Raw genomic sequence first — 55420 nt, 5'->3', positions numbered from 1 at the left:
CCTGTCCGCCGCCCCTCAGCTGATCCTCCGGTTCACCGGCGTCGCCCTCTTCTGACCGCGCGGCCCGGCCGGCGGCCTCGTTGCCCGCCCGCCCCGCTCGCCCTCCGGACCGCCGACCGACGCCGGTCCCGTCCCGTCCGCCCCTTCCGAGCCATGAGCGCCCGTCCCTCCGCGGACCGGCCGAGACGCGTGCGTCCGTGCTGCGCCGGTCCTCGCGGGACGGGCGTCCGTGCGGTCCCCGTCTGCCCTCGCGGGATGCGCGCACCCGGGGATCGCCGGTCCCCACCGGCCCGCCCGAACCGTCCGCGCCCGCGCCACGCCGGTCCCGCCGCACCACGTGCGACCGCGCCACGCCGGGGTACTCCACCCAGGACCGGCGTGGGGAACTGCGACCGCCCGCACCGCGTTGACCTGTACGTAAGGGTCCACTGGACGCGCCGCACCAGGGGCTCCCCCCGCCGCACCACTTGGAGGGCGTACCGTGCACCGTCGGCACAACGGACTCAGGACCGCGGTCCTCCTCGGGGGGCTGTCGGCGCTCATCATCGTCATCGGCAGCTTCTTCGGCCGCAACGGCCTGATCGTCGCCGTCCTCGTGGCGCTGGGCACCAACGCCTACGCCTTCTGGAACAGCGACAAGCTGGCCCTGCGCGCCATGCGGGCCCGCCCGGTCAGCGAATTCGAGGCACCCGGCCTCTACCGGATCGTCCGCGAGCTCTCCATACAGGCCCGCCGGCCCATGCCCCGGCTCTACATCTCGCCGACCGACGCGCCCAACGCCTTCGCCACCGGCCGCAGCCCGCGCAACGCCGCGGTCTGCTGCACCGACGGCATCCTGCGCATCCTCGACGAGCGTGAGCTGCGCGGCGTGATCGGGCACGAGCTCAGCCACGTCTACAACCGGGACATCCTCACCTCGTCGGTCGCCGGGGCGCTCGCCTCGGTGATCATGTTCCTGGTGAACTTCGCGTGGCTGATCCCGATCGGCCGTTCGGACGACGACGACGGCCCCGGCCTGCTCGGCATGCTGCTGATCATGCTGCTCGGCCCGCTCGCCGCGTCCGTCATCCAGCTCGCCATCAGCCGCTCCCGGGAGTACGCGGCCGACGCCGACGGGGCCCGCCTCACCGGCGATCCGCTGGCCCTGGCCAGTGCGCTGCGCAAACTGGAGGCCGGCACGAAGGCGCTGCCGCTGCCGCCGGAGCCGAAGATCGAGACGGCCAGCCACATGATGATCGCCAACCCGTTCCGCCCGGGCGAGGGCCTCTCCAAGCTCTTCTCCACCCACCCGCCCATGGCCGAGCGCATCGCCCGCCTGGAAACCATGGGCGGCGGCCGGGGCTGACCGCCCGAGGCCGGTCCCTCGGCCGCGGTGCGGCGGTCTCCGCAGCGGTTCGCCCGCGCTCCGGCGGCGCCTCGGCATGGTGCCGCAGCCCTCGGCGGGCTCTCAGCCGCGGTGCACGCCTGCGGTGCCTCCCCGCTTGCCCGCCCGCGCCGCCCGCCCGCGGTGCGTGCCCGCGCCGCCCGTACGCGGTCACCAGCGGCGGTCGTCCACCCGTGCCCGTTCGGCCTGCTCCACGGGCACGATCTCCGTGCCGAGCGGCATCAGCGAGATCGGGATCATCTTGATGTTCGCCCAGCCGAACGGGATGCCGATGATCGAGACGAACAACGGGATGCTGAGCACCAGGTGCTCGAGGGCCAGCCACCAGCCGGCCACGATCACCCACACCACGTTCCCGATCGCCGACCCCACGCCCGCCGTGGGTTTCGGCACCGTCGTCCGCCCGAACGGCCACAGGGCGTACCCCGCCAGCCGCAGCGCGGCGATGCCGAACGGGATGGTGACGATCAGCACGAAGCTGATCAGCGCGGCGACCAGATAGCCGAGCGCCATCCAGAACCCGCAGAACACGACCCACAGGATGTTGAGCACCAGATTGACCGGCTTCACGGTCGTACCCCTTCGCTCATGTACGTCGTCGGACGTCGTGCGGACGTCGTGCGGACGTCGTGCGGACGTCGTGCGGACGACGGATCCGGCAGAGGCCTACTTCACCAGTGTCCGCCGGACCGCGTGAATGAGCGCCCCGACCGCGACGACACCGGCGCCCGCGGCCACCGAGGCGGCCGGCAGCGTGAACGCCAGGACCAGGCAGCCGACCAGCCCCGCACCGGGAAGGACGCGGGCGGCGGCCGACCGGTTGAGCGTCCAGGCGGAGGCGTTGGCGATCGCGTAGTACAGCAGCACCCCGAACGACGAGAACCCGATCGCGCCCCGCAGATCCACCGTGGCCGCCGCCACCGCGACCACCGCGGCCACCGCGAGCTCGGCCCGGTGCGGCACCTGGAAGCGCGGGTGCACGGCCGCCAGCGGCCTCGGCAGGTGCCCGTCCCGGGCCATCGCCAGGGTGGTCCGCGACACGCCCAGCAGCAGAGCCAGCAACGACCCCAGCGCGGCCACCGCCGCGCCCACCCTCACCACCGGCGCCAGCCACCCCGCCCCGGCGGCGCGCACCGCCTCCACGAGCGGCGCACCCGCCTCCGCGAGACCGCCCGCCCCGAGCGCCGACAGCACGGCGACCGCCACCGCCGCGTACACGACCAGCGTGACGCCCAGGGCCAGCGGGATCGCGCGCGGGATGGTCCGCGCCGGGTCCCGCACCTCCTCGCCCAGCGTGGCGATCCGCGCGTACCCGGCGAACGCGAAGAACAGCAGCCCCGCCGCCTCGAGGTAGCCGCCCGCGGTCACCGCCGCGCCCGGCTCCCGCCCGGCCGCCCCGCCGCCGTCCCCGCCCAGGCACGCCACCACCACGGCGGCCAGCACCGCCAGCACCACCGCGACGATCACCCGCGTCACCCGGACGGACCTGCTGATCCCCCGGTACCCCAGCGCCGTCAGCGCCACCACCGCCGCCACGGCGACCGCCCGCTCCCGCCCGGGCCACAGATACGCCCCGACGGTCAGCGCCATCGCCGCGCAGGACGCCGTCTTGCCCACCACGAACGCCCACCCGGCGAGGTGGCCCCAGAACTCCCCGAGCCGCTCCCGCCCGTACACGTACGTGCCCCCGGACGCCGGGTACACCGCCGCCAGCCGCGCCGAGGACGTCGCGTTGCAGTACGCGACCACTCCCGCCACGGCCAGCGCCGCCAACAGCCCCGACCCGGCCGCCCGCGCCGCGGGGGAGAGAGCCGTGAAGATGCCGGCCCCCACCATCGACCCCAGCCCGACCACGACCGCGTCCCCGACCCCGAGCGTCCGCCGCAGCTCACCCTGCTCCGCCATGCCGGGCACGCTACCGGTGACAGCGCTCCGGGTCCCCTCGGCCCTCAGGCTCGGTCCTCAGGCCGGCACCGCACGGTCCGGCCCGCTCCGCGGTACGCCGGCCGCGAACGCCGCAGGGGCGCACCACAGGACGGAACCCACGGTGCGCCCCTGCGGCAACAGTGCGCGAACTACCTGATGCCTACCGGTAGTTGACGAACTGCAGCGCGAAGTCGAAGTCCTGGTTCTTCAGGAGGGTGATCACGGCCTGCAGATCGTCGCGGCTCTTGGAGCTGACGCGCAGTTCCTCACCCTGGACCTGCGCCTTGACGCCCTTGGGGCCCTCGTCGCGGATGATCTTGGCGACCTTCTTGGCGTTCTCCTGGGAGATGCCTTCCTTGATGTCCGCGAAGATCTTGTACTCCTTGCCGGACAGCTGCGGCTCGCCGGCGTCCAGCGCCTTCAGCGAGATGCCGCGCTTGATCAGCTTGGACTGGAAGACGTCGAGGACCGCGTTGACCCGGTCCTCGGAGTTCGCCTGCATCAGGATCTTGTCACCGGACCACGCGATCGAGGCGCCGACGCCCTTGAAGTCGTAGCGCTGCGAGATCTCCTTGCCGGCCTGGTTGAGGGCGTTGTCGACCTCCTGCCGCTCGACCTTCGAGACGATGTCGAAACTGGAGTCGGCCATGTCCTGTGGCTCCTTGCATCGGGGTCTGTGTCGGGTGCTTACGGGGCCGCCGACCCGGGGACCACGCCCCGGACCGAGCCCGCCCAAGCCTAGCCATCCCCCGTACCGCGAACCGCGCTCAATCGAGTGGCGGACCACCCCTCGGCATCAGGTATTGTTTACGACGTCGCGAGGGAGACCCGGCCGCAAGCCGGTTCGACTTCGTGGCACCGTCTAGGCGGTGTGCCCGAGCGGCCAAAGGGAGCAGACTGTAAATCTGCCGGCTCAGCCTTCCCAGGTTCGAATCCTGGCGCCGCCACCAGACAAACGGAGCCCCCTCCGATCAGCCTCACGGCAGGTCGGAGGGGGCTCCGCTGTGTCTGCCACCTGTTCGAGCGGGCGGTGCCGTGGGGTCGCTTGATGATCGCTTCGCCGAGGGGTGTACATGATGGAGCCGCGCGGAGCTGCGCCCGCCGACGGCCCTGGGGGAACGACATGACTGAGCACGGTCCCATGGACCTCATTCACCTCGCTGATGATGAGAACAGCGTGATCGTTCGGGTAACAGGACCGACAACCAGGGGTGCTCCCGTGGGACGGCTGCCTCGACGTTGACATCGTGGTGACCAGCGAGTTCGCGAACGGCCGTCTCACAGAGGTATGCCTCTTGCCCGAGGACCTGGACGACTGGGCAACGGCACTTGACAGGCTTGCCGCAGGGCAGCCGGTCCACTGGATGGACGATGGAAAGAACCCGGAGATCCAGATCGAACCCACGGGGCCCTTCATGTCCAACGGGCGCACTCTTAACGCGATCGAGGTGGAAGTGAGGGAAATGGCTGCGTCCCTCACTTCGGTTCGCGTGTTGGTGCGCCAGCCCGACGGTTGGGTTGATGCGCAGCGCCTGCGCCTCGCTCAGGTGCGTGCAGCGTGGCCGATCCAGCGCGGATGAGATGGTGCCGCCGAGCGTTCCTGCTCTGCCTCGTTCCACTCCCGGAGTGCGGTCCCGATCAGGCGGTTGGCCCGCTCCCGGGTCCGGGCCAGCGCCTCGGCGTAGACACGGCGGAGCAGCGGACCCGGCCTGGAGGGCGGAGACGCTTCGCGTGAGGGCGCGTGCCGGTGGGCGCGTCGGGTACCACGTCGCGGGCGCGGGGATCGCGCCCTGAGGACCCGGCTTCGTAGGGGAGTTGGCGCGCCGAGCCACCGTCCCGTTGGCGCGCGACGAGCCGTGCGACGAGCGTCGGCCCGCGGGAGCCTCAGACCTTGCGGTACTGCTGGGCCTTGCCCCGGTCGCGCACGGTGATGCCGAGGGGGCGGAGTTCGTCGCGGGCCTCGTCGGCGGTGCCGGTGCGATGGTCGGCGAGGGCCCGTTGCCGGGTTCGCAGCAGCGTGTGGGCGCGCTCGTCGAGGCCGGGGTCGTTGTCGACCCAGTCGGTCCAGTCCGCCTCGTGCGGGTCGGCGGTGCCGCGCCAGGAGTAGCCGTGCTGCTCGAACGCGGCCTGCAGGCGTCCCGCGAGCGCGCTCTCGACCCGGGTGCGGACGTGTTCCCGGCCGTCGGAGTCGCGCAGCACCAGATCGCGCCCGTCGGTGAACGCGTCGGCTATCAGGGCTCGTTCGACGTGGTGGCCGCCGGTGGCGTCGCGGACGACGACGCCGGCGGCGCCGACCTCGATCACGGGGTTCTCCTTGCGCCAGCTGTCCGCCACCCAGGCCCCGGCGACGCCGCCGCAGAGGGTCAGCACCGGGACGGCCCACACGAGCGGCAGGGCCGCCGCCAGCCGGAGCGGGCCCGGAGCGCCGTCGAAGCGCCCGATCATCCAGTCGGCGAGCGGGCCCACGGCGAAGGCGGCGCCCAGGCCGAGCGCGGCCCCGCACAGGATGACGGCCGACAACCACGCGTCGGGCAGGCGCACGGTGACGGAGGGCTCGTGCTCGGCCATCGGTGATCTCACTCCCGGGTTCGGTCGTACAGGGCTCTCGGTCCGTCCCCGCGGACGCGGGCCGGCGGCTTCGGCAACAGCGAACTCCGGCTCCGGCGTCGGGGCGACGGCAACGATAGCGCCGGGTGTTCGGCCCGGTCAGAGCGTTTCGTCCGGCGGCATTCCGCGCCCGTCCGGGGTACCGGCCTCCGGTCTCGGGTACGGCACGGGGGAAGGGGGTGCGGGGGATGAGTCTTCGGCTGGCGGCGTATGCCGTGTGCCTCGTGGGCGAGAGGGTGTTGTTGGCCCGTCAGGTGTCGCGGCGGGGTGGGAGCACGTGGAGTCTGCCGGGCGGTGGGGTGGAGCACGGGGAGGACCCGTACGACGCCGTGGTGCGTGAGGTCGCCGAGGAGACGGGCTGCGACGCGGAGGTCGAACGGCTGCTGGGCGTGGACTCCCGGGTGGTTCCGTCGGCCGAGCGCACCGTCCCCGGCGGACCGGACCACCAGAACGTCGGCGTCTTCTACCTGGTGCGCATCACGGGTGGGCGGCTGCGGCCGGAGCCGGGTGGGGGAGTCGTGGAGTCGGTCTGGACGCCGACGGCCCAGGTAACGGCGCTGCCCAGGTCCTCGCTCGTCGACGTCGGGCTCGCCCTGGCTCTCACCCGTCCGGCGACCGGGCACGTCGATCCCGTCCCGGTCGGCGGTCTCGTCCAGCACTGAGACGGCTCGGCGGCGGCTCGGTGGTGGCTCGGTGCAGCCGGTGGCGCTTCGGCACCGGCTCGGTGCCGGACGGAACGCCGCCGACTGTCAACCGATGGTTGACGGCCGGGGGGTGTCAACTTAGGGTTGACACATGACGACGAATCCGCTCGGCTCCGCATCCCCCCGTCTCGACGACCTCATCGACGCGATCAAGAAGGTCAACCCCGACGCCCTGCACCAGTTGCAGGACGCGGTCCTCGCCGCCGAACACCTCGGTGAGGTCGCGGACCACCTCATCGGCCACTTCGTGGACCAGGCCAGGAGGGCCGGCGCCTCCTGGACGGACATCGGCAAGAGCATGGGCGTCACCCGGCAGGCCGCCCAGAAGCGTTTCGTGCCCAAGGAGTCCGCCGACCTCGACCTCGCGCAGGGCTTCCAGCGCTTCACGCCGCGCGCCCGCGCCGTGGTCGTGGCGGCGCACAGCGAGGCCCGGGCGGCCCGCGCCGCGGAGGGGCTGCCCGAGCACCTGGTGCTGGGGCTGCTGGCGGAGCCCGAGGCGATCGGCGCCCGTGCGATCGAGGCGCAGGGGGTCACTCCGGAGGCCGTCCGGGAGGCCGTCACGGCGGTGCTTCCCGAGGCGGCCGAGAACCCGCCGGAGCTCGTGCCGTATGGCTCGGCGGCCAAGAAGGCCTTGGAGCTGACGTTCCGTGAGGCGTTGCGGCTGGGCCACAACTACGTCGGCACCGAGCACATCCTGCTGGCGCTGCTGGAGCAGGAGAACGGCGAGGGCGTGCTCAGCCGGCTCGGTGTCGGGAAGACCGGCGTGGAGGAGTTCGTCGCCCGGGCGTTGGAGCTGGTGGCCCCGGCGACGGAAGCGGTCGACGAGACCGAGGGCCCGTCCGCGGACGGGCGGTCTCCGCAGGCGGAGTGAGGCGGCCGGCTACTCGCCCGCCACCATCTTCACCGCGTCGGTGACCGGAGTGGACCCGCCGATCAGTTCCAGCGTCAGCCCCACCGTGCCGGGATAGTCCAGGAGTTCGGCGATGACAGCGGCCACGTCGTCGCGCGGGACCGGGCCCCGGCCGGTGGAGGCCTGCAGCAGCACCTGCCCGGTGCCGGCGTCGTCGGTGAGCATGCCGGGACGCAGGATCGTCCAGTCCAGCGAGTCGCCGAGGGAGCGGACGTAGGCGTCGGCCTCGCCCTTGGCACGCAGGTAGGCGTCGAAGACCTCGTCGCCCTGGTGGTCCGGATCGGCGGCCATGGAGGAGACGACCAGGTAGCGGCGGACGCCCGCCCGGACGGCGGCGTCCGCGAGCAGCACGGCGGCGCCCTTGTCGACCGTCTCCTTGCGGGCCACCCCGCTGCCCGGGCCCGCGCCCGCCGCGAAGACGGCGGCGTCGGCGCCGCGCAGGAGTTCGGTCACCTCCTCGACGCCGGCCGACTCCAGGTCGAGGACGAGGGGTTCGGCCCCGGCCTCGCGGAGATCGTCGCCGTGGTCGGGATTGCGGATGATGCCCGCGACCTCCTCACCTCGCGCGGCGAGCAGTCGCGACAGTCGCAGGGCGATTCGGCCGTGGCCTCCGGCGATGACGATACGCATGCTTCGACCGTAACTCGGTGGGCCGGGCGATGCGCCACGACGCGTCACGGCCACCGCCGCGAGGCTCGTCCACCGCCCCGCAGGGCCGGATATCGGGCGCACGCCGCGGCGCGGCGGACCGGGGCACGTGACGTGTGTCAGGGCCGGCCCGTGAACGTCACGCCGACGCGCGCCGGTCTGCCCCCGCAGGGCCGGGCCACAGGCCGGCTCGGAGGGACGCCCCCGCGACGGACCGACGCACCTGGCGTGCATGGGCTACGCCCTCACGTCGGGGCAGGGCGACGCGTCCCGCCGCGGCGTCACGACGTGTCGGAGCCGTGCCGCCCGGCGGCCACCCGGCGGCCACCCGGCGGCCACCCGGCGGCCACATGGTCCCCCGCCGCGTCGCCACGCAGCAGCGTCGCGACGCGTCAGGACTGCCCCCACGGCGCGACGGCCGCGCCCGGCGAAACGCCCCCCGTGAGCCGGGAGGGGGACCCCCGCACCCCACCGGGCCCCGGCCCACCGTGGCCGCGCGGCGGCGCGCCCCGGACGCCTCAGGGGTGCCGTGCCGGCGAAACGACCCCCGCGCCCCGGGAGGAGGACCCCCGCGCCCCGTCGGGCCCACGCCCGTGGCCGTGCGGCGGCGCCCCCGCCCGCCTCAGGGATGCCGTGCCTGGCGCGGGAGTTCGGGTCCCGCGCCCGCGCCGCCGAGGTCGCAGTACTCCCGGACCGCGCTGGTCCGGGAGACCACCCGCCCGGCGTGGATCACCAGGCGGCTGTAGGCCAGCGAGAGCGCTCCGGCCAGCCGGTCCCCTCGGACGGCGAGCAGGTCGGCGGGGAACCCCGCCTCGACCCGCACCGGCGGCAGCCCCAGCACCGCGCGGGAGGCCGCGCTCACCGTCCCGTAGGCGTCTTCCACCGGCAGTGCGTCCTGCGAGGCCAGCAGGTAGGCGGCCTCCAGCGGGTCGCCGCGGCCCACCGGGTTCGACAGGTCGCGCAGCGACCCGCTTCCCGCGGCGACCCGCACACCCGCGGCCCGCAGCAGCCGCACGGGGGCGGCGCCGCGGCGGTCGGCGCCCGCGCAACCGCCCTGTGGGAGGCAGACGACGCCCACCCCGGCCGCCGCCAGCTGGTCGGCGCAGCGTGAGGCCACGTCGGTGGGCAGCAGCCCCAGCCCCCCCAGCGGGCCGAGCGTCACCCCGCCGCGCAGCCCGCCCGCCATGGCGGCCAGGCGGCACAGGCGGGCCGGGTCGGTGCCGTCCGTGTGCAGGTCGACCGCGCAGCCGTGGGCCGAGGCGAGCTCCAGCACCGCCTCCACGTAGCCGGTGGGGTCCGGATCGCGGTCCGGGCAGCCGCCGACGACCGTCGCGCCCATGCCGACCGCGTCCCGCAGCAGGGCCAGCCCGTCGGCCCCGGCCACCCCCGTGAGCAGCCGGGGCATCGCGACGACCGCCAGGTCGACCAGGTCACGCACCACGCCGCGCACCCGCAGTACCGCCTCGAGGGCGCCGAGCCCTTGCACGTCGCCGACACGGACGTGGGAGCGGATCGCGGTGGCGCCGTGGCCGAGCTGGGCGAGGACCGCCTCGGTGGCCCGGCGCTGGACGTCCTGCGGATCGCCCGGCGTGGGCCCGTCCGACTCGGCGGTGAGCGCCGTGTCGGCGTGGGCGTGCGGTTCGGCGGGGGCGGGGAGCAGCAGGTAGCCCTCCAGGTTGACCCGCGCGGGCGCCGCGCCCGCCTCCGTACCCGTGCCCCCGCCCCCGCCCGCGTCCGTCGTGGCGCCGCAGGCGGGCGAGGGGAGGGAGGCGTTGGCCGGGTGCGCCGGACCGGGGACCACCGGGTCGCCGGCCAGACTGCCCGCCGTGCCGACGGCTTCGATCCGCCCGCCGCCCAGCCGGACGTCCACCGTGCGGCCGTCGGTCAGGCGGGCGCCGCAGAGCAGGAGTGCGGCGGGCTCGGCGGGGCCCGGTGTGGAGGAGGGCGACGGGTTGGGCTGCTGGGGAGGCGGCTGGCTGTCGGACATCGCGTTCCTGGGGGTCCGGATCCGGGTGCTGCTGCGGGGAGGACGCCGAGGGGCGGCCCCGGAGAAACGATCACGTGGAGTGACCGAGCCTAGGGCGGCGACCCGCCGAGCCCAGGGAGGAGCGGAATAGTCGTACCGGCGTGGTGCCACCGGTGCGGGAGCCCTCTCCCGTGGGGCGGGAGGGCCGCGAGGCGGCCGGGTGGCCCCTTCGGGACATCCCGGCGCAGGACGCCGGGAAACGGATTTGGGGGATCGGCGGACGACCGTGTAATGTCTTCCTCGCTCGCCCCAATAGCTCAGTCGGTAGAGCGTCTCCATGGTAAGGAGAAGGTCTACGGTTCGATTCCGTATTGGGGCTCTGGTGAGAGAGGTCCCCGCCGCGAGGCGGGGTCCGATCGATCCGCAGCGGTGTAGCTCAGTCGGTAGAGCAAGCGGCTCATAATCGCTGTGTCACCGGTTCAAGTCCGGTCACCGCTACTCTTAGTAGCCGATTGCGGGGTCGGTCCTTCAGTCGGCTACTATTTTTCTGTCTTAGTTCGTACTATCCGTTCGTCAAGGAGCACTTCACGTGGCTGCCACCGACGTCCGCCCGAAGATCACGCTGGCCTGCGTGGAGTGCAAGGAGCGGAACTACATCACCAAGAAGAACCGGCGTAACAACCCGGATCGCATGGAGATGAAGAAGCACTGCCCGCGTTGCAAGGCGCACACCGCGCACCGCGAAACGCGATAAATCAGGCTCGTACGTGAGGCCGTCCCCGTCAGGGGGCGGCCTTTCGTCGTTCCCCACGGCGTCCGGTCCGTCCCGCCCCGGGGCGTGCCCCGCCGTGCATAGGGTTACCGCAGCAAGCACAGGCAGCAGGAGGTGGCGCCCATGGCGCTGGACCAGTCGTTCGTCGGGCGGAGCTACCCGCCCACCGACCCGTACGAGGTCGGGCGGGAGAAGATCCGCGAGTTCGCCGCCGCCATCGGCGACCCCAACCCCGCGTACACGGACCCGGAGGCCGCCAAGGCCCTCGGCCACCCCGACGTGATCGCGCCGCCGACCTTCGTCTTCCTCGTCGCCTTCAAGGCCGCCGGGCGCGTGATCCACGACCCGGAGCTGGGTCTCGACTACAGCCGCGTGGTCCACGGCGACCAGAAGTTCGCCTACCGCCGCCCGGTGCGCGCCGGTGACCGGCTCACCGTGACCACCACCATCGACGCCATCAAGTCGCTGGCCGGCAACGACATCCTGGACGTGCGCGGCGACGTGCACGACGAGTCCGGTGAACTCGTGGTGACCGCCTGGATCAAGCTGGTGGCCCGCGCCGCCGAGGAGGGATGACGAGGATGACGGCCAAGGTCGCGTACGCCGACGTGGAGGTCGGCACCGAACTTCCCGCGCAGGTCTTCCGGCTGACCCGCGCCACGCTGGTCGAGTACGCCGGCGCGTCCGGCGACTTCAACCCGATCCACTGGAACGAGAAGTTCGCCAAGGAGGTCGGGCTGCCGGACGTCATCGCGCACGGCATGCTCACCATGGCCGAGGCGGCCCGTGTGGTCACCGACTGGACCGGCGACCCGGGCGCGATGGTCGAGTACGGGGTCCGCTTCACCAAGCCCGTCGTGGTCCCCAACGACGACGAGGGCGCGACGGTCGAGGTCAGCGGCAAGGTCGCGGCCAAGCTCGACGACAACCAGGTCCGGGTGGACCTGACCGCGATGTTCGCCGGCCAGAAGGTCCTCGGCATGTCCCGCGCGGTCGTCCGCCTCGCCTGAGCCCCGGCGCGGGTCCCGGCCACGTTCTCGGTCCGTGACCCGCGCCGCACGCCGTCGCGGCATCCGGGCCGGGCGGTGACGCCTCCGCGTCCCGTCCGGCCCGCCGCGTAGGCTAGGCGGCGTGCAGGAACGACATGACGCCCCGCTCGCCCCTCTGACCACCTTCCGTCTCGGCGGCCCGGCCCGTCGGCTGGTCACCGCGACCACCGACGCCGAGGTCGTGGAGGCCGTCCGCGAGGCCGACGCCTCCGGCACGCCGCTGCTCGTGATCGGCGGCGGCTCCAACCTGGTCGTCGGCGACAAGGGCTTCGAGGGCACCGCCCTGCGCATCGCCACCAGCGGCTTCTCCCTGGACGGCACCACCCTGGAGCTGGCCGCCGGCGAGGTCTGGTCGGAGGCCGTGGCGCGCACCGTGCGGGCCGGTCTGGCGGGTATCGAGTGCCTGGCCGGCATCCCCGGCTCCGCGGGGGCCACGCCCATCCAGAACGTCGGCGCCTACGGCCAGGAGGTCTCCTCCACGATCACCGAGGTGATCGCCTACGACCGCGTCGCCGGCGCGACGGTCGCCCTGAGCGGCGAGGAATGCGGTTTCTCGTATCGGCACAGCCGCTTCAAGGCGGACCCGGACCGTTACGTCGTGCTGCGCGTCCGCTTCGAGTTGGAGGACGCCGGGGGCATGTCCGCCCCGCTGAAGTACCCCGAGACGGCGCGCGCCCTGGGCGTCGAGGCCGGCGAGCGGGTGCCGCTGGAGCAGGCCCGCGAGACGGTGCTGAAGCTGCGCGCGGGCAAGGGCATGGTGCTCGACGCCGAGGACCACGACACCTGGTCCGCCGGGTCGTTCTTCACCAACCCGATCCTCGACGACGCCGCCTTCGCGGCCTTTCGTGAGCGGGTGCGCGAGCGCCTCGGCGACGAGGTGACGCCGCCCGCGTACCCGGCGGGGGAGGGGCGCACCAAGACCTCCGCCGCCTGGCTGATCGACAAGGCGGGCTTCACCAAGGGCTACGGCAGCGGGCCCGCGCGCATCTCCACCAAGCACACGCTCGCCCTCACCAACCGCGGCTCCGCCACCACCGAGGACCTCCTCGCCCTCGCCCGCGAGGTCGTGGCCGGGGTGCGGGAGGCGTTCGGCGTCACCCTGGTCAACGAGCCGGTGATGGTGGGCGTCGGCCTCTGAGGCCACCGCCGCCCGCAGCCGTCCCCCCACGGCCACCGCCCTCACGTCCCGGGCCGCCGGCGGGTCACGCCGGCGTGGTCAGCCAGGTGTCGATGCCGGCCAGCAGCCGGGAGCGGACCTCCTCGGGCGCGGCCGAGCCACGGACCGACTGACGGGCCAGCTCGGCCAGCTCCGCGTCGGTGAACTCGTGGTGCTCGCGGGCGAACTCGTACTGGGCGGCCAGGCGCGAGCCGAAGAGCAGCGGGTCGTCGGCCCCCAGCGCCAGCGGCACCCCGGCCTCGAACATGGTGCGCAGCGGGACCTCCTCCGGCTTGTCGAAGACGCCCAGCGCCACGTTGGAAGCGGGGCAGACCTCGCAGGTGATCTGCCGGTCCGCCAGCCGCTGCATCAGCCGCGCGTCCTCCGCGGCCCGCACGCCGTGACCGATGCGGGTGGCCTCCAGGTCGTCCAGGCAGTCGCGCACCGACGTCGGGCCGGTCAGCTCACCACCGTGCGGGGCGGCCAGCAGACCGCCCTCCCTCGCGATCGCGAACGCCCGGTCGAAGTCGCGGGCCAGGCCGCGCCGCTCGTCGTTGGACAGTCCGAAGCCGACCACGCCGCGGTCCGCGTACCGCACCGCCAGCCGGGCCAGCGTCCGGGCGTCCAGCGGGTGCTTCATGCGGTTCGCCGCCACCAGCACCCGCATGCCCAGACCGGTCTCCCGGGAGGCCGAGTCCACGGCGTCCAGGATGATCTCCATGGTGGGGATCAGCCCGCCCAGCCGCGGTGCGTAGGAGGTGGGGTCCACCTGGATCTCCAGCCACCCGGACCCGTCCCGGACGTCCTCCTCGGCGGCCTCGCGGACCAGCCGGCGGATGTCGTCCTCGTCCCGCAGACAGCTCCGGGCGGCGTCGTAGAGCCGCTGGAAGCGGAACCAGCCGCGCTCGTCGGTGGCCCGCAGCTGCGGGGGCTCCGCCCCGGTCAGCGCGTCCGGCAGCCGGACGCCGTGCTTGTCGGCGAGTTCGAGAAGGGTCTGGGGGCGCATCGAACCGGTGAAGTGCAGGTGCAGATGAGCCTTCGGCAGCTTGGTGAGATCACGTACGCGCTCCATTGCCGAATCCTGCCGCACACCCATGCGTCTCTCCTACCCAGTTCCCCTTTCGAGACCTTCCCCGAACGGAAAATCGGTCCGGCAGGGACCGCGCGCGCACGGCAGGGGCCGCACACAGACGGGGCGGGGCGGTACGTGAGGTCACGTACCGCCCCGCCCGCTCGCCTGCGACAGGCTCAGTCCTGGGCCTCCGCCAGCAGCTTCTGGATGCGGCTGGCGCCCTCGACGAGGTCCTCGTCGCCCAGCGCGTAGGAGAGCCGCAGGTAGCCCGGGGTGCCGAAGGCCTCGCCCGGGACGACCGCGACCTCCACCTCCTCCAGGATCAGCGCGGCGAGCTCGACCGAGTTCTGCGGACGGCGGCCGCGGATCTCCTTGCCGATCAGCGCCTTCACCGACGGGTAGGCGTAGAACGCGCCCTCCGGCTCCGGGCAGACCACGCCGTCGATCTCGTTGAGCATCCGCACGATCGTCCGGCGGCGGCGGTCGAACGCCTCGCGCATCTTCTCCACGGCGGTCAGGTCGCCGGAGACGGCGGCCAGCGCGGCGGCCTGGGCCACGTTGGAGACGTTGGAGGTGGCGTGCGACTGCAGGTTGGTCGCGGCCTTCACGACGTCCTTCGGGCCGATGATCCAGCCCACCCGCCAGCCGGTCATCGCGTACGTCTTGGCGACGCCGTTGACCACGATGCACTTGTCGCGCAGCTCGGGCAGCAGGGCCGGAAGCGAGGTGAAGACGGCGTCGCCGTAGACCAGGTGCTCGTAGATCTCGTCGGTCAGCACCCACAGGCCGTGCTCCACGGCCCAGCGGCCGATCGCCTCGGCGTCCTCGCGGCTGTAGACCGCGCCGGTCGGGTTGGAGGGGGAGACGAACAGCACGACCTTGGTGCGGTCGGTGCGCGCCGCCTCCAGCTGCTCGACCGAGACCCGGTAACCGGTGGTCTCGTCGGCCACCACCTCCACCGGCACGCCGCCGGCCAGCCGGATCGACTCCGGGTAGGTGGTCCAGTACGGCGCCGGGACGATGACCTCGTCGCCCGGGTCCAGGATCGCGGCGAAGGCCTCGTAGATGGCCTGCTTGCCGCCGTTGGTCACCAGGACCTGCGAGGGGTCGACCTCGTAGCCGGAGTCGCGCAGCGTCTTGGCGGCGATCGCGGCCTTGAGCTCGGGGAGACCGCCGGCGGGGGTGTAGCGGTGGAACTTCGGGTTCTTGCAGGCTTCGATCGCGGCCTCGACGATGTAGTCCGGCGTCGGGAAGTCGGGCTCGCCGGCGCCGAAGCCGATCACCGGGCGCCCGGCGGCCTTCAGGGCCTTGGCCTTGGCGTCGACGGCGAGGGTCGCGGACTCGGAGATCGCGCCGATGCGGGCGGACACCCGGCGCTCGGTCGGAGAGGTAGCTGCGCTCATGACCGCCATGGTTTCAGAAAGGAAACACCGGCGGCATCCAGGTTCGCGGAGTGAACAAGGGGTGCACACGCGTGCCCATCCGGGTCCCGGGCCGGGAGCCGCGGAGGAGGCTCGGGGGAGGTGCGGGGGACGTTCGCGCCGACGTCCTCACGGGACGCGGAACTTTCTGTTCGACGCGGAGGCCGAGAACACGTACACTCTCACCTCGTTGGAAGCCGACGGACCGCGTCGATCAAGGATCTTGCGAGAGACCCGAGACCATGCGGTAGGTTGGTGGACACCACAAAGGGTCGTAGCTCAATTGGTAGAGCACTGGTCTCCAAAACCAGCGGTTGGGGGTTCAAGTCCCTCCGGCCCTGCTACACACACCTAGCCAGGTTGTGTGCGCATGACAGTATTGCCAGGCACCGCCGTGCGGCTCATACCGGGCTCGTGCACGGCACGATCCGGGATTCAGGTGAGGACGAGTGACGGACGCCGTGGGCTCCATCGACATGCCTGATGCCCAGGACGAAGAGAAGAAGCCGCGCAAGGGCGGCAAGCGGGCCAAGAAGGGCCCGCTGAAGCGCCTCGCGCTCTTCTACCGCCAGATCGTCGCGGAGCTTCGCAAGGTCGTCTGGCCCTCCCGCAGTCAGCTCACCACGTACACGACAGTCGTGATCATATTCGTGGTGGTCATGATCGGACTGGTCACAGTGATCGACTTCGGCCTCGACGAGGCCGCCGGCTGGGTCTTCGGCTGACCCGCCCGAACTGACACCGCACAGCAGACAGGGCGTCGTGAAAACGGCGCCCTTGTTCGCGTCCCGGCCTGGTGTTCATGAACGCCTGACAGGGACGAATCGTCCGCTAGGCTGAAGGCCAGTGTTCCGCTGGACCGTCGATTCCTCCCCCGCGAGGGGGCGAGACGGGGAGTGCCCCTCGCGGGAGGCGGCGCCGGCGGAACGGCATCAACCCCCATGTACCCAGGAAGAAGCAGCCACCGTGTCTGACCCGAACCTGAACGACGCCAGCGAGTCGGTCGAGGCCGTCGAGGACGAGCTCGAGATCGTCGAGGGCGCGGACACCGAGGACACCGAGACCTCCGCCGAGGTCGAGGCTGCCGACGCCGACGTCGAGGAGGCGTCCGAGGACGCCGCCGACGAGTCGGAGACCCCCGCCGACGCCGTTGAGGCCGCCGCGGACGAGGACGGGACCGACGAGGAGACGACCGACGAGGTCGTGGACCCGGTCGCCGCCCTCCGCGAGGAGCTGCGCACCCTGCCCGGCGACTGGTACGTCATCCACACGTACGCCGGTTACGAGAAGCGCGTGAAGGCCAACCTCGAGCAGCGTGCCGTCTCGCTGAACGTCGAGGAGTTCATCTACCAGGCCGAGGTGCCCGAGGAAGAGATCGTCCAGATCAAGAACGGCGAGCGCAAGACGGTCAAGCAGAACAAGCTGCCCGGTTACGTGCTCGTCCGCATGGATCTGACGAACGAGTCCTGGGGCGTCGTCCGCAACACCCCGGGCGTCACCGGCTTCGTGGGCAACGCCTACGACCCGTACCCGCTGTCGCTGGACGAGATCGTGAAGATGCTCGCCCCGGAGGCCGAGGCCAAGGCCGCCCGCGAGGCCGCCGAGGCCGAGGGCAAGCCGGCGCCGCAGCGCAAGGTCGAGGTCCAGGTCCTGGACTTCGAGGTCGGCGACTCGGTCACCGTCACCGACGGCCCCTTCGCCACCCTCCAGGCGACGATCAACGAGATCAACGCCGACTCGAAGAAGGTCAAGGGCCTCGTCGAGATCTTCGGCCGCGAGACCCCGGTCGAGCTGTCCTTCGACCAGATCCAGAAGAACTGATCCAAAGTCTTCCGAAACAGGTCGGACGGCACACTCCGGTGGCCGTCTGACCTGCTCGGTTTTCAGCCGCACATGGATACCCGTTATCGTGGTGCGGTATGCCTCCATCCGGCTGAATCGGATGGTTGGCTCAACCTCTCACTAAGACCCGGAGAGAGAGCACATGCCTCCCAAGAAGAAGAAGGTCACGGGGCTCATCAAGCTCCAGATCAATGCCGGCGCGGCCAACCCGGCCCCGCCGGTCGGCCCCGCGCTGGGCCAGCACGGCGTGAACATCATGGAGTTCTGCAAGGCCTACAACGCCGCGACCGAGTCGCAGCGTGGCTGGGTCATCCCGGTGGAGATCACGGTCTACGAGGACCGTTCCTTCACCTTCGTGACCAAGACTCCGCCGGCCGCCAAGATGATTCTCAAGGCCGCGGGTGTGGAGAAGGGCTCCGGCGAGCCTCACAAGACCAAGGTCGCGAAGATCACCGACGCGCAGGTCCGTGAGATCGCCACGACCAAGATGCCCGACCTCAACGCCAACGACATCGACGCCGCCGCGAAGATCATCGCCGGCACCGCCCGTTCCATGGGCATCACCGTCGAAGGCTGACCACCCCCGTAGTTGACGTGGGAGGGCCTGCTCGGCCCAGACCACGACTCCTCTCAGTACTCAGGAGCAGAAGTGAGCAAGCGCAGCAAGTCTCTCCGCGCTGCGGACGCCAAGATCGACCGGGAGAAGCTCTACGCCCCGCTCGAGGCCGTCCGTCTCGCCAAGGAGACCTCCACGACCAAGTTCGACGGCACCGTCGAGGTCGCCTTCCGTCTGGGTGTCGACCCGCGCAAGGCCGACCAGATGGTCCGTGGCACCGTGAACCTTCCGCACGGCACCGGTAAGACCGCCCGGGTCCTGGTCTTCGCGACCGGCGACCGTGCCGAGGCCGCGCGTGCCGCGGGCGCCGACATCGTCGGCTCCGACGAGCTCATCGACGAGGTCTCCAAGGGCCGCCTGGACTTCGACGCCGTCGTCGCCACCCCGGACCTCATGGGCAAGGTCGGCCGCCTCGGCCGCGTGCTCGGTCCGCGTGGTCTGATGCCGAACCCGAAGACCGGCACCGTCACCATGGACACCGCCAAGGCCGTCACCGAGATCAAGGGCGGCAAGATCGAGTTCCGGGTCGACAAGCACTCGAACCTGCACTTCATCATCGGCAAGACGTCCTTCGACGACACCAAGCTGGTGGAGAACTACGGCGCGGCGCTGGAGGAGATCCTCCGTCTGAAGCCGTCCGCCGCCAAGGGTCGCTACATCAAGAAGGCCGCGATCTCCACGACGATGGGTCCCGGCATCCCGCTGGACTCGAACCGTACGCGGAACCTCCTCGTCGAGGAGGACCCGGCCGCGGTCTGAGCCTGACGCTCACCGCGACGGTCCTTTTCCGGTGGCCCCGTCCCCCTTTCCGGGGGGCGGGGCCACCGGCGTTTTCCGGGGCGGAGCCTCGTTTCCGGCGGACGGCAGTGTGGGTGTTGTCAAGAGTGCCGGGAAAAGGCTGATGCGGTGTCGGCGGGGGTCTCTAGTGTGGAGGGGACGTCGACGGCGCCGGTCGAACCCGCCGCGCTCCGCGTTGCGTTCGCACAGCCGCACAGCCGCACAGCCGCACAGCCGCACGCCCGTACAGCCGCACATCCGCACATCCGCACCAAGATCCCGGGGGGATCACCATGAACCTTCGCACCCGCCGCTCGCTGGCCGCCCTCGCCGCGGTCACCGCCCTGGTCGCCGGCGCCACCGCCTGTGAGGAGCAGGACGCGGCCAAGGGAACCAAGGGCGGCAAGCCCGCCGCCGCCGAGGAGAAGGGCGGCGGCAACCCGGTCTCCGCGCTGACCGCTGCGTTCAAGAAGACCTCCGAGGTCAGGACCGCCCACCTCGAGATGACGATGACCGTCCCCGGCGCCCAGGGCGGCGAGATCACCATGAGCGGTGTGCAGGGCTGGGACCCGGCGCTGCTCGACGTGACGATGTCGGGCGGGGCGCTCGGCGGCGGCCAGGCGGGGGCGCCCGAGGAGATCCGCGCGGTGATGGTCGACAACGTCATGTACATGGACATGGGCAAGGCCGCCGCCGCGGAGATGGACGGCAAGCGCTGGATGAAGCTCGACTACGCCGAGATCGGCAAGGCCGCCGAGGAGGCGGGCGGGGCCGAGGCGGGCGGGCTGTCCGGCGCCATGAACGAGAACATGAACCAGGACCCGACCGAGTCGCTGGGCATCCTGCTGGAGTCGCCGAACGTCCGGAGCCTCGGCTCGGAGAAGGTCAACGGTCTCCAGGCCGAGCACTACAAGGGCACGGTGCCGGTCAAGGAGATGATCGACTCCAACAAGGCCTTCGCCGAGCTCGACAAGGAGCAGCGCGACCGTCTCGCGGCCACCGTCGAGCAGGCCGGTGTGAAGTCCTACGAGATCGAGGTCTGGGTGACGGAGGACGACCTGCCGACCCGGATGAACGTCGTCATGGACTCCGCCGTCGGCAAGATGAAGGTCAAGATGGACCTGTCGGACTTCGGGACCAAGGCGAAGGTGACCGCCCCGCCGGCCTCCGAGACCTTCGACCTCGCCGAGATGATGTCCGGCGCCGGCGCCGGCGCCTGACCGGTCGGACGACCGCTCCACGGGGCGGCAGCGCCCACGGCGCCGTGCACGGGTCGCGCGCCGGCCGCCACGGCCGGCGCGCTCGCCCTGTGGGGCGGAGGTCCACGCCCGCGTCGACCGACGCGGGACACCCGCTTCCACCGGAACGCGGGCCCCGTGGCGTGGGCCCGGAGGTCCCTCGCCGGGTCGGCAGGGGCGGATTTGCTCCGCGGTGGTGCACTCGCGTAGTCTTCCGAGGAAGCCAAAGACCGCTGGTCGTTGCCGTGCCCTCGCATGAGGGTGTGGTGGCCGAAGGATCCGCTGAAGTGCGGACGACCCGCGTAGGTGACCGTGGAGTAGTTCCCGGAGCGGCGTGAGCCGAGACGGTCGAGCTGAGCCCCGTGCGCCTGCGCATGGGGCGTTTCGTTTTTCCCAGTCCTCCTTCGGGTCCGCGCGGTCCGAATCACCCGGAAGGAGGCCGAGGCTCTATGGCGAGGCCCGACAAGGCTGCCGCGGTTGCCGAGCTTGTGGACGCGTTCCGCAGCTCCAACGCCGCCGTGCTGACCGAGTACCGCGGTCTCACCGTGGCACAGCTCAAGCAGCTGCGCCGTTCGCTCGGTGAGAACGCCCAGTACGCCGTGGTGAAGAACACGCTGACCAAGATTGCGGCCAACGAGGCCGGGATCTCCTCGCTCGACGACCTGTTCAACGGTCCGACGGCGGTCGCCTTCGTCACCGGTGACCCGGTGGAGTCGGCGAAGGGTCTCCGTGACTTCGCCAAGGAGAACCCGAATCTCGTCATCAAGGGCGGTGTCCTTGACGGCAAGGCGCTGTCCGCCGACGAGATCAAGAAGCTTGCGGACCTCGAGTCCCGCGAGGTTCTGCTGTCCAAGCTGGCCGGTGCGTTCAAGGGCAAGCAGTCCCAGACTGCCTCGCTCTTCCAGGCGCTCCCGTCGAAGCTCGTCCGCACCGTGGACGCGCTTCGTGCCAAGCAGGACGAGCAGGGCGGTGCCGAGTAATTCGGCTCGCTTTCTGATCCTCGCCGCCCACTCCTGAGACCAACCGGTCGCAAGGACGGCGCGGCAGGGATCAAATGCGGGCCAAACGTACGCCCGCCTCACCCAGTACATCCGGCACCACCTGCCGATTGAGTGGAAGGACCGCCATCATGGCGAAGCTCAGCCAGGAAGACCTGCTCGCCCAGTTCGAGGAGATGACCCTCATCGAGCTCTCCGAGTTCGTGAAGGCCTTCGAGGAGAAGTTCGACGTCACCGCCGCCGCGGCCGTCGCCGCCGCCCCGGCCGGCCCGGCCGCCGCCGCCGAGGCCCCGGAGGAGAAGGACGAGTTCGACGTCATCCTCACCGGCGCCGGCGACAAGAAGATCCAGGTCATCAAGGTCGTGCGTGAGCTGACCTCCCTCGGCCTGAAGGAGGCCAAGGACCTCGTCGACGGCACCCCGAAGCCCGTCCTCGAGAAGGTCAACAAGGAGGCCGCGGAGAAGGCCGCCGAGTCCCTCAAGGGCGCCGGCGCCTCCGTCGAGGTCAAGTGACCTCACGGATCCGCAGGGATCCCGGCTCGGTCGTGACGGCCTCCGCGTGAGCGGGCTGTAACGCTGAAGCACTGAAGAGCGATCACCCAAGTGGGTGGTCGCTCTTCGGCGTTCCAGGGGCCGCCCGGCGGGCTCCTTGCGGTGTCCGTGGCTCGGGGTAAGGTGATCTTCGCCGTGCCCGGGGGAGTCCCGCACGCAGTGCTTTCCGGTGGCCGTGGCAGCGCGCCGCCGGAGAACAGCCGGACGGCGGGGAGCCCTTGACGAACCGCACGCGGCGCGCGATTCTCAGTTCGCGTCGCGACACGATCCGTAATCCGAGGCATGGATCGGCGGCGAAGAGGGCAGTATCACCGTGCGTTGACGGCAGGGGGATATCGCTCCCGCCCGAGGCGTCGTAGACGGTGTCGAGACAAGGTGAGAACAGCGAGGGTCAGCGGCATTCGTGGGGTTCGCGCATACCCGCACTGGACATCAGTGAGCCATGTGGCTACACTGACCCTTTGCGCTGCCTGTTAGCTGCCCCCTGCCCGTCACCAGGGGTCTGCCCCGCTCGAGCCAGGAAGGCCGGACCGTCCCGACCTGGGACGTTGTCCACACTTCCTCTCCTCTGCGGGGGCCGGTACGCGCGTAGTGAGTCCGAGCCCTCGGAAGGACCCCCTCTTGGCCGCCTCGCGCACTGCCTCGACCGCGAATACGAACAACGGTGCCAGCACCGCCCCGCTGCGCATCTCCTTTGCAAAGATCAAGGAGCCCCTCGAGGTTCCGAACCTTCTGGCGCTGCAAACCGAGAGCTTCGACTGGCTGCTCGGCAACGACGCGTGGAAGGCTCGCGTCGAGGCGGCTCTGGAGTCAGGTCAGGACGTCCCCACCAAGTCCGGTCTGGAGGAGATCTTCGAGGAGATCTCCCCGATCGAGGACTTCTCCGGGTCGATGTCGCTGACCTTCCGCGACCACCGTTTCGAGCCTCCGAAGAACTCCATCGACGAGTGCAAGGAGCGCGACTTCACGTTCGCGGCCCCGCTCTTCGTCACCGCCGAGTTCACCAACAACGAGACCGGCGAGATCAAGTCCCAGACGGTCTTCATGGGCGACTTCCCGCTCATGACCAACAAGGGCACCTTCGTGATCAACGGCACCGAGCGTGTCGTGGTCTCGCAGCTGGTCCGTTCCCCCGGTGTCTACTTCGACTCGTCGATCGACAAGACGTCCGACAAGGACATCTTCTCCGCCAAGATCATCCCCTCCCGGGGTGCCTGGCTGGAGATGGAGATCGACAAGCGCGACATGGTCGGTGTCCGCATCGACCGCAAGCGCAAGCAGTCGGTCACCGTGCTGCTCAAGGCTCTCGGTTACACCACCGAGCAGATCCTCGAGGAGTTCGGCGAGTACGAGTCGATCCGCGCCACCCTGGAGAAGGACCACACCCAGGGCCAGGACGACGCGCTGCTGGACATCTACCGCAAGCTGCGTCCGGGCGAGCCGCCGACCCGTGAGGCCGCGCAGACGCTGCTCGAGAACCTCTACTTCAACCCCAAGCGCTACGACCTCGCCAAGGTCGGCCGCTACAAGGTCAACAAGAAGCTGGGCGCCGACGCCCCGCTCGACGCCGGCATCCTGACCGTCGAGGACATCCTCTCGACGATCAAGTACCTGGTGAAGCTGCACGCCGGCGAGACCGAGACGGTCGGTGACAACGGTTCGACCGTGGTCGTCGAGACCGACGACATCGACCACTTCGGCAACCGCCGCCTGCGCAACGTCGGCGAGCTGATCCAGAACCAGGTCCGTACGGGTCTCGCCCGTATGGAGCGCGTCGTGCGTGAGCGCATGACCACCCAGGACGTCGAGGCGATCACGCCGCAGACCCTGATCAACATCCGGCCGGTCGTCGCCTCCATCAAGGAGTTCTTCGGCACCAGCCAGCTGTCCCAGTTCATGGACCAGAACAACCCGCTGTCGGGTCTGACCCACAAGCGCCGCCTGTCGGCGCTGGGCCCCGGCGGTCTGTCCCGTGAGCGGGCCGGCTTCGAGGTCCGTGACGTCCACCCGTCGCACTACGGCCGCATGTGCCCGATCGAGACCCCTGAAGGCCCGAACATCGGTCTGATCGGCTCGCTCGCCTCCTACGGCCGCGTCAACGCGTTCGGCTTCGTCGAGACCCCCTACCGCAAGGTGGTCGACGGCCAGGTCACCGACGACGTCGACTACCTGACCGCCGACGAGGAGGACCGCTTCGTCATCGCGCAGGCCAACGCCCCGCTGACCGACGAGATGCGGTTCGCCGAGGCGCGCGTCCTGGTCCGCCGTAAGGGCGGCGAGGTCGACTACGTCGGTGGCGAGGACGTGGACTACATGGACGTCTCGCCGCGCCAGATGGTGTCGGTCGCGACCGCCATGATCCCGTTCCTCGAGCACGACGACGCCAACCGTGCCCTCATGGGCGCGAACATGATGCGTCAGGCCGTGCCGCTCATCAAGAGCGAGGCCCCGCTCGTCGGCACCGGCATGGAGTACCGCTCCGCGGTGGACGCCGGCGACGTGGTCAAGGCCGAGAAGGACGGTGTGGTCCAGGAGGTCTCCGCGGACTACATCACCACGGCCAACGACGACGGCACGTACGTCACGTACCGCCTGGCCAAGTTCTCGCGCTCCAACCAGGGCACCTCGGTGAACCAGAAGGTCATCGTCAACGAGGGCGACCGGATCATCACCGGTCAGGTCCTCGCCGACGGCCCGGCCACCGAGAACGGCGAGATGGCCCTCGGCAAGAACCTGCTCGTGGCGTTCATGCCGTGGGAGGGTCACAACTACGAGGACGCGATCATCCTGTCGCAGCGCCTCGTGCAGGACGACGTCCTCTCCTCGATCCACATCGAGGAGCACGAGGTCGACGCCCGTGACACCAAGCTCGGCCCCGAGGAGATCACCCGGGACATCCCGAACGTCTCCGAGGAGGTCCTGGCCGACCTCGACGAGCGCGGCATCATCCGCATCGGCGCCGAGGTCATCGCCGGCGACATCCTGGTCGGCAAGGTCACGCCCAAGGGCGAGACCGAGCTGACGCCGGAGGAGCGCCTGCTGCGCGCCATCTTCGGTGAGAAGGCCCGTGAGGTCCGTGACACCTCGCTGAAGGTGCCGCACGGCGAGACCGGCAAGGTCATCGGTGTGCGCGTCTTCGACCGCGAGGAGGGCGACGAGCTGCCGCCGGGCGTGAACCAGCTGGTCCGCGTCTACGTCGCGCAGAAGCGCAAGATCACCGACGGTGACAAGCTCGCCGGCCGTCACGGCAACAAGGGCGTCATCTCGAAGATCCTGCCGATCGAGGACATGCCGTTCCTGGAGGACGGCACCCCGGTCGACATCATCCTCAACCCGCTGGGTGTGCCGTCCCGAATGAACCCGGGACAGGTGCTGGAGATCCACCTCGGCTGGCTCGCCAGCCGCGGCTGGGACGTCTCCGGCCTGGCCGACGAGTGGGCCCGTCGCCTCCAGGCGATCGGCGCCGACGCCGTCGAGCCCGGCACCAACGTCGCCACCCCGGTGTTCGACGGCGCCCGCGAGGACGAGCTGGCCGGCCTGCTGCAGCACACCATCCCGAACCGCGACGGCAACCGCATGGTCCTGCCCACCGGTAAGGCGAGGCTGTTCGACGGCCGCTCCGGCGAGCCGTTCCCGGACCCGATCTCGGTCGGGTACATGTACATCCTCAAGCTGCACCACCTGGTCGACGACAAGCTGCACGCCCGCTCGACCGGCCCGTACTCGATGATCACCCAGCAGCCGCTGGGTGGTAAGGCCCAGTTCGGTGGTCAGCGCTTCGGCGAGATGGAGGTGTGGGCCCTCGAGGCCTACGGCGCCGCCTACGCGCTCCAGGAGCTGCTGACCATCAAGTCCGACGACGTGACCGGCCGCGTGAAGGTCTACGAGGCCATCGTCAAGGGCGAGAACATCCCTGAGCCCGGCATCCCCGAGTCCTTCAAGGTGCTCATCAAGGAGATGCAGTCCCTTTGCCTCAACGTGGAGGTGCTGTCCAGCGACGGTATGTCCATCGAGATGCGTGACACCGACGAGGACGTCTTCCGCGCTGCGGAGGAGCTCGGCATCGACCTGTCGCGGCGCGAGCCGAGCAGCGTCGAAGAGGTCTGACGGGAGTCCGGCGTGGGGCCTGCCCTCTGAGGCCGGCCCCCGCCGATCCCGCGACCCCCGTTTCAGACCACAGACTTACAACCCTGAGAGGGATTGACGCATAGTGCTCGACGTCAACTTCTTCGACGAGCTCCGGATCGGCCTGGCGACCGCTGACGACATCCGTCAGTGGAGCCACGGCGAGGTCAAGAAGCCCGAGACGATCAACTACCGCACGCTCAAGCCGGAAAAGGACGGGCTCTTCTGCGAGAAGATCTTCGGTCCCACCCGGGACTGGGAGTGCTACTGCGGCAAGTACAAGCGCGTCCGCTTCAAGGGCATCATCTGTGAGCGCTGCGGCGTCGAGGTGACCCGCGCCAAGGTGCGCCGTGAGCGGATGGGCCACATCGAGCTCGCCGCCCCCGTCACCCACATCTGGTACTTCAAGGGCGTTCCGTCGCGGCTGGGCTACCTGCTCGACCTCGCCCCGAAGGACCTCGAGAAGGTCATCTACTTCGCCGCGTACATGATCACGTACGTGGACGAGGAGCGTCGTCAGCGCGACCTGCCCTCGCTGGAGGCCCACGTCTCCGTCGAGCGCCAGCAGATCGAGAACCGCCGTGACGCGGACCTCGAGGCCCGCGCCAAGAAGCTCGAGAACGACCTCGGCGAGCTCGAGGCCGAGGGCGCCAAGGCCGACGTGCGCCGCAAGGTGCGCGACGGCGCCGAGCGCGAGATGAAGCAGCTCCGTGACCGCGCCCAGCGCGAGATCGACCGCCTCGACGAGGTGTGGAGCCGCTTCAAGAACCTCAAGGTCCAGGACCTCGAGGGCGACGAGATGCTCTACCGCGAGCTGCGTGACCGCTTCGGCACGTACTTCGACGGCTCGATGGGCGCCGCCGCGCTGCAGAAGCGGCTGGAGTCCTTCGACCTCGAGGAGGAGGCCGAGAAGCTCCGCGAGATCATCCGCACCGGCAAGGGCCAGAAGAAGACCCGTGCGCTCAAGCGCCTCAAGGTCGTCTCCGCGTTCCTGCAGACCAGCAACAGCCCCAAGGGCATGGTGCTCGACTGCGTGCCGGTCATCCCGCCGGACCTGCGTCCGATGGTGCAGCTGGACGGTGGCCGCTTCGCGACCTCCGACCTGAACGACCTGTACCGCCGCGTCATCAACCGCAACAACCGCCTGAAGCGGCTTCTCGACCTCGGCGCGCCCGAGATCATCGTGAACAACGAGAAGCGCATGCTCCAGGAGGCCGTGGACGCGCTGTTCGACAACGGCCGTCGTGGCCGGCCGGTCACCGGTCCGGGCAACCGTCCGCTGAAGTCCCTGAGCGACATGCTCAAGGGCAAGCAGGGCCGTTTCCGGCAGAACCTGCTCGGCAAGCGTGTGGACTACTCCGCGCGTTCCGTGATCGTCGTCGGTCCGCAGCTGAAGCTGCACCAGTGCGGTCTGCCGAAGGCGATGGCGCTGGAGCTCTTCAAGCCGTTCGTGATGAAGCGCCTGGTCGACCTGAACCACGCGCAGAACATCAAGAGCGCCAAGCGCATGGTCGAGCGCGGCCGCACGGTCGTGTACGACGTGCTCGAAGAGGTCATCGCGGAGCACCCGGTTCTGCTGAACCGTGCGCCCACGCTGCACCGCCTCGGCATCCAGGCCTTCGAGCCGCAGCTGGTCGAGGGCAAGGCCATCCAGATCCACCCGCTCGTCTGCACCGCGTTCAACGCGGACTTCGACGGTGACCAGATGGCCGTCCACCTGCCGCTCTCCGCGGAGGCGCAGGCCGAGGCGCGCATCCTGATGCTCTCCTCGAACAACATCCTCAAGCCCGCCGACGGCCGTCCGGTGACGATGCCGACCCAGGACATGGTCCTCGGTCTGTTCTTCCTCACCACGGACGCCGAGGGCCGCGGGCCCAAGGGCGAGGGCCGCTCGTTCGCGTCCGTCGCCGAGGCGATCATGGCCTTCGACGCCGGTGAGCTCTCGCTCCAGGCCGAGGTGGACATCCGCTTCCCGGTGGGCACCATGCCGCCCCGCGGCTGGACCCCGCCGGCCCGCGAGGAGGGCGAGCCCGAGTGGCAGCAGGGGGACTCGTTCCGTCTGCACACCACGCTGGGCCGCGCGCTCTTCAACGAGCTGCTGCCCGAGGACTACCCCTTCGTCGACGAAGAGGTGGGCAAGAAGCAGCTCTCCGAGATCGTCAACGACCTCGCCGAGCGCTACCCCAAGGTGATCGTGGCGGCGACGCTCGACAACCTGAAGTCGGCCGGTTTCTACTGGGCGACCCGTTCCGGTGTCACCGTGGCCATCTCCGACATCGTCGTCCCCGACGCGAAGAAGGAGATCGTCGCTTCGTACGAGGCCAAGGACGAGAAGGTCCAGAAGCAGTACGAGCGCGGTCTGATCACCAAGGAAGAGCGCACCAACGAGCTCATCGGGATCTGGACCGAGGCGACCAACAAGGTCGCCGAGGCCATGAACGAGAACTTCCCGAAGGTCAACCCGGTCTCGATGATGGTGAACTCGGGCGCGCGAGGCAACATGATGCAGATGCGTCAGATCGCCGGTATGCGTGGCCTGGTGTCCAACGCCAAGAACGAGACGATCCCGCGTCCCATCAAGGCCTCGTTCCGTGAGGGCCTGTCCGTGCTGGAGTACTTCATCTCCACCCACGGCGCCCGTAAGGGTCTGGCGGACACCGCTCTGCGTACCGCCGACTCGGGTTACCTCACCCGTCGTCTGGTGGACGTCTCGCAGGACGTGATCATCCGCGAGGAGGACTGCGGCACCGAGCGCGGCCTCAAGCTGAAGATCGCCGAGCGCGACGAGGCGGGCGTCTTCGCCAAGGTCGGCAACGTGGAGACCTCGGTCTACGCACGCTGCCTCGCCGAGGACATCGTCGTCGACGGCAAGGTGCTCGCCCCGGCGGGCGTCGACCTCGGTGACGTCCTCATCGAGCAGCTGGTCCGCGCCGGCGTGGAGGAGGTCAAGACCCGCTCGGTCCTGACCTGTGAGTCCGCCGTCGGCACCTGCGCCATGTGCTACGGCCGCTCGCTGGCCACCGGCAAGCTGGTCGACATCGGTGAGGCGGTCGGCATCATCGCCGCCCAGTCCATCGGTGAGCCCGGCACCCAGCTGACGATGCGTACCTTCCACACCGGTGGTGTGGCCGGTGACGACATCACCCAGGGTCTGCCGCGTGTCGTCGAGCTCTTCGAGGCCCGTACCCCGAAGGGTGTCGCCCCGATCTCCGAGGCCGCCGGCCGCGTGCGGATCGAGGAGACCGAGAAGACCAAGAAGATCGTCGTCACCCCGGACGACGGCAGCGACGAGATGCCCTACCCCATCTCCAAGCGCGCCAAGGTCCTGGTGTCCGAGGGCGACCCGGTCCAGGTCGGCCAGCAGCTGACCATGGGTGCCACCAACCCGCACGACGTGCTGCGCATCCTCGGCCAGCGTGCGGTCCAGGTGCACCTGGTCGGCGAGGTCCAGAAGGTCTACAACTCGCAGGGCGTGTCGATCCACGACAAGCACATCGAGATCATCATCCGGCAGATGCTGCGCCGCGTGACGATCATCGAGTCCGGCGACGCGGAACTGCTGCCGGGCGAGCTGGTGGAGCGCTCGAAGTTCGAGACCGAGAACCGTCGTGTGGTCCAGGAAGGCGGCCACCCGGCCTCCGGCCGTCCGCAGCTGATGGGTATCACCAAGGCCTCGCTGGCGACCGAGTCGTGGCTGTCGGCGGCGTCCTTCCAGGAGACGACCAGGGTCCTGACGGACGCGGCGATCAACGCCAAGTCCGACTCCCTGATCGGCCTCAAGGAGAACGTCATCATCGGTAAGCTCATCCCGGCCGGTACGGGTCTGTCCCGCTACCGCAACATCCGGGTCGAGCCGACCGAGGAGGCCAAGGCCGCCATGTACTCGGCGGTGGGCTACGACGACATGGACTACTCGCCGTTCGGCGCCGGCTCCGGCCAGGCGGTGCCGCTGGAGGACTACGACTACGGTCCGTACAACCAGTGAGCGAACCGCGCTGAGCGGTAGGTCCGCGTGACCTGAGGGCGGTCACCCCCGTGGGGGTGGCCGCCCTTCGGCGTGTCCCGGCGATGGACCGCACGGGGGAATTCGGGCGGGGAGGGAACCAGGAGCCCCGCGGCGGGCGTTTTACCGTCCAAGGAGAGGGGTGGTGCCGATATGTCCATGCAGCCCTGGTCCCCGTACGCGGGTGGCAGTCCGATGCTGGCGTCGACGGCCGACCGCGAGCGCGCGGTCGACGTGCTCCGCGCCGGGTACGCCGAGGGGCGGCTCGGCAAGACCGAGTTCGAGCAGCGGGTGGCCCGGGCCTACGCGGCCCGCACCCAGGCGGAGTTGTCCGGCCTGGTCGCCGACCTGCCGCAGGGGCCCGTCTCCGCCCCGCCCGCGGTGCCCTCCTACGGGCCGCCGCCCGTGCGGGGCCCCTTCGGCGCGCCTCCGCCGGTCCTCGGGGCGGCCCCCTACCCGGGCACGACCAACAGCAAGGCGACAGCGGCGATGGTGCTCGGCATCCTCGCGGTGATGTCCGCGGGGCTGACCAGCATCCCGGCGGTCGTGCTGGGGCACCAGGCGCGCTCGGAGATCCGCGCCTCGGGCCAGCAGGGCGACGGCTGCGCGGTGGCCGGCCTGGTGCTGGGCTGGATATGGATCGCCGGGTGGAGCGTGTACTGGCTGGTGGCGCTGATCGGCGCGGTGGCCTGGTCGGCGCGGTGAACCGATCGTCGCGGTGAGCCAGGCGTCGCGGTGAACTGATCGGTGCGGTGAGCCAGGCGTCGCGGGGCGGCGGCGCGTGCGGTGCCGCGGCGGGGGAGTGGTGCGGGGCGGCGGTGGGGGGTGGCCGCGTCACGGGCGGGCCCGTGCGCTACTCCGGTGCGGCGGGGCCGCGCGTCACGCCTGGACGGTGAACCCGTGCTCCGCGCCCAGCCGGCTCAGGGTGGACATGCCCGGGATGCCGTCCGCGTCGGCGCCCGAGTAGCCGCAGCGCCGCTGCCAGGCGGCGTAGGCGGTCACGGTCTGCGTGCCGTAGTGGCCGTCGGCGTACGCCGCGGTGAGCAGCCCCTCGGCCACCAGGGCCCGCTCCACGGTCTTCACGCCCTCGTAGGTGACGGGCGTGCCCGAGGCGTCCGGGTCGGTCCGTGCGGCCGTCACGAGCCGCGAGAGGTCCACCACAGGCTGCGCGGGCGGGGTCGGGGCGGCCTGGCCGAGCCGGGAGGCGATGCGCTCCCGCATGCCGGCCATGGAGAAGCCGCGGGGATCGATCTTGGTGTTGGTCCACTCCTTGTGGCCGATCACCGACCGCGCGCTCCACCGGTGGGCGCGGCAGATCGCCGCCGCGGCCGCCTCTATCGCCTCCAGCTGCGCGGCGGGCCAGGGATCCTTGCCGTCGCCGAGATTGACGCATTCGAAGCCGTAGAAGCGGGCGTTGCCGTCGGTGTTGTTCTCGTTGGGCGCCGGCAGCGCCGCCGATTCGGTGACCACGGCGCGCAGCACGTCGTCGTCGCCCAGCCCGGCGTGGTTGGCGCGGCCGTTGCCGACCAGGTGGACGGTGCCGTCCTTGGCGATCACGCCGTGGCAGAGGGGGCCGGGGAGGTCCGAGCGGCCCTCGAAGCACAGGCGGACGGTCGCGTCGGTGCCGGAGGTCACCGTGTGGTGGATCATCACGCCGTTGACCGGGCCCCATGCTCCCTTCGAGTTCCGGTTGTTGGTGCGCCAGCCGGAGTGCTCGACCACCTTCACGCCCTCGTTCCGTAGTGCTCTGACGAGGGCGTCGGCGGTCAGAGGTGAGGCCATGGTGCAGTTCCCTTCGCTCGTGTCCTTGCGGGGGTGTCCCTGCGCCTCTCATTCCCTCTGCCGTGCGTATCAACAGATGTGCCGGTGTTCGATCGTGCGTTCTCGCCGCCACCCGCGGGGGTGGCCTCCGCTCCGTCCGCGGGGCGCGCGCGGGGCGGCGGCGAGGGGCCCGCAGGACCGCGCCGGACCGGCGGGGGCGACGCCGCGGCGGGGCCCTGGCCAGCCCCGGGGCATTTGTTTTGACCACGGCGTATGCGGTAGGTACGCTCAGACCTTGTGCCTGGGGTGTGCCCTGGCCTCCTTGCGTGCCTTTCCACCGCAAGGGGAGTCCGCATCGGCCACCGTGATCCGTGCAGCTCTCCGCCTGACGGCGTAGGTCCGCGGGATTCGACACACCCGACCGCGTGGGTCGGCGATGTTCCAGGTTAGCTTCACCATTCGGCACACAGAAACCGGAGAAGTAGTGCCTACGATCCAGCAGCTGGTCCGGAAGGGCCGGCAGGACAAGGTCGAGAAGAACAAGACGCCCGCACTCGAGGGTTCCCCTCAGCGCCGTGGCGTCTGCACGCGTGTGTTCACGACCACCCCGAAGAAGCCGAACTCGGCCCTGCGTAAGGTCGCGCGTGTGCGTCTGACCAGCGGTATCGAGGTCACTGCTTACATTCCGGGTGAGGGACACAACCTGCAGGAGCACTCGATCGTGCTCGTGCGCGGCGGCCGTGTGAAGGACCTGCCCGGTGTTCGTTACAAGATCATCCGCGGTTCCCTCGACACCCAGGGTGTCAAGAACCGCAAGCAGGCCCGCAGCCGCTACGGCGCCAAGAAGGAGAAGTAAGAATGCCTCGTAAGGGCCCCGCCCCGAAGCGCCCGGTCATCATCGACCCGGTCTACGGTTCTCCTCTGGTGACCTCCCTGATCAACAAGGTGCTGCTGAACGGCAAGCGCTCCACCGCCGAGCGCATCGTCTACGGCGCCATGGAGGGCCTTCGCGAGAAGACCGGCAACGACCCGGTCATCACGCTGAAGCGCGCTCTCGAGAACATCAAGCCGACCCTCGAGGTCAAGTCCCGCCGTGTCGGTGGCGCGACCTACCAGGTGCCGATCGAGGTCAAGCCCGGTCGCGCCAACACGCTGGCCCTGCGCTGGCTGGTCGGTTACTCCCGCGCCCGTCGCGAGAAGACGATGACCGAGCGTCTGCTCAACGAGCTTCTCGACGCCTCGAACGGCCTCGGTGCGGCCGTCAAGAAGCGCGAGGACACGCACAAGATGGCCGAGTCCAACAAGGCCTTCGCGCACTACCGCTGGTAGTCGCAGACCCCATCGAGACCGAGAGAAGACTGAAGCCTTATGGCTACCACTTCGCTTGACCTGGCCAAGGTCCGCAACATCGGGATCATGGCCCACATCGACGCGGGCAAGACGACCACCACCGAGCGGATCCTGTTCTACACCGGCGTCAGCTACAAGATCGGTGAGGTCCACGACGGCGCCGCGACCATGGACTGGATGGAGCAGGAGCAGGAGCGTGGCATCACGATCACCTCTGCTGCCACCACCTGTCACTGGCCGCTGGAAGACGTCGACCACACCATCAACATCATCGACACCCCGGGTCACGTCGACTTCACCGTCGAGGTGGAGCGCTCCCTGCGCGTGCTCGACGGTGCCGTGACGGTGTTCGACGGCGTCGCCGGCGTGGAGCCCCAGTCCGAGACGGTGTGGCGTCAGGCCGACCGTTACGGCGTTCCGCGTATCTGCTTCGTGAACAAGCTGGACCGTACCGGCGCGGACTTCTTCCGCTGCGTTGACATGATCGTCAACCGCCTGGGCGCCCAGCCGATCGTGATGCAGCTGCCGATCGGCGCCGAGGCCGACTTCGTCGGCGTCGTCGACCTGGTCCGCATGAAGGCCCTCGTCTACTCGCCCGAGGCCACCAAGGGCGAGATGTACGACGTCGTCGACATCCCGGCCGACCTGCAGGAGCAGGCCGAGGAGTACCGCGCCAAGCTGGTCGAGGACGTCGCGGAGAACGACGAAGAGCTGATGGAGATGTACCTCGAGGGCACCGAGCCCACCGAGGAGCAGCTCTACGCGGCGATCCGTCGTATCACCATCGCGTCCGGCAAGGGCGGCGGCACCACCGTCACCCCCGTGTTCTGCGGCACCGCGTTCAAGAACAAGGGCGTTCAGCCCCTGCTCGACGCCGTCGTGCGCTACCTGCCGTCGCCGGTCGACATCGAGGCGATCGAGGGCACGGACCCGAAGGACGCCGAGACCGTCGTCAAGCGGAAGCCGTCCGACGACGAGCCGCTGGCTGCCCTCGCCTTCAAGATCATGAGCGACCCGCACCTCGGCAAGCTCACCTTCGTCCGGGTGTACTCGGGCCGCCTGGAGTCCGGCTCTTCGGTGCTGAACTCCGTGAAGGGCAAGAAGGAGCGCATCGGCAAGATCTACCGCATGCACGCGAACAAGCGTGAGGAGATCGACTCGGTGGGCGCCGGCGACATCATCGCCGTCATGGGTCTCAAGCAGACCACGACCGGTGAGACGCTGTCGGACGACAAGGCCCCGGTCATCCTGGAGTCCATGGACTTCCCGGCGCCGGTGATCCAGGTCGCCATCGAGCCCAAGTCCAAGGGTGACCAGGAGAAGCTGGGTGTCGCCATCCAGCGTCTCGCGGAGGAGGACCCCTCCTTCCAGGTTCACTCGGACGAGGAGACCGGCCAGACCATCATCGGTGGTATGGGCGAGCTGCACCTCGAGGTGCTGGTCGACCGTATGCGCCGTGAGTTCAAGGTCGAGGCCAACGTCGGCAAGCCGCAGGTCGCGTACCGTGAGACGATCCGCAAGGCCGTCGAGCGCGTGGACTACACCCACAAGAAGCAGACCGGTGGTACCGGTCAGTTCGCCAAGGTGCAGATCGCGATCGAGCCCATCGAGGGCGGCGAGGCGTCGTACGAGTTCGTGAACAAGGTCACCGGTGGCCGCATCCCGAAGGAGTACATCCCTTCGGTGGACGCCGGTGCGCAGGAAGCCATGCAGTTCGGCATCCTCGCCGGTTACGAGATGACCGGCGTGCGTGTCATCCTCATCGACGGTGGCTACCACGAGGTCGACTCCTCCGAGCTCGCGTTCAAGATCGCGGGTTCGCAGGCCTTCAAGGAGGCCGCACGCAAGGCCAGCCCCGTGCTGCTCGAGCCGATGATGGCCGTCGAGGTCACCACGCCCGAGGACTACATGGGCGAGGTCATCGGCGACATCAACTCCCGCCGTGGTCAGATTCAGGCCATGGAGGAGCGCGCCGGCGCCCGCGTCGTGAAGGGCCTGGTCCCGCTGTCGGAGATGTTCGGCTACGTCGGCGACCTCCGCAGCAAGACGTCGGGTCGCGCGAGCTACTCGATGCAGTTCGACTCCTACGCCGAGGTTCCGCGGAACGTCGCCGAGGAGATCATCGCGAAGGCCAAGGGCGAGTAACTCCACCGAGTTCCACGCTTTAGGCTTGACTCCGTGCCTCCAGGGGCATTCCGGCGCGAACCGAGAGGAACGTGCCGGGGTGCCCCGAGGGGCCGGGCATTCCAGCAAAGATCACCTGGCGCCGATGAAGCAAGGCGTTCAGAACCACTCCCAGGAGGACCCCAGTGGCGAAGGCGAAGTTCGAGCGGACTAAGCCGCACGTCAACATCGGCACCATCGGTCACATCGACCACGGTAAGACGACCCTCACGGCCGCCATTACCAAGGTGCTGCACGACGCGTACCCGGACCTGAACGAGGCCACCGCGTTCGACAACATCGACAAGGCTCCTGAGGAGCGCCAGCGCGGTATCACCATCTCCATCGCGCACGTCGAGTACCAGACGGAAGACCGGCACTACGCCCACGTCGACTGCCCGGGTCACGCGGACTACATCAAGAACATGATCACCGGTGCCGCCCAGATGGACGGCGCGATCCTGGTGGTCGCCGCGACCGACGGCCCGATGCCGCAGACCAAGGAGCACGTGCTCCTGGCCCGCCAGGTCGGCGTTCCGTACATCGTCGTCGCCCTGAACAAGGCCGACATGGTGGACGACGAGGAGATCCTGGAGCTCGTCGAGCTCGAGGTTCGTGAGCTCCTCACCGAGTACGAGTTCCCGGGCGACGACGTTCCGGTCGTCAAGGTCTCCGCTCTGAAGGCGCTCGAGGGCGACCAGAAGTGGGCCGACTCGGTTCTCGAGCTCATGAAGGCCGTCGACACCGCGATCCCGCAGCCGGAGCGCGACGTCGACAAGCCGTTCCTCATGCCGATCGAGGACGTCTTCACGATCACCGGTCGCGGTACGGTCGTCACCGGCCGTATCGAGCGTGGTGTCCTGAAGGTCAACGAGACCGTCGACATCATCGGCATCAAGACCGAGAAGACCACCACCACGGTCACCGGTATCGAGATGTTCCGCAAGCTGCTCGACGAGGGCCAGGCCGGTGAGAACGTCGGTCTGCTCCTCCGTGGCATCAAGCGCGAGGACGTCGAGCGCGGCCAGGTCATCATCAAGCCGGGTTCGGTCACCCCGCACACCGAGTTCGAGGCCCAGGCCTACATCCTCGGCAAGGACGAGGGTGGTCGCCACACCCCGTTCTTCAACAACTACCGCCCGCAGTTCTACTTCCGTACGACGGACGTGACCGGCGTCGTGACCCTCCCCGAGGGCACCGAGATGGTCATGCCGGGTGACAACACCGAGATGAAGGTGGACCTCATCCAGCCCATCGCCATGGAGGAGGGCCTGAAGTTCGCCATCCGTGAGGGTGGTCGTACCGTGGGCGCCGGCCAGGTCACCAAGATCGTCAAGTAAGTTCCCTTGCCTGACGGTCACTCGATGACCTGAGCTCTTGTGGCTCAAGGAGGGCCCGCACGACATCACGTCGTGCGGGCCCTTCGGCGTTCCCGCACCCGTTGCCGTACCCGTTCCCGTCGTCCCGGCCCCTCTCGTGGGCCCTCACAGGTCTCTCCGGTCCCGCTGGGCTCCCCGAGGGCCCCTTCCCGTCCGTCGGCGGTTCTCGGCCGCGCACGGGGAGCTTCTCGCGTCGCGGCCGGGGGGCTTTCAGCCCGCTTCCTGCCGCCCTCCCTGCCGTCCTTCTCGCCGCGGCCGGCGCAGGCGGGTGCATCGTTTTCGCCAAGTTCCCGGCTCCCCGTTTCCCGCGCTTCCGCTGCGGACCCGGAGGGCCGCAGTGCGCCCGACGGGCGTGATCGTTGCAGGTCACGGCCGGTTTGCGGCGGGCCCGCAGGCGTTGCGGCACGTTGCGGAAGAAATCCCGCGACTTTCGCGCCGTCTCGTGGCCGATTTCGAAAACCGGCGCTCCCCGTGCCCTGGCGGGAGGGCGCCCTCGCGGTCGTTTCCGCCTGCGATTTCCGGATCTTCCCGGTCGTGTTCGCGTATCGAAAGTTTTCGTTGCTCCCGACCCGTTGTCGTGCTCCCGTCCCTGCCCCAACATTTGTCAGGCCGGTTACCAAATTCAGCCGAGAAGTGGGTGAGCCATGCGCGGGAACGTCAGCCGTAGGTCGGTTCTGGGAACAGGGGCGGCCGCGGGCCTGGTGGCACTCCCCCTGGTCGGCGGTGGGGCCGGTACCGGGTACGCGGCCCAGGGTGACGCGGAACGCGGCGCGGCCGGAGGGGGGCCGCGCCGCACCGACTCGGGCGCGTACATCACGTTCCAGCCGGAGGCCGGCGCCTTCCCGCTGGTGCGCAAGGGGCACGCCGCCCCGGTGATCGTGGACGCCGACGACTTCGCGGGCGTGGTCCGGGTCGCCGCGGACCTGCGCGCCGACGTCGAGCGGGTCAGCGGCGTGAAGCCGGCGTCGCGCGCGGGGTCGGCCCGTGAGGTCGTCATCGTCGGAACGCTCGGCCGCAGCGAGCTGGTGGACAAGCTCGTCGCGTCCGGGAAGCTGGACGTCTCCCGCATCCGGGGGAAGTGGGAGACCTCCCAGCAGACGGTGGTCGAGCGCCCGATGCCCGGCGTCGACCGCGCCCTGGTGATCGTGGGCAGCGACCAGCGCGGCGCCATCTACGGCGCCTACGACGTCAGCCGCGGCATCGGCGTCTCCCCCTGGTACTGGTGGGACGACGTCGTGCCGGTGCAGCGCCGCGAGATCTACGTCAAGGCCGGTTCCTGGACGCAGGGCACCCCGAAGGTCAAGTTCCGTGGTGTCTTCATCAACGACGAGAACCCGAACCTCGGCACCTGGGCGCCCCAGTTCTTCGGTCCGGGCAAGGCGCCGGGCTTCGACGGCGGCTTCAACGCCGCGTTCTGGGAGAAGGTCTTCGAGGTCCTGCTCCGCCTGAAGGGCAACTACCTGTGGCCGGCCGTGTGGGGCCGCGCGTTCGCCGAGGACGACCCGGAGAACCACGCCCGCGCCACCGCCTACGGCGTGGTCATGGGCACCTCGCACGAGGCCCCGATGATGCGCGGCATCGAGGAGTGGAACCGCCACGCCAAGGCCGCCGTCCGCGACTCCGCGGGCAACATCACCACCCCCGGCTCCGACCCCTACGGCGGCACCGGCGAGTGGTCCTTCCGCCGCAACCGCGCCGCCATCGAGGCGTACTGGCGCGACGGCATCAAGCGCATGAAGGAGCAGGGCTACGAGGGTGTGGTCACCCTCGGCATGCGCGGCAACGGCGACGTCAGCCTGCCCGACGGCGACGGCATCGAGCTGATGCACGAGATCATCAGCACCCAGCGCGGGATCATCAAGGAGATCCTGGGCTCCGAGACCGCGGTGCCGCAGGTGTGGACGCTCTACAAGGAGGTCCAGCGGTACTGGGCCAAGGGCCTGCGCGCCCCCGAGGACGTCACGGTGGTGTTCTGCGACGACAACTGGGGCAACATCCGCAAGCACCCGGACCCGGCCGAGCCGTACCGCTCGGGCAACTACGGCGTGTACTACCACTTCGACTACGTGGGCGGCGGCCGCAACTACAAGTGGGTCGACACCACGTCCCTGCCGAACATGTGGGACCAGCTCCACCAGGCCGTCTCCTACGGCAACCACGGCCTGTGGGTCGTCAACGTCGGCGACCTGAAGGGCAACGAGCTGCCCACGCAGTTCTTCCTCGACTACGCCTGGAGCCCCAGCCGCTGGGAGCTCGACGAGATCGGGGAGTGGGAGCGGAACTACGCCGAGCTGCACTTCGGCAAGGAGCACGCCGAGGCCATCGCCGCGGTGCTGTCGCGCTACGCCCACCTGCAGCAGCTCCGCAAGCCGGAACTGCTCAACCGGCGCATCACGCTCGACCCCACCAAGGACCTGGCCACCGACAACTCCGCGGTCGTCTACGACGACAAGCAGACCCCGTTCTACTGGGGCGAGCTGGAGCGCGTCACGCAGGACTGGCGGGAGCTCGCCAAGGAGACGGCGCGGATCGGGCGCAAGCTGCCCGCCTCCGCCCAGGACGCCTGGTTCGAGCTGGTCGGCTACAACGTCCTCGCCACCGCCAACGTCTACGACCTGCGCGAGGCGGAGTTCACCAACATCCACTACGCCGGCCAGGGCCGCGCGGCCACCAACGCGCTCGCCGACCGCGCCGAGGCGGGCCTGCAGGAGGACTTCCGCCTGCAGGACGTCTTCAACACGCAGATCGCGGACGGCAAGTGGAAGGGCTTCCAGCTCCAGCCGCACATCGACTACGGCGACATCGAGCGGTACGGCCCCAACGCGCCGTGGCAGCAGCCCGAGGTGAACAACGTCGCGATCAAGGACGTGCTCTTCCCCGCGGTCAAGCGCATCGAGGTCCCCGACACCGCCGAGATGGGTGTCGCCGTCTCCGGCTCGGAGAAGTGGTGGCCGGCGGCGGAGACGGAGGCCGTCCTCCCCGAGTTCAGCCCGTACCGCACCGGCGACGACGCCTTCATCGAGATCTTCAACCGGGGCACCCGGTCCTTCGCCTACACGGTCACCTCGTCCGCGCCGTGGCTGCGCGTGGAGCGCACCCGTGGCACGGTCGGCACGCAGGTCCGGCTGACGGTGTCGGTGGACTGGCACCGCGCGCCGGCCGGGCGCAGCGAGGCCGAGCTCACCGTGGAGGGCGCCGGCGCCACCGTCACCGTGAAGGCGGTCGCCGACCACACCTCGGCGCGGGGTCTCAAGGGCTTCGTGGAGGCGGGCGGTTACATCGCGATCGACGCCGAGCACCACAGCCGTGCCGTCGCCACCAAGGACGCCGGGTGGCTGCGGATCGACCGCATCGGCCGCAGCTCCGCGGGCATGACCCCGACCCCGGTGACGGCTCCCACCCAGACCCCGGGCAGCGGCCCGTACCTCGAGTACGACGTGACGGTCCTGACGCCGGGCGAGGTCACCGTCTGGGCCTACCTGTCGCCGCGCAACCCGACCCTCCCCGGCACGGGCCTGCGGTACGCGGTCTCGTTCGACGGCGACGCCCCGAAGACCGTCGACATCACCGCCGCGACCGGTGCGGACGACGGCGGCATGAACAAGCGGTGGGAGCGCAACACCTCCGACAACGTCAACCGGACGCCCACCAAGCACACGCTGACGGCGGGCACCCACAAGCTGCGGTTCTGGATGGTCGACCCGACCGTCGTCCTGCAGCGCCTGATCGTCGACACCGGCTCGCTGCCGACGACCTACCTCGGCCCGGTGGAGAGCCGCCGGGTCCGCTGAGACCAGAGGCGCCGACCTGGGGAGGTCCGGCGCCTCTACCCCCCACATCCCCCACACCACAGCCCGGCCGCGTCCTGCGGCCCGGCGATCCCGGCGTCACCGTCGGCGGGGGCAGTGCTGCCGGCGGGCAGCACTGCCCCCGCCGGGGCCGCCGTCCTCGGCACCACCGCCGTCCCGGCGCGGGTGCCGCAACGCTCCACCGACATCAAGCACCATCGAGAGGACCGCAATGAAGCACCTCCGTGCTGCCGCAGCCGTCATGGCGAGCGGGGCGCTGCTGTTCACCGGCGCCGTCACCTCCGCGCAGGCCGCTCCGGCGGGCCCGCACCACCACACCAAGGGTGCTCCGCTGAAGGCCCTGGCCAACCGCGACCACCTGCTCTTCGGCACCGCGGTCAACATGGACGCCCTCGCCGAGGACGCGACCTACCGCAAGATCACGGCCCGCGAGTTCAGCTCGGTCACCGCCGAGAACGTGATGAAGTGGGAGACCCTCCAGCCGCAGCGCGGGGTCTACGACTTCACCCAGGGCGACGCCCTGGTGAACTTCGCCCGCTCCAACGGCCAGGCGGTCCGCGGTCACACCCTGCTGTGGCACAACCAGCTCCCGGGCTGGCTGACCTCGGGCGTGGCCGACGGCTCGATCTCCAAGGACGAGCTGCGCCAGATCCTGCGTGAGCACATCACCACGGTGGCCAAGCACTACAAGGGCAAGCTCTACCAGTGGGACGTCGTCAACGAGGTCTTCGAGGAGGACGGCAGCTACCGCCAGTCGCTCTGGTACCAGCAGCTCGGCCCGTCCTACATCGCCGACGCCTTCCGCTGGGCCCACCAGGCCGACCCGCACGCGAAGCTGTACGTCAACGACTACAACGTCGAGGGCGTCAACGCGAAGTCGACCGCCTACTACAACCTGGTGAAGGACCTGCGGGCCCAGGGCGTCAAGGTGGACGGCTTCGGCATCCAGGGCCACCTGGGCACCCAGTACGGGTTCCCGGGCGACATCCCGGCCAACCTGAAGCGCTTCGCCGACATCGGTGTGGAGTCCTCCTTCACCGAGGTCGACGTGCGCGGCGTGATGCCGATGGACGAGACCAAGCTCAACCGTCAGGCCGAGTACTTCAGCGGCATGCTGGACGCCTGCCTCGACCAGAGGAAGTGCACCTCGTTCACGATCTGGGGCTTCGCCGACCAGTACTCGTGGGTGCCCGGCGTCTTCTCGGGTGAGGGCTCGGCCAACATCTACGACGAGAACTACGCCCCGAAGCCGTCCTACTGGGCGGTGCGCGAGGAGCTCGCCGGCGGTCGCAACGACTGACCCGTCCACGGGCCCTCACCGGCCCACGTCCCTCCTGTCCCCGTGACAGGGGAACCGGCTCCGGCGGGCAACTCTTCACCCCGCGCCGCCCGCCGGTGACACGCCCCCGCCGGAGTTCCTCCATCCCTCCGGCGGGGGCGCCTTGCTGTCCGGGGCGCGGCGCGGGGAGGAGAGCCGAGGGAGCGGGGCGTCAGCCCATGGCCGCCAGCAGCGCCTCGCAGGCGTCCTCGCAGGAGCGGCAGGCCGCGGCGCAGAGCCGGCAGTGGTCGTGCTGGGTGTGGTGGGCGCACTCCTCGCCGCAGGCCCGGCAGGCCGCGGCGCACGCGGTGAGCATGGCCCGGGTGACGTCGACGTCCGAGCCGGTGTGCCGGGACAGGACGCGGGCCGTGGTGCCGCAGACGTCGGCGCAGTCCAGGTCGGAGCGGACACAGGTGGCGAGCTCGTCGACCATGTCCTCGGAGAGGCACGCGTCCGCGCACGCCGTGCACACCTGGCCGCAGGACACGCACTCCTCGACGCAGGCGGTGAGTTTCTCCCGGTCGACGCCGCCGAGGGCGGAGGGGTAGGCGTCGAGCATCTCCTTGACCTTGAGCGTGGTCATGCGGTCACTCTCCTTCCGCTGGTCACCCTGGCCGGGTGGGCGGATCGAGGCGGGGCAAACCTGAACGCGGGAGGGCGGCGGGCATTCCGCCCGCCGCCCTCCCGCGACCTGCGCCGACGATCCGGGACCCGCCTCCCGGCTCAGAGTTCTGTCCGGCTCAGAGGTCCTGTCCGGCTCAGGGGTGCGCCTCGCTCAGTGGTGCGCCCCGCTCAGTGGGCGGCGGACGGCGCCTGGGGGCCGCGGCCGCGGGCGGCCGGGCCGGTGGTGACCAGCAGGCCCGCCACGACCGCGGCGAGCAGCATCGCCCCGACGCCCCACCACAGCGCGTGGGTGAATCCGTGCACCATGGCCTCCTGCGCCAGTCGTGCCGGGCCGCCCGAGCCGGGACGGTGCTCGCCCAGGTAGCTGCTGGTGGCCGAGGTGGCGAGGGTGTTGAGCAGGGCCGTGCCGAGCGAGCCGCCCACCTGCTGCGCGGTGTTGACCGTGGCCGAGGTGACGCCGGCGTCCTGCGGCCGGACGCCCGCCGTCGCGGTGGAGAAGACCGGCATGAAGGTCAGACCCATGCCGAGGCCCAGCAGCAGCATGCCGGGGAGGACGTGCGTCGCGTAGGCGGAGTCGACCTCCAGGAAGGTCAGCCAGCTCAGGCCGGCCGCGCCGAGGACCATGCCGGGGACCATCAGCATCCGCGGCGGGGTGCTGGGCAGCAGGCGCGCCGAGATCTGCGTGGAGCCGATCATGATCGCCGCGGACATCGGCAGGAAGGCCAGACCCGTCCTGACGGGGGAGTACCCGAGGATGCCCTGCAGGTAGTAGGTCATGAAGAGGAACACGCCGAACATGCCGATGGTGGCCAGGCCCATGGTGAGGAAGCTGCCCGCGCGGTTGCGGTCGGCGAGCACCCGCAGCGGGAGCAGCGGTGTGGCGGTCCGGGCCTGCCACAGGCCGAAGCAGACGAGCAGCAGCGCGCCGCCGATCAGCAGCGTCAGCACGGTGGAGTCGCTCCAGCCCTGGGCCTCGGCCTCCGAGAAGCCGTACACGACGGCGACCAGACCGCCGCAGCCGAGCAGCACACCGGGCACGTCCAGCCGCGCCTCGCGGTGGCCGGGCCGGTCGTGCAGCAGGACCAGCGCGCCGATCACCGCGATCACGGCGATCGGGATGTTGACGTACAGGCACCAGCGCCAGTCCAGGTACTCGGTGAGGATGCCGCCGAGCAGCAGGCCGATCGCGCCGCCCGCGCCGGCCAGCGCGCCGTAGATGCCGAACGCCTTGCCGCGCTCGCGCGGGTCGGTGAAGGTGGTGGTCATCAGCGAGAGCGCGCTCGGGGCGAGCAGCGCGCCGAACGCGCCCTGAAGGGCGCGGGCCGCGAACAGCATCCCGGACGTCTGGGCCGCTCCGCCGATCGCGGAGGCGACCGCGAAGCCGACCAGGCCGATCATGAACGTGCGCTTGCGGCCGACCAGGTCGGCGACCCGGCCGCCGAGCAGCAGGAGACCGCCGAAGGCCAGGGTGTAGGCGGTGATCATCCACTGCCGGTTGCCGTCGGATATCTCCAGCGCCTTCTGCGCCGAGGGCATCGCGATGTTCACGATGGTGGCGTCGAGCACCACCATCAGCTGGGCCAGGGCGATGACCACCAGGCCCCACCAGCGGCGGGGGTCGGGCGCGTCGTCGACGCCGCCGGGGGCGGCGGGCGACGCGGTCCGTGTCGCTCCCTTGGAAGCGGGGAATGAGGGTTCGCTCATGGCGAGGACGTCGCTCCTTCGAGGGAATTCATCAGTTCAGCAGATCATCAGTAGTGCTGAACATCAGTGAAGGATACGCTCATTCCCATGAAGGACGCGCCTCTTTTGTCGCAGCGCCTCGGCTACCTGCTGAAGCAGGCCCAGGGCCGCCTGTCCGCCGAGCTGGTCGAGGCGCTGGCGCCGTTCCGCCTCCACCCGCGGGAGCTGGCGGTCCTCGCCGTCATCCACGATTCGGCGGAGCAGCCTTCGCAGATGGAGCTCGCCGAGTGGATCTGCCTGGACCGCACCAGCATGGTCGGCGCGATCGACTCCCTGGAGCGCAACGGGTACGTGGAGCGGCGCCGCAGCGACCTGGACCGGCGGCGCAACGTCATCACCCTCACGCCGGAGGGCGAACGGTGCCTGGCCGAGGCCGAACAGGCGCGTGAACGGGTGGAGCGTGCCTTCCTCGCCCCGCTGGACCCGCAGGCCGCGGCCGCCCTGGTCGACGCCCTCGCCACCCTGCTCGACACCCACGGCGCCGGCCCCATGGGCCACCGGGGCTGCCCCTCGTGACCGGGCGTCCCCCAGGCCTGAACTCCCCCTCGCACTGCGGAAGTTGACACCCGACCGGTGCGGCCTCCCGGCCACCGCGCGGCGCGAGCCGACCGCGCTCACGCTCCGGTGATCCAGCGCCTCCCGCGGATATGGCGGTCACGGCAGCCGTGTGCCCTCCGCTTCACCCGAACGGGCATGATCCGCGCCACATTCGACGGGGGAGCCCGCGCCCGAGGCCCGGCAGGCCCGGGGGAGGGGGAGGGGAAGGGCGTGGAGGAGGGGGTGCGAATGGGCCGACCGTGTCGCGGAGGGCCGCGCTGACCTGCTGCTTTGTACGCACCGTGCGCGACACGGCACCCTTGGGTTTGACGTGCTCGGCGCGCCGGGTACTCTCTTCCGCCCGATTGGCCAGGCTCGTCTGCCGTATGGCACACTAGCCAAGTTGCTCGGTCGAGTGTTGATGTCGCACGTCTCCCGCCGGGAGGACCGGAAGCGAGTCCCACAGTACTCGTCAGCCCCATGCGGGCTGGAAGTACGGGAATCTTCCGGGAAGTGTCGGCGCAGCTCCGGCCAGGCACCCGGTGGGCCTTCCGCTCCCGGTTCCGCGGCAGCGAGCCGCACTCCCATCACCATCTGGTAGGGACTTCCGATTCGTTCGGGACTTCGTATCGACGGGAGCGCGACACGCCCGACCGCGTGGGTCGGCGAAGAGGGTCCAGCAAACCCACTGGGTTCCAGAGCGTTACTAGAGACAGGACTACTGAGTAGCCATGGCGGGACAGAAGATCCGCATCCGGCTCAAGGCCTACGACCACGAGGTCATCGACTCTTCGGCGAAGAAGATCGTCGAGACGGTGACTCGCACTGGTGCGTCGGTCGCGGGCCCGGTGCCGCTGCCCACTGAGAAGAACGTGTACTGCGTCATCAAGTCGCCGCACAAGTACAAGGACTCGCGCGAGCACTTCGAGATGCGCACGCACAAGCGCCTGATCGACATTCTCGACCCGACTCCGAAGACCGTTGACTCCCTGATGCGACTCGACCTCCCGGCCGGTGTCGACATCGAGATCAAGCTCTGAAGGCCGGTGATCTGAGAATGGCTAAGCAGATCAAGGGCATCCTGGGCGAGAAGCTCGGCATGACGCAGGTGTGGGACGCGAACAACCGCGTCGTCCCGGTCACCGTCGTCAAGGCCGGCCCGAACGTCGTGACCCAGGTCCGTACGAACGACACCGACGGCTACGAGTCGGTCCAGATCGCCTTCGGCGAGATCGACCCGCGCAAGGTGAACAAGCCCCTCAAGGGCCACTTCTCCAAGGCCGACGTCACTCCCCGCCGCCACCTCGTCGAGATCCGTACCTCGGACGCTTCCGAGTACACCCTCGGCCAGGAGATCACCGCTGAGGTGTTCGAGGCCGGCATCAAGGTCGACGTGACCGGCAAGAGCAAGGGCAAGGGCTTCGCCGGTGTCATGAAGCGTCACAACTTCCGTGGCGGCAAGGCCTCGCACGGTGCCCACCGCGTGCACCGCAAGCCCGGTTCGATCGGTGGCTGCGCCACCCCGGGCCGCGTCTTCAAGGGCATGCGCATGGCTGGCCGTATGGGCAACGAGCGCGTGACCACCCAGAACCTGACCGTCCACGCCGTTGACGCGGAGAAGGGTCTGCTGCTCATCAAGGGCGCGGTTCCCGGTCCGAACGGCGGCCTCGTCCTGGTCCGCACCGCGGCCAAGGGGGCCTGAGGTAATGAGCACTGTTGACATCCTTTCGCCGGCGGGCGACAAGGCCGGTACCGTCGAGCTCCCCTCGGAGATCTTCGACGCCAAGGTCAGCGTTCCGCTGATCCACCAGGTCGTCGTCGCGCAGCTGGCCGCGGCCCGTCAGGGCACGCACAAGACCAAGACCCGCGCCGAGGTCCGTGGTGGTGGCCGCAAGCCTTACCGCCAGAAGGGCACCGGTCGCGCCCGTCAGGGTTCGACCCGCGCGCCTCAGTTCGCCGGTGGTGGCGTCGTGCACGGTCCCGTGCCGCGTGACTACTCGCAGCGGACCCCCAAGAAGATGAAGGCCGCCGCCCTGCGTGGCGCCCTCACCGACCGGGCGCGTCACAACCGCATCCACGTCGTCTCCGGCGTGGTCGAGGGTGCCGCCTCCACGAAGGCCGCCAAGTCGCTGTTCGGCAAGATCTCGGAGCGTAAGAACCTGCTCCTGGTCGTCGACCGCGCCGACGAGGCCGCGTGGCTGTCCGCCCGCAACCTGCCCCAGGTCCACATCCTGGAGCCGGGCCAGCTGAACACGTACGACGTTCTCGTCTCGGACGACGTGGTCTTCACCAAGGCCGCTTTCGAGTCCTTCGTGTCCGGCGGCCAGGCCGTCACCGAAGGGAGCGAGGCCTGATGGCTACGCGTCACCCGAGCATCGCCTCCAAGGCTGCGAAGGCCGCCAAGGCCGCGCGCGTCGCCAAGGCGCGCCGCCACGCCGCCGAGGGCAAGAACACCGTCGTCACCCCGGCCAGCAAGTCGTACACGGACCCCCGTGACGTGCTGCTGAAGCCGGTCGTGTCGGAGAAGAGCTACGCGCTCATCGACGAGAACAAGTACACGTTCCTCGTCGACACGCGGGCCAACAAGACCCAGATCAAGCAGGCCGTGCAGTCGGTCTTCTCGGTCAAGGTCACCGGGGTCAACACGATCAACCGCCAGGGCAAGCGCAAGCGGACCCGCACCGGGTTCGGCAAGCGTCCCGACACCAAGCGCGCGATCGTAACCCTCGCTGAGGGCGACCGTATCGACATCTTCGGCGGTCCGACCGCCTGACGGCGGTCGGAATCGTCCAGATTTCGGATTACTTCCGAGGACTGAGAGACAATGGGTATCCGCAAGTACAAGCCGACGACTCCGGGCCGTCGTGGCTCCAGCGTCGCCGACTTCGTCGAGGTCACGCGGTCCACGCCGGAGAAGTCGCTGGTCCGCCCGCTGCACAGCAAGGGCGGCCGTAACAACGCCGGTCGTGTGACCGTTCGCCACCAGGGTGGTGGCCACAAGCGCGCCTACCGCGTGATCGACTTCCGTCGTCACGACAAGGACGGCGTGCCCGCGAAGGTCGCGCACATCGAATACGACCCCAACCGCACCGCGCGCATCGCGCTGCTGCACTACGCGGACGGCGAGAAGCGCTACATCCTCGCCCCGCGCAACCTGCAGCAGGGTGACCGCGTCGAGAACGGTCCCGGGGCCGACATCAAGCCGGGCAACAACCTGGCGATCCGCAACATCCCGGTCGGTACCACGATCCACGCGATCGAGCTCCGTCCGGGCGGCGGCGCCAAGTTCGCCCGCTCCGCCGGTACCTCCGTGCAGCTGCTCGCGAAGGAGGGCTCGATGGCCCACCTCCGCATGCCTTCCGGTGAGATCCGCCTGGTGGACGTGCGCTGCCGCGCGACCATCGGCGAGGTCGGCAACGCCGAGCAGAGCAACATCAACTGGGGCAAGGCCGGCCGCAAGCGGTGGCTGGGCGTTCGCCCGACCGTCCGTGGTGTCGTCATGAACCCGGTCGACCACCCGCACGGTGGTGGTGAAGGCCGTACCTCCGGTGGCCGTCACCCCGTCTCCCCGTGGGGCAAGAAGGAAGGTCGTACTCGTTCGCCCAAGAAGGCGTCGAACAAGTACATCGTCCGCCGCCGCAAGACGAACAAGAAGCGCTAGGAGCGGGTTTAGATGCCGCGTAGTCTCAAGAAGGGGCCCTTCGTCGACGACCACCTCATGAAGAAGGTGGATGTCCAGAACGAAGCCGGCACCAAGAACGTCATCAAGACCTGGTCCCGTCGCTCGATGATCGTCCCGGCCATGCTCGGCCACACGATCGCGGTGCACAACGGCAAGACCCACATCCCGGTGTTTGTCACCGAGTCCATGGTCGGCCACAAGCTCGGCGAGTTCTCGCCGACGCGCACCTTCCGGGGTCACGTCAAGGACGACCGGAAGTCGAAGCGCCGCTAAGCGGGGCTGTGAAAGACCATGACAGACACTGAAGGGACAACCATGGAAGCCAGGGCCCAGGCGCGGTACATCCGCGTCACGCCCATGAAGGCCCGCCGCGTGGTGGACCTTATCCGTGGCATGGATGCCACGGAGGCTCAGGCGGTCCTGCGTTTCGCCCCGCAGGCCGCGAGCGTGCCGGTCGGCAAGGTGCTGGACAGCGCCATCGCCAACGCCGCGCACAACTACGACCACACCGATTCGTCGAGCCTGTACGTCTCCGAGGCGTACGTCGACGAGGGCCCGACCCTGAAGCGGTTCCGTCCGCGCGCCCAGGGCCGCGCCTACCGGATCCGCAAGCGGACCAGCCACATCACCGTGGTCGTCAGCAGCAAGGAAGGAACCCGGTAATGGGCCAGAAGGTTAACCCGCATGGGTTCCGGCTCGGTGTCACGACCGACTTCAAGTCGCGTTGGTACGCCGACAAGCTGTACAAGGACTACGTCAAGGAAGACGTCGCCATCCGTCGGATGATGACGTCCGGCATGGAGCGCGCCGGCATCTCCAAGGTCGAGATCGAGCGGACCCGTGACCGCGTGCGTGTGGACATCCACACCGCTCGTCCGGGCATCGTCATCGGCCGCCGTGGCGCCGAGGCCGACCGCATCCGCGGTGACCTCGAGAAGCTCACCGGCAAGCAGGTCCAGCTGAACATCCTCGAGGTCAAGAACCCCGAGACGGACGCTCAGCTCGTGGCCCAGGCCGTCGCCGAGCAGCTCTCCTCCCGCGTCTCCTTCCGTCGCGCCATGCGTAAGAGCATGCAGTCGGCGATGAAGGCCGGGGCCAAGGGCATCAAGATCCAGTGTGGCGGTCGTCTCGGCGGCGCCGAGATGTCCCGCTCGGAGTTCTACCGCGAGGGCCGCGTGCCCCTGCACACGCTCCGCGCGAACGTCGACTACGGCTTCTTCGAGGCCAAGACGACCTTCGGCCGCATCGGCGTGAAGGTCTGGATCTACAAGGGCGACGTCAAGAACATCGCCGAGGTCCGCGCCGAGAACGCCGCCGCCCGTGCCGGCAACCGCCCGGCCCGTGGTGGCAACGACCGCCCGGCCGGCCGTGGTGGCCGCGGTGGCGAGCGTGGCGGTCGCGGTCGCAAGCCCCAGCAGTCGGCTGCCGCCGCCGAGGCCCGCCCGGCCGAGGCTCCCGCGGGCGCCGCTGCCGAGCCGAGCTCTGCCGGAAAGGAGAGCTGACCCATGCTGATCCCGCGTAGGGTCAAGCACCGCAAGCAGCACCACCCCAAGCGCCGCGGTATGGCCAAGGGCGGTACGACTGTTGCGTTCGGCGAGTACGGCATTCAGGCCATGACGCCGGCGTACGTCACCAACCGCCAGATCGAGGCCGCTCGTATCGCGATGACCCGCCACATCAAGCGTGGCGGCAAGGTCTGGATCAACATCTACCCGGACCGCCCCCTCACCAAGAAGCCTGCCGAGACCCGCATGGGTTCCGGTAAGGGTTCTCCGGAGTGGTGGGTCGCGAACGTGCACCCGGGTCGGGTCATGTTCGAGCTGTCTTACCCCAACGAGAAGATCGCCCGTGAGGCGCTTACTCGCGCGGCCCACAAGCTGCCGATGAAGTGCCGGATCGTCAAGCGCGAGGCAGGTGAAGCGTGATGTCGGTCGGTACCAAGGCGTCCGAGCTGCGCGAGCTGGGCAACGAGGAGCTTCTCGCGAAGCTCCGCGAGGCCAAGGAAGAACTGTTCAACCTCCGCTTCCAGGCGGCGACCGGACAGCTCGAGAACCACGGCCGTCTGAAGGCGGTCCGCAAGGACATCGCCCGGGTCTACACCCTCATGCGTGAGCGTGAGCTCGGCATCGAGTCGGTGGAGAACGCATGAGCGAGAACAACGTGACTGAGCAGAAGACCGAGCGCAACGCACGCAAGACCCGTGAGGGTCTGGTCGTCAGCGACAAGATGGACAAGACCGTCGTCGTCGCCGTCGAGGACCACGTGAAGCACGCGCTGTACGGCAAGGTCATCCGCCGTACGAACAAGCTCAAGGCGCATGACGAGCAGAACGCTGCCGGCATCGGCGACCGCGTCCTCCTGATGGAGACCCGGAAGCTGTCCGCCTCCAAGCACTGGCGCGTCATCGAGATCCTCGAGAAGGCGAAGTAACAAGCCGGGGCCCTGCCCCAGCTGACCGGCCGGGGGGCCACCCCGCCCCCCGGCCCGGTTCCTCGCCTCTTCAGGCCAAAGTAAATTCCCGCGGGGATCTCCCGCGGGTGAGTTCCGCCAGGCTCTCCGGCTCTGCTCCGGAGGGAACCGGCAGACGATCAGGAGATAGACGTGATCCAGCAGGAGTCGCGACTGCGTGTCGCCGACAACACTGGTGCGAAGGAAATCCTTTGCATCCGTGTGCTCGGTGGCTCCGGTCGCCGCTACGCGGGCATCGGTGACGTCATCGTCGCCACCGTCAAGGACGCGATCCCCGGTGGCAACGTGAAGAAGGGTGACGTCGTCAAGGCCGTCATCGTTCGCACCGTCAAGGAGCGCCGCCGCCAGGACGGCTCGTACATCCGCTTCGACGAGAACGCCGCCGTCATTCTGAAGAACGACGGCGACCCTCGCGGCACCCGTATCTTCGGCCCGGTCGGCCGTGAGCTGCGCGAGAAGAAGTTCATGAAGATCATCTCCCTCGCGCCGGAGGTGCTGTGAGCATGAAGATCAAGAAGGGCGACCTGGTCCAGGTCATCACCGGCAAGGACAAGGGCAAGCAGGGCAAGGTCGTCACGGCCTTCCCCCGCGAGAACCGTGTCCTGGTCGAGGGTGTCAACCGGGTCAAGAAGCACACGAAGGCCGGCCCGAACCAGGCCGGCGGCATCGTGACCGTCGAGGCTCCCGTCCACGTGAGCAACGTTCAGCTCGTCGTGGAGAAGGACGGCCAGAAGGTCGTGACCCGCGTCGGTTACCGCTTCGACGAGAACGGCAACAAGATCCGCGTTGCCAAGCGGACGGGTGAGGACATCTGATGGCTACCACCACTCCGCGTCTGAAGACGAAGTACCGCGAGGAGATCGCGGGCAAGCTGCGTGACGAGTTCAAGTACGAGAACGTCATGCAGGTTCCCGGCCTCGTCAAGATCGTGGTCAACATGGGTGTGGGCGACGCCGCCCGCGACTCCAAGCTGATCGACGGCGCCATTCGCGACCTCACCACGATCACCGGTCAGAAGCCGGCCGTCACCAAGGCCCGCAAGTCCATCGCGCAGTTCAAGCTGCGTGAGGGTCAGCCGATCGGTGCCCACGTCACGCTCCGTGGCGACCGCATGTGGGAGTTCCTGGACCGCACCCTGTCGCTCGCGCTCCCGCGCATCCGCGACTTCCGTGGTCTGTCCCCCAAGCAGTTCGACGGCCGTGGCAACTACACCTTCGGTCTCACGGAGCAGGTCATGTTCCACGAGATCGACCAGGACAAGATCGACCGCACCCGAGGCATGGACATCACCGTGGTGACCACGGCTGCCAACGACGCTGAGGGCCGCGCGCTCCTCCGTCACCTCGGCTTCCCGTTCAAGGAGGCGTGAGCGAGATGGCGAAGAAGGCTCTGATCGCGAAGGCTGCTCGCAAGCCCAAGTTCGGTGTGCGCGCGTACACCCGCTGCCAGCGCTGCGGCCGTCCGCACTCCGTGTACCGCAAGTTCGGCCTCTGCCGCGTGTGCCTCCGTGAGATGGCTCACCGTGGCGAGCTGCCGGGCGTGACCAAGAGCTCCTGGTAATCCCCCTTTTGGGGTTCCCAGGCTCTCGGTAAGCAGGCCGGTCCGGCAGGCGACCCGCCACACATGGCTTAGGCTGGTGTGGTTGGGCGCTTGCCGTGCCCGGCCGTCCGCGGGGCACGGTCCCGCTCAATGACGCTTACTACGCCGTAGGTCCACCGCGCCGCACCCGTCCCGTCTCGGATCGGGGAGAGGGATGGCGCACCAGGAAACCCCGGCGAGAGAGGCCTAAGGCCAATTCATGACCATGACTGATCCGATCGCAGACATGCTCACGCGTCTGCGTAACGCGAACTCGGCATACCACGACACGGTGTCGATGCCGCACTCCAAGATCAAGTCGCACATCGCGGAGATCCTCCAGCAGGAGGGCTTCATCACCGGCTGGAAGACCGAGGACGCCGAGGTCGGCAAGAACCTCGTCCTCGAGCTGAAGTTCGGCCCGAACCGCGAGCGCTCCATCGCGGGCATCAAGCGGATCTCCAAGCCCGGTCTCCGGGTGTACGCGAAGTCCACCAACCTGCCCAAGGTCCTCGGCGGCCTCGGCGTGGCGATCATCTCCACGTCGCACGGTCTCCTGACCGACAAGCAGGCCGGCAAGAAGGGCGTGGGTGGGGAAGTCCTCGCCTACGTCTGGTAACGGAAGGGAACGAGATACAGCTATGTCGCGTATCGGCAAGCTCCCCATCGCGGTTCCCGCCGGCGTGGACGTCACCATCGACGGCCGTACGGTCACGGTCAAGGGCCCCAAGGGCACTCTGACCCACACCGTCGTGGCGCCGATCGAGATCGTCACGGGCGAGGACGGCACCCTCCAGGTGACCCGCCCCAACGACGAGCGTCAGAACAAGGCCCTGCACGGCCTGTCCCGCACGCTGGTGGCGAACATGATCACCGGCGTGACCCAGGGTTACGTGAAGAAGCTCGAGATCAGCGGTGTCGGTTACCGCGTGGCGGCCAAGGGCTCGAACCTCGAGTTCGCGCTCGGCTACTCGCACCCGATCACCGTCGAGGCGCCCGAGGGCATCACCTTCAAGGTGGAGACCCCCACTCGCTTCCAGGTCGAGGGCATCGACAAGCAGAAGGTCGGCGAGGTCGCGGCGAACATCCGCAAGCTGCGCAAGCCCGACCCGTACAAGGCCAAGGGCGTCAAGTACGAGGGCGAAGTCATCCGCCGCAAGGTCGGAAAGGCGGGTAAGTAACCCATGGCATACGGGCAGAAGATCCTGAAGGGCGACGCCTACAAGCGCGCCGCCATCAAGCGCCGGCACATCCGGATCCGGAAGAACATCTCCGGTGACGCCGAGCGCCCCCGTCTCGTCGTGACCCGTTCGAACCGCCACATCGTGGCCCAGGTGATCGACGACATCAAGGGTCACACCCTGGCGTCGGCGTCCACCCTGGACGCTTCGATCCGCGGTGGCGAGGGCGACAAGTCCGCGCAGGCCGGTCAGGTCGGCGCCCTGGTCGCCGAGCGCGCCAAGGCCGCGGGCGTCGAGGCCGTCGTGTTCGACCGTGGTGGCAACAGGTACGCGGGGCGCATCGCCGCCCTGGCGGACGCCGCCCGCGAAGCCGGTCTCAAGTTCTGAGCCGGTTCCGTAGCGAAGCTAGCGGAAACAGAGAGAGGTAATTCCAATGGCTGGACCCCAGCGCCGCGGTAGCGGTGCCGGTGGCGGCGAGCGGCGGGACCGGAAGGGCCGTGACGGCGGCGCAGCTGCCGCCGAGAAGACCGCTTACGTTGAGCGCGTTGTCGCGATCAACCGTGTCGCCAAGGTTGTGAAGGGTGGTCGTCGCTTCAGCTTCACCGCGCTGGTCGTGGTGGGCGACGGTGACGGCACCGTGGGCGTCGGTTACGGCAAGGCCAAGGAGGTGCCGGCCGCCATCGCCAAGGGCGTTGAGGAGGCCAAGAAGCACTTCTTCAAGGTCCCCCGTATCCAGGGCACCATCCCGCACCCGATCACGGGTGAGAAGGCTGCCGGCGTCGTGCTGCTCAAGCCCGCGTCCCCGGGTACCGGCGTTATCGCCGGTGGTCCGGTGCGTGCCGTGCTCGAGTGCGCCGGTATCCACGACGTGCTGTCGAAGTCCCTCGGCTCGTCCAACGCGATCAACATCGTGCACGCGACCGTGGAGGCCCTCAAGGGTCTGCAGCGTCCCGAGGAGATCGCGGCCCGCCGCGGTCTGCCCCTCGAGGACGTCGCTCCCGCGGCTCTCCTGCGTGCGCGTGCCGGGGCTGGTGCTGCGTAATGGCACAGCTCAAGATCACCCAGGTTAAGTCGTACATCGGCAGCAAGCAGAACCACCGCGACACCCTGCGTTCCCTTGGCCTCAAGGGCATCAACACGCAGGTCGTCAAGGAGGACCGCCCCGAGTTCCGCGGCATGGTGCACACCGTCCGCCACCTCGTGACGGTCGAGGAGGTCGACTGATCATGGCGGAGCAGAACCCGCTCAAGATCCACAACCTCCGTCCCGCCCCGGGCGCCAAGACCGCCAAGACCCGTGTGGGTCGTGGTGAGGCGTCGAAGGGTAAGACGGCCGGTCGTGGTACCAAGGGCACGAAGGCCCGTTACCAGGTTCCGGAGCGCTTCGAGGGTGGCCAGATGCCCCTCCACATGCGTCTCCCGAAGCTGAAGGGCTTCAAGAACCCCTTCAAGACCGAGTTCCAGGTCGTGAACCTGGACAAGCTCGCCGCCCTCTACCCCGAGGGTGGGGAGGTCACCGTTGCCGACCTGGTCGACAAGGGTGCCGTCCGCAAGAACCAGCTCGTCAAGGTCCTCGGCCAGGGCGAGATCTCCGTGGCGCTGCAGGTGACGGTCGACGCCGTCTCCGGCTCCGCCAAGGAGAAGATCACCGCCGCCGGCGGTACGGTCACCGAGCTCGTCTGACGAGTTCCGGACGGGCCGACGTCGTAAAGATGTCCGGCTGATGTCCATGTGACCCGAGCGTTCCCGACCGGGGATGCCCCACAAATGGGGTATCCCCGGTTGGTCGTTCCTAAGGGGTTGGTGTCGCCGGTAAGGTGACCTCCACTGCCACCCTTCGACCAGTGCACCCGTACGGCGCACCGGGCACTCGAAGCGGCGGCTACCCGTTACATCGTTTGGTATTTGTCGATCCTCAAGACCGTCACCCTTGACGCACTTGCGCGGGGGTCGCAGGAGGCACCGTGCTCACCGCGTTCGCCCGGGCGTTCAAGACGCCCGACCTGCGCAAGAAGCTGCTCTTCACGCTCGGCATCATCGTCGTCTACCGCGTCGGTACGCA

Annotated in this window: 59 protein-coding genes and 4 tRNA genes (2 of these 63 cut by a window edge); 52 read left to right on the top strand and 11 right to left on the bottom strand. The window is 69.4% G+C overall.

What is annotated here, in order from left to right:
- Both ABT026_RS01045 and htpX read left to right on the top strand, forming a co-directional pair.
- Positions 1-55 carry the 3' portion of an NADH-quinone oxidoreductase subunit N gene (locus tag ABT026_RS01045; RefSeq protein WP_351110774.1) on the top strand. Its footprint begins 1679 nt before the window's first position, so the window shows 55 of its 1734 coding nt (coding positions 1680-1734); the start codon falls outside the window, past its left edge; it ends in the stop codon at positions 53-55.
- A 426-nt stretch (positions 56-481) separates the two neighbouring features.
- Positions 482-1345 carry a zinc metalloprotease HtpX gene (gene htpX, locus ABT026_RS01040; RefSeq protein WP_351110772.1) on the top strand — a complete coding sequence of 288 codons (864 nt, stop codon included), beginning with the start codon at positions 482-484 and terminating at the stop codon, positions 1343-1345.
- A gap of 189 nt (positions 1346-1534) precedes the next feature.
- Here htpX and ABT026_RS01035 read toward each other — a convergent pair whose 3' ends face one another.
- The 3 genes from ABT026_RS01035 to ABT026_RS01025 all read right to left on the bottom strand — a co-directional run bounded on the left by ABT026_RS01035 (position 1535) and on the right by ABT026_RS01025 (position 3959).
- Complete coding sequence (locus ABT026_RS01035) at positions 1535-1954, bottom strand: YccF domain-containing protein (protein WP_351110770.1); 420 nt, start codon at positions 1952-1954, stop codon at positions 1535-1537.
- Between the two features lie 96 nt (positions 1955-2050).
- Positions 2051-3289: an APC family permease gene (locus ABT026_RS01030; protein ID WP_351110768.1), complete on the bottom strand. Its 1239-nt coding sequence runs from the start codon at positions 3287-3289 to the stop codon at positions 2051-2053.
- A 181-nt stretch (positions 3290-3470) separates the two neighbouring features.
- Complete coding sequence (locus ABT026_RS01025) at positions 3471-3959, bottom strand: YajQ family cyclic di-GMP-binding protein (protein WP_351110766.1); 489 nt, start codon at positions 3957-3959, stop codon at positions 3471-3473.
- 216 nt (positions 3960-4175) lie between these two features.
- Here ABT026_RS01025 and ABT026_RS01020 point away from each other — a divergent pair.
- Together ABT026_RS01020 and ABT026_RS01015 are read left to right on the top strand one after the other, a co-directional pair.
- Positions 4176-4260 (top strand) — tRNA-Tyr (locus ABT026_RS01020).
- A 297-nt stretch (positions 4261-4557) separates the two neighbouring features.
- Positions 4558-4890 (top strand): DUF5959 family protein, encoded by a 333-nt coding sequence (locus tag ABT026_RS01015; RefSeq protein WP_351110764.1) that lies wholly within the window; start codon positions 4558-4560, stop codon positions 4888-4890.
- Positions 4891-5194: 304 nt separating this feature from the next.
- On the opposite strand, the gene ABT026_RS01010 is transcribed toward ABT026_RS01015, so the two are convergent.
- Positions 5195-5878, bottom strand: a complete 684-nt coding sequence (locus tag ABT026_RS01010; RefSeq protein WP_351110762.1) for a YqeB family protein — start codon at positions 5876-5878, stop codon at positions 5195-5197.
- 227 nt (positions 5879-6105) lie between these two features.
- Between ABT026_RS01010 and ABT026_RS01005 the strand changes: the two genes are divergently transcribed.
- Both ABT026_RS01005 and ABT026_RS01000 read left to right on the top strand, forming a co-directional pair.
- Complete coding sequence (locus tag ABT026_RS01005; protein ID WP_351110760.1) at positions 6106-6579, top strand: NUDIX hydrolase; 474 nt, start codon at positions 6106-6108, stop codon at positions 6577-6579.
- Positions 6580-6712: 133 nt separating this feature from the next.
- The gene (locus ABT026_RS01000; protein WP_351110758.1) at positions 6713-7492 is read left to right on the top strand and encodes a Clp protease N-terminal domain-containing protein; all 780 of its coding nucleotides are present in this window, start codon (positions 6713-6715) and stop codon (positions 7490-7492) included.
- 9 nt (positions 7493-7501) lie between these two features.
- Here the strand turns inward: ABT026_RS01000 and ABT026_RS00995 are convergent, their stop codons facing one another.
- Together ABT026_RS00995 and ABT026_RS00990 are read right to left on the bottom strand one after the other, a co-directional pair.
- Positions 7502-8161: an NAD(P)H-binding protein gene (locus ABT026_RS00995; protein ID WP_351110756.1), complete on the bottom strand. Its 660-nt coding sequence runs from the start codon at positions 8159-8161 to the stop codon at positions 7502-7504.
- Between the two features lie 640 nt (positions 8162-8801).
- Positions 8802-10166 (bottom strand): amidohydrolase family protein, encoded by a 1365-nt coding sequence (locus ABT026_RS00990; protein ID WP_351110755.1) that lies wholly within the window; start codon positions 10164-10166, stop codon positions 8802-8804.
- Positions 10167-10451: 285 nt separating this feature from the next.
- On the opposite strand from ABT026_RS00990, the gene ABT026_RS00985 reads away from it, so the two are divergent.
- The 6 genes from ABT026_RS00985 to ABT026_RS00960 all read left to right on the top strand — a co-directional run bounded on the left by ABT026_RS00985 (position 10452) and on the right by ABT026_RS00960 (position 13104).
- A tRNA-Thr gene (locus ABT026_RS00985) sits at positions 10452-10524 on the top strand.
- A gap of 46 nt (positions 10525-10570) precedes the next feature.
- A tRNA-Met gene (locus tag ABT026_RS00980) sits at positions 10571-10643 on the top strand.
- 91 nt (positions 10644-10734) lie between these two features.
- Positions 10735-10899: a 50S ribosomal protein L33 gene (gene rpmG, locus ABT026_RS00975; protein ID WP_046706212.1), complete on the top strand. Its 165-nt coding sequence runs from the start codon at positions 10735-10737 to the stop codon at positions 10897-10899.
- Positions 10900-11040: 141 nt separating this feature from the next.
- Positions 11041-11493 carry an FAS1-like dehydratase domain-containing protein gene (locus ABT026_RS00970; protein WP_351110752.1) on the top strand — a complete coding sequence of 151 codons (453 nt, stop codon included), beginning with the start codon at positions 11041-11043 and terminating at the stop codon, positions 11491-11493.
- A gap of 5 nt (positions 11494-11498) precedes the next feature.
- Entirely contained in the window at positions 11499-11927 is a 429-nt protein-coding gene (locus tag ABT026_RS00965) for a MaoC family dehydratase (RefSeq protein WP_351111008.1), read from the top strand.
- A gap of 121 nt (positions 11928-12048) precedes the next feature.
- Positions 12049-13104: a UDP-N-acetylmuramate dehydrogenase gene (locus tag ABT026_RS00960; RefSeq protein WP_351110750.1), complete on the top strand. Its 1056-nt coding sequence runs from the start codon at positions 12049-12051 to the stop codon at positions 13102-13104.
- 64 nt (positions 13105-13168) lie between these two features.
- Here ABT026_RS00960 and ABT026_RS00955 read toward each other — a convergent pair whose 3' ends face one another.
- Together ABT026_RS00955 and ABT026_RS00950 are read right to left on the bottom strand one after the other, a co-directional pair.
- Positions 13169-14194, bottom strand: a complete 1026-nt coding sequence (locus ABT026_RS00955) for an adenosine deaminase (protein WP_351110748.1) — start codon at positions 14192-14194, stop codon at positions 13169-13171.
- A 176-nt stretch (positions 14195-14370) separates the two neighbouring features.
- Positions 14371-15597, bottom strand: a complete 1227-nt coding sequence (locus ABT026_RS00950; protein WP_351110746.1) for a pyridoxal phosphate-dependent aminotransferase — start codon at positions 15595-15597, stop codon at positions 14371-14373.
- A 286-nt stretch (positions 15598-15883) separates the two neighbouring features.
- On the opposite strand from ABT026_RS00950, the gene ABT026_RS00945 reads away from it, so the two are divergent.
- The 11 genes from ABT026_RS00945 (at position 15884) to ABT026_RS00895 (ending at position 30470) form a co-directional block, all read left to right on the top strand.
- Positions 15884-15956: transfer RNA gene (locus tag ABT026_RS00945), tRNA-Trp, on the top strand.
- Positions 15957-16064: 108 nt separating this feature from the next.
- Positions 16065-16340: a preprotein translocase subunit SecE gene (secE, locus tag ABT026_RS00940; protein WP_351110744.1), complete on the top strand. Its 276-nt coding sequence runs from the start codon at positions 16065-16067 to the stop codon at positions 16338-16340.
- Between the two features lie 241 nt (positions 16341-16581).
- On the top strand, positions 16582-17436 hold the full coding sequence (nusG, locus tag ABT026_RS00935; RefSeq protein WP_351110742.1) for a transcription termination/antitermination protein NusG: 855 nt from the start codon (positions 16582-16584) through the stop codon (positions 17434-17436).
- Between the two features lie 163 nt (positions 17437-17599).
- On the top strand, positions 17600-18034 hold the full coding sequence (gene rplK, locus ABT026_RS00930) for a 50S ribosomal protein L11 (RefSeq protein ID WP_108954835.1): 435 nt from the start codon (positions 17600-17602) through the stop codon (positions 18032-18034).
- 72 nt (positions 18035-18106) lie between these two features.
- Positions 18107-18832: a 50S ribosomal protein L1 gene (gene rplA / locus ABT026_RS00925; protein WP_351110740.1), complete on the top strand. Its 726-nt coding sequence runs from the start codon at positions 18107-18109 to the stop codon at positions 18830-18832.
- A gap of 311 nt (positions 18833-19143) precedes the next feature.
- Positions 19144-20070, top strand: coding sequence for an SCO4651 family lipoprotein (locus tag ABT026_RS00920; RefSeq protein ID WP_351110738.1), 927 nt, complete (start codon positions 19144-19146; stop codon positions 20068-20070).
- Positions 20071-20537: 467 nt separating this feature from the next.
- On the top strand, positions 20538-21068 hold the full coding sequence (rplJ, locus tag ABT026_RS00915) for a 50S ribosomal protein L10 (protein ID WP_351110736.1): 531 nt from the start codon (positions 20538-20540) through the stop codon (positions 21066-21068).
- Between the two features lie 149 nt (positions 21069-21217).
- Positions 21218-21598: a 50S ribosomal protein L7/L12 gene (gene rplL, locus ABT026_RS00910; RefSeq protein WP_351110734.1), complete on the top strand. Its 381-nt coding sequence runs from the start codon at positions 21218-21220 to the stop codon at positions 21596-21598.
- Positions 21599-22258: 660 nt separating this feature from the next.
- Entirely contained in the window at positions 22259-25744 is a 3486-nt protein-coding gene (rpoB, locus tag ABT026_RS00905) for a DNA-directed RNA polymerase subunit beta (RefSeq protein ID WP_351110732.1), read from the top strand.
- Between the two features lie 103 nt (positions 25745-25847).
- Positions 25848-29747 (top strand): DNA-directed RNA polymerase subunit beta', encoded by a 3900-nt coding sequence (locus tag ABT026_RS00900; RefSeq protein WP_351110730.1) that lies wholly within the window; start codon positions 25848-25850, stop codon positions 29745-29747.
- 171 nt (positions 29748-29918) lie between these two features.
- On the top strand, positions 29919-30470 hold the full coding sequence (locus tag ABT026_RS00895) for a DUF1707 and DUF4190 domain-containing protein (protein WP_351110728.1): 552 nt from the start codon (positions 29919-29921) through the stop codon (positions 30468-30470).
- A 174-nt stretch (positions 30471-30644) separates the two neighbouring features.
- On the opposite strand, the gene ABT026_RS00890 is transcribed toward ABT026_RS00895, so the two are convergent.
- Positions 30645-31547, bottom strand: coding sequence for an N-acetylmuramoyl-L-alanine amidase (locus ABT026_RS00890; RefSeq protein WP_351110726.1), 903 nt, complete (start codon positions 31545-31547; stop codon positions 30645-30647).
- Between the two features lie 463 nt (positions 31548-32010).
- Here ABT026_RS00890 and rpsL point away from each other — a divergent pair, with 463 nt between their 5' ends.
- The 6 genes from rpsL to ABT026_RS00860 all read left to right on the top strand — a co-directional run bounded on the left by rpsL (position 32011) and on the right by ABT026_RS00860 (position 41527).
- On the top strand, positions 32011-32382 hold the full coding sequence (gene rpsL, locus ABT026_RS00885; RefSeq protein ID WP_003948652.1) for a 30S ribosomal protein S12: 372 nt from the start codon (positions 32011-32013) through the stop codon (positions 32380-32382).
- Positions 32383-32384: 2 nt separating this feature from the next.
- A complete protein-coding gene (rpsG, locus tag ABT026_RS00880) occupies positions 32385-32855 on the top strand; it encodes a 30S ribosomal protein S7 (RefSeq protein ID WP_003974303.1) in 471 nt (156 codons plus the stop codon).
- Between the two features lie 39 nt (positions 32856-32894).
- Positions 32895-35021 (top strand): elongation factor G, encoded by a 2127-nt coding sequence (fusA, locus tag ABT026_RS00875; RefSeq protein WP_351110724.1) that lies wholly within the window; start codon positions 32895-32897, stop codon positions 35019-35021.
- Positions 35022-35185: 164 nt separating this feature from the next.
- Positions 35186-36379, top strand: a complete 1194-nt coding sequence (gene tuf, locus ABT026_RS00870; RefSeq protein ID WP_351110722.1) for an elongation factor Tu — start codon at positions 35186-35188, stop codon at positions 36377-36379.
- A gap of 683 nt (positions 36380-37062) precedes the next feature.
- On the top strand, positions 37063-40209 hold the full coding sequence (locus ABT026_RS00865) for a glycosyl hydrolase 115 family protein (RefSeq protein ID WP_351110720.1): 3147 nt from the start codon (positions 37063-37065) through the stop codon (positions 40207-40209).
- Positions 40210-40438: 229 nt separating this feature from the next.
- Positions 40439-41527 (top strand): endo-1,4-beta-xylanase, encoded by a 1089-nt coding sequence (locus ABT026_RS00860; RefSeq protein ID WP_351110718.1) that lies wholly within the window; start codon positions 40439-40441, stop codon positions 41525-41527.
- A 190-nt stretch (positions 41528-41717) separates the two neighbouring features.
- Here the strand turns inward: ABT026_RS00860 and ABT026_RS00855 are convergent, their stop codons facing one another.
- A complete protein-coding gene (locus ABT026_RS00855; RefSeq protein WP_351110716.1) occupies positions 41718-42128 on the bottom strand; it encodes a four-helix bundle copper-binding protein in 411 nt (136 codons plus the stop codon).
- Positions 42129-42337: 209 nt separating this feature from the next.
- Complete coding sequence (locus ABT026_RS00850) at positions 42338-43873, bottom strand: MFS transporter (RefSeq protein WP_351110714.1); 1536 nt, start codon at positions 43871-43873, stop codon at positions 42338-42340.
- A gap of 87 nt (positions 43874-43960) precedes the next feature.
- Between ABT026_RS00850 and ABT026_RS00845 the strand changes: the two genes are divergently transcribed.
- The 23 genes from ABT026_RS00845 to secY all read left to right on the top strand — a co-directional run.
- Positions 43961-44428, top strand: coding sequence for a MarR family winged helix-turn-helix transcriptional regulator (locus ABT026_RS00845; RefSeq protein WP_351110713.1), 468 nt, complete (start codon positions 43961-43963; stop codon positions 44426-44428).
- A 752-nt stretch (positions 44429-45180) separates the two neighbouring features.
- Positions 45181-45489 (top strand): 30S ribosomal protein S10, encoded by a 309-nt coding sequence (rpsJ, locus tag ABT026_RS00840; RefSeq protein ID WP_003948644.1) that lies wholly within the window; start codon positions 45181-45183, stop codon positions 45487-45489.
- 17 nt (positions 45490-45506) lie between these two features.
- On the top strand, positions 45507-46151 hold the full coding sequence (rplC, locus tag ABT026_RS00835) for a 50S ribosomal protein L3 (RefSeq protein ID WP_351110711.1): 645 nt from the start codon (positions 45507-45509) through the stop codon (positions 46149-46151).
- A gap of 4 nt (positions 46152-46155) precedes the next feature.
- The gene (rplD, locus tag ABT026_RS00830; protein ID WP_351110709.1) at positions 46156-46803 is read left to right on the top strand and encodes a 50S ribosomal protein L4; all 648 of its coding nucleotides are present in this window, start codon (positions 46156-46158) and stop codon (positions 46801-46803) included.
- Positions 46803-47222: a 50S ribosomal protein L23 gene (gene rplW / locus ABT026_RS00825; protein WP_351110707.1), complete on the top strand. Its 420-nt coding sequence runs from the start codon at positions 46803-46805 to the stop codon at positions 47220-47222. The genes rplD and rplW overlap by 1 nt, the downstream gene beginning before the upstream one ends.
- 51 nt (positions 47223-47273) lie before the next feature.
- Positions 47274-48110 carry a 50S ribosomal protein L2 gene (gene rplB, locus ABT026_RS00820; RefSeq protein WP_351110705.1) on the top strand — a complete coding sequence of 279 codons (837 nt, stop codon included), beginning with the start codon at positions 47274-47276 and terminating at the stop codon, positions 48108-48110.
- A 12-nt stretch (positions 48111-48122) separates the two neighbouring features.
- On the top strand, positions 48123-48404 hold the full coding sequence (rpsS, locus tag ABT026_RS00815) for a 30S ribosomal protein S19 (protein ID WP_108954814.1): 282 nt from the start codon (positions 48123-48125) through the stop codon (positions 48402-48404).
- Positions 48405-48446: 42 nt separating this feature from the next.
- Positions 48447-48794: a 50S ribosomal protein L22 gene (rplV, locus tag ABT026_RS00810; RefSeq protein ID WP_108954813.1), complete on the top strand. Its 348-nt coding sequence runs from the start codon at positions 48447-48449 to the stop codon at positions 48792-48794.
- Complete coding sequence (rpsC, locus tag ABT026_RS00805; RefSeq protein WP_351110702.1) at positions 48794-49633, top strand: 30S ribosomal protein S3; 840 nt, start codon at positions 48794-48796, stop codon at positions 49631-49633. Before rplV ends, rpsC begins: the two co-directional genes overlap by 1 nt.
- Positions 49634-49636: 3 nt before the next feature.
- Positions 49637-50056, top strand: a complete 420-nt coding sequence (rplP, locus tag ABT026_RS00800) for a 50S ribosomal protein L16 (RefSeq protein ID WP_005313579.1) — start codon at positions 49637-49639, stop codon at positions 50054-50056.
- The gene (rpmC, locus tag ABT026_RS00795) at positions 50056-50280 is read left to right on the top strand and encodes a 50S ribosomal protein L29 (RefSeq protein WP_351110700.1); all 225 of its coding nucleotides are present in this window, start codon (positions 50056-50058) and stop codon (positions 50278-50280) included. The genes rplP and rpmC overlap by 1 nt, the downstream gene beginning before the upstream one ends.
- Entirely contained in the window at positions 50277-50561 is a 285-nt protein-coding gene (rpsQ, locus tag ABT026_RS00790) for a 30S ribosomal protein S17 (protein ID WP_351110698.1), read from the top strand. Before rpmC ends, rpsQ begins: the two co-directional genes overlap by 4 nt.
- Positions 50562-50732: 171 nt before the next feature.
- A complete protein-coding gene (gene rplN / locus ABT026_RS00785; protein WP_003956455.1) occupies positions 50733-51101 on the top strand; it encodes a 50S ribosomal protein L14 in 369 nt (122 codons plus the stop codon).
- A gap of 2 nt (positions 51102-51103) precedes the next feature.
- Positions 51104-51415 carry a 50S ribosomal protein L24 gene (gene rplX, locus ABT026_RS00780; RefSeq protein ID WP_351110696.1) on the top strand — a complete coding sequence of 104 codons (312 nt, stop codon included), beginning with the start codon at positions 51104-51106 and terminating at the stop codon, positions 51413-51415.
- Positions 51412-51969: a 50S ribosomal protein L5 gene (rplE, locus tag ABT026_RS00775; RefSeq protein WP_108954808.1), complete on the top strand. Its 558-nt coding sequence runs from the start codon at positions 51412-51414 to the stop codon at positions 51967-51969. The genes rplX and rplE overlap by 4 nt, the downstream gene beginning before the upstream one ends.
- A 5-nt stretch (positions 51970-51974) precedes the next feature.
- Positions 51975-52160 carry a type Z 30S ribosomal protein S14 gene (locus tag ABT026_RS00770; RefSeq protein WP_003956452.1) on the top strand — a complete coding sequence of 62 codons (186 nt, stop codon included), beginning with the start codon at positions 51975-51977 and terminating at the stop codon, positions 52158-52160.
- 238 nt (positions 52161-52398) lie between these two features.
- A complete protein-coding gene (gene rpsH / locus ABT026_RS00765) occupies positions 52399-52797 on the top strand; it encodes a 30S ribosomal protein S8 (RefSeq protein ID WP_180220786.1) in 399 nt (132 codons plus the stop codon).
- Positions 52798-52819: 22 nt separating this feature from the next.
- Positions 52820-53359 carry a 50S ribosomal protein L6 gene (rplF, locus tag ABT026_RS00760; protein WP_108954807.1) on the top strand — a complete coding sequence of 180 codons (540 nt, stop codon included), beginning with the start codon at positions 52820-52822 and terminating at the stop codon, positions 53357-53359.
- Positions 53360-53362: 3 nt separating this feature from the next.
- Positions 53363-53746, top strand: a complete 384-nt coding sequence (gene rplR / locus ABT026_RS00755) for a 50S ribosomal protein L18 (protein WP_108954806.1) — start codon at positions 53363-53365, stop codon at positions 53744-53746.
- A 46-nt stretch (positions 53747-53792) separates the two neighbouring features.
- Complete coding sequence (gene rpsE, locus ABT026_RS00750) at positions 53793-54401, top strand: 30S ribosomal protein S5 (protein WP_108954805.1); 609 nt, start codon at positions 53793-53795, stop codon at positions 54399-54401.
- A complete protein-coding gene (rpmD, locus tag ABT026_RS00745; protein WP_003974250.1) occupies positions 54401-54583 on the top strand; it encodes a 50S ribosomal protein L30 in 183 nt (60 codons plus the stop codon). The genes rpsE and rpmD overlap by 1 nt, the downstream gene beginning before the upstream one ends.
- A 2-nt stretch (positions 54584-54585) precedes the next feature.
- Positions 54586-55041, top strand: coding sequence for a 50S ribosomal protein L15 (rplO, locus tag ABT026_RS00740; RefSeq protein ID WP_108954804.1), 456 nt, complete (start codon positions 54586-54588; stop codon positions 55039-55041).
- Between the two features lie 281 nt (positions 55042-55322).
- Positions 55323-55420, top strand: partial view of a preprotein translocase subunit SecY gene (gene secY / locus ABT026_RS00735; RefSeq protein ID WP_351110692.1) — the beginning only. 1219 nt of this gene lie beyond the right edge of the window; only the first 98 of its 1317 coding nucleotides appear in the window; its start codon is at positions 55323-55325; its stop codon lies off the right edge, out of view.

Origin of the sequence: Streptomyces sp. NPDC002734, assembly GCF_040295685.1 — a bacterium.
Taxonomy (GTDB): Bacteria; Actinomycetota; Actinomycetes; order Streptomycetales; family Streptomycetaceae; genus Streptomyces.
The sequence above is the reverse complement of the archived record's forward strand: the minus strand, read 5'-3'. Positions and strand labels throughout refer to the sequence as shown.

What these genes read in the sequence shown, in the direction of transcription:
- ABT026_RS01030 (WP_351110768.1), bottom strand. Translation starts at nt 3,289, where the DNA reads ATGGCGGAGCAGGGTGAGCTGCGGCGGACGCTCGGGGTCGGGGACGCG.
- ABT026_RS01025 (WP_351110766.1), bottom strand. Translation starts at nt 3,959, where the DNA reads ATGGCCGACTCCAGTTTCGACATCGTCTCGAAGGTCGAGCGGCAGGAG.
- ABT026_RS01010 (WP_351110762.1), bottom strand. Translation starts at nt 5,878, where the DNA reads ATGGCCGAGCACGAGCCCTCCGTCACCGTGCGCCTGCCCGACGCGTGG.
- ABT026_RS01005 (WP_351110760.1), top strand. Translation starts at nt 6,106, where the DNA reads ATGAGTCTTCGGCTGGCGGCGTATGCCGTGTGCCTCGTGGGCGAGAGG.
- ABT026_RS01000 (WP_351110758.1), top strand. Translation starts at nt 6,713, where the DNA reads ATGACGACGAATCCGCTCGGCTCCGCATCCCCCCGTCTCGACGACCTC.
- ABT026_RS00995 (WP_351110756.1), bottom strand. Translation starts at nt 8,161, where the DNA reads ATGCGTATCGTCATCGCCGGAGGCCACGGCCGAATCGCCCTGCGACTG.
- ABT026_RS00990 (WP_351110755.1), bottom strand. Translation starts at nt 10,166, where the DNA reads ATGTCCGACAGCCAGCCGCCTCCCCAGCAGCCCAACCCGTCGCCCTCC.
- ABT026_RS00970 (WP_351110752.1), top strand. Translation starts at nt 11,041, where the DNA reads ATGGCGCTGGACCAGTCGTTCGTCGGGCGGAGCTACCCGCCCACCGAC.
- ABT026_RS00965 (WP_351111008.1), top strand. Translation starts at nt 11,499, where the DNA reads ATGACGGCCAAGGTCGCGTACGCCGACGTGGAGGTCGGCACCGAACTT.
- ABT026_RS00955 (WP_351110748.1), bottom strand. Translation starts at nt 14,194, where the DNA reads ATGGAGCGCGTACGTGATCTCACCAAGCTGCCGAAGGCTCATCTGCAC.
- ABT026_RS00950 (WP_351110746.1), bottom strand. Translation starts at nt 15,597, where the DNA reads ATGAGCGCAGCTACCTCTCCGACCGAGCGCCGGGTGTCCGCCCGCATC.
- rplK (WP_108954835.1), top strand. Translation starts at nt 17,600, where the DNA reads ATGCCTCCCAAGAAGAAGAAGGTCACGGGGCTCATCAAGCTCCAGATC.
- ABT026_RS00920 (WP_351110738.1), top strand. Translation starts at nt 19,144, where the DNA reads ATGAACCTTCGCACCCGCCGCTCGCTGGCCGCCCTCGCCGCGGTCACC.
- rplJ (WP_351110736.1), top strand. Translation starts at nt 20,538, where the DNA reads ATGGCGAGGCCCGACAAGGCTGCCGCGGTTGCCGAGCTTGTGGACGCG.
- rplL (WP_351110734.1), top strand. Translation starts at nt 21,218, where the DNA reads ATGGCGAAGCTCAGCCAGGAAGACCTGCTCGCCCAGTTCGAGGAGATG.
- ABT026_RS00895 (WP_351110728.1), top strand. Translation starts at nt 29,919, where the DNA reads ATGTCCATGCAGCCCTGGTCCCCGTACGCGGGTGGCAGTCCGATGCTG.
- ABT026_RS00890 (WP_351110726.1), bottom strand. Translation starts at nt 31,547, where the DNA reads ATGGCCTCACCTCTGACCGCCGACGCCCTCGTCAGAGCACTACGGAAC.
- rpsG (WP_003974303.1), top strand. Translation starts at nt 32,385, where the DNA reads ATGCCTCGTAAGGGCCCCGCCCCGAAGCGCCCGGTCATCATCGACCCG.
- fusA (WP_351110724.1), top strand. Translation starts at nt 32,895, where the DNA reads ATGGCTACCACTTCGCTTGACCTGGCCAAGGTCCGCAACATCGGGATC.
- ABT026_RS00865 (WP_351110720.1), top strand. Translation starts at nt 37,063, where the DNA reads ATGCGCGGGAACGTCAGCCGTAGGTCGGTTCTGGGAACAGGGGCGGCC.
- ABT026_RS00860 (WP_351110718.1), top strand. Translation starts at nt 40,439, where the DNA reads ATGAAGCACCTCCGTGCTGCCGCAGCCGTCATGGCGAGCGGGGCGCTG.
- ABT026_RS00855 (WP_351110716.1), bottom strand. Translation starts at nt 42,128, where the DNA reads ATGACCACGCTCAAGGTCAAGGAGATGCTCGACGCCTACCCCTCCGCC.
- ABT026_RS00850 (WP_351110714.1), bottom strand. Translation starts at nt 43,873, where the DNA reads ATGAGCGAACCCTCATTCCCCGCTTCCAAGGGAGCGACACGGACCGCG.
- ABT026_RS00845 (WP_351110713.1), top strand. Translation starts at nt 43,961, where the DNA reads ATGAAGGACGCGCCTCTTTTGTCGCAGCGCCTCGGCTACCTGCTGAAG.
- rpsJ (WP_003948644.1), top strand. Translation starts at nt 45,181, where the DNA reads ATGGCGGGACAGAAGATCCGCATCCGGCTCAAGGCCTACGACCACGAG.
- rplC (WP_351110711.1), top strand. Translation starts at nt 45,507, where the DNA reads ATGGCTAAGCAGATCAAGGGCATCCTGGGCGAGAAGCTCGGCATGACG.
- rplD (WP_351110709.1), top strand. Translation starts at nt 46,156, where the DNA reads ATGAGCACTGTTGACATCCTTTCGCCGGCGGGCGACAAGGCCGGTACC.
- rplW (WP_351110707.1), top strand. Translation starts at nt 46,803, where the DNA reads ATGGCTACGCGTCACCCGAGCATCGCCTCCAAGGCTGCGAAGGCCGCC.
- rplB (WP_351110705.1), top strand. Translation starts at nt 47,274, where the DNA reads ATGGGTATCCGCAAGTACAAGCCGACGACTCCGGGCCGTCGTGGCTCC.
- rpsS (WP_108954814.1), top strand. Translation starts at nt 48,123, where the DNA reads ATGCCGCGTAGTCTCAAGAAGGGGCCCTTCGTCGACGACCACCTCATG.
- rplV (WP_108954813.1), top strand. Translation starts at nt 48,447, where the DNA reads ATGGAAGCCAGGGCCCAGGCGCGGTACATCCGCGTCACGCCCATGAAG.
- rpsC (WP_351110702.1), top strand. Translation starts at nt 48,794, where the DNA reads ATGGGCCAGAAGGTTAACCCGCATGGGTTCCGGCTCGGTGTCACGACC.
- rplP (WP_005313579.1), top strand. Translation starts at nt 49,637, where the DNA reads ATGCTGATCCCGCGTAGGGTCAAGCACCGCAAGCAGCACCACCCCAAG.
- rpmC (WP_351110700.1), top strand. Translation starts at nt 50,056, where the DNA reads ATGTCGGTCGGTACCAAGGCGTCCGAGCTGCGCGAGCTGGGCAACGAG.
- rpsQ (WP_351110698.1), top strand. Translation starts at nt 50,277, where the DNA reads ATGAGCGAGAACAACGTGACTGAGCAGAAGACCGAGCGCAACGCACGC.
- rplX (WP_351110696.1), top strand. Translation starts at nt 51,104, where the DNA reads ATGAAGATCAAGAAGGGCGACCTGGTCCAGGTCATCACCGGCAAGGAC.
- ABT026_RS00770 (WP_003956452.1), top strand. Translation starts at nt 51,975, where the DNA reads ATGGCGAAGAAGGCTCTGATCGCGAAGGCTGCTCGCAAGCCCAAGTTC.
- rpsH (WP_180220786.1), top strand. Translation starts at nt 52,399, where the DNA reads ATGACCATGACTGATCCGATCGCAGACATGCTCACGCGTCTGCGTAAC.
- rplF (WP_108954807.1), top strand. Translation starts at nt 52,820, where the DNA reads ATGTCGCGTATCGGCAAGCTCCCCATCGCGGTTCCCGCCGGCGTGGAC.
- rplR (WP_108954806.1), top strand. Translation starts at nt 53,363, where the DNA reads ATGGCATACGGGCAGAAGATCCTGAAGGGCGACGCCTACAAGCGCGCC.
- rpsE (WP_108954805.1), top strand. Translation starts at nt 53,793, where the DNA reads ATGGCTGGACCCCAGCGCCGCGGTAGCGGTGCCGGTGGCGGCGAGCGG.
- rpmD (WP_003974250.1), top strand. Translation starts at nt 54,401, where the DNA reads ATGGCACAGCTCAAGATCACCCAGGTTAAGTCGTACATCGGCAGCAAG.
- rplO (WP_108954804.1), top strand. Translation starts at nt 54,586, where the DNA reads ATGGCGGAGCAGAACCCGCTCAAGATCCACAACCTCCGTCCCGCCCCG.